Origin of the sequence: Actinoplanes sichuanensis (assembly GCF_033097365.1) — a bacterium.
Lineage (GTDB): Bacteria > Actinomycetota > Actinomycetes > Mycobacteriales > Micromonosporaceae > Actinoplanes > Actinoplanes sichuanensis.
Genome location: NZ_AP028461.1, coordinates 5,924,802 through 5,981,294, shown reverse-complemented (window position 1 = coordinate 5,981,294; position 56,493 = coordinate 5,924,802). Strand labels below are relative to the sequence as shown.

Sequence of the window (56,493 nt, the reverse complement as noted above, 5' to 3'; positions counted from 1 at the left end):
AGTAGAGTGGCTCACATGGCGAGGAACGACCTCGAGCGCGAGGTCATGACGAAGTTGTGGGACGCGGGTGAGCCGCTCACCGTCCGGCAGGTGCACGACCTGCTGAGTCGTGAGCGCGATCTGGCGTACACGACGGTGATGACGGTGCTGGACCGGCTGGCCAAGAAGGGCCTCGTCGTCCAGCAGCGGGCCGACCGCGCCTATCGGTACGCCCCGGCCCAGACCCGCGAGGAGATGACCGCCGGGGTGATGCTCGACGCGCTCAGCGCCACCCCCGACATGGACGCGGCCCTGGCCTACTTCGTCGGTCGGTTGCCGCCCGAAGCGCTGACGGCGGCGATCGAGAAGGCCCGTAACATCGAGCGGTGACCGCCCTCCTGCTCGGCGCCCTCGGGCTGACACTCTCGCTGCTCGCGCCGAGACTCCTGGCGGGCGCCCGGTGGACCGATCGCGCCCCGGTCGCCGGTGTCCTGCTCTGGCAGTCACTGACGCTCACCGCCGTACTCTGTGCTCTCGGTGTGGTCCTCGCCGCGCCCGAGGAGGTCGCACGCGCCGCCGGAGCCCGTCACCCGGAGACGGTGGTCGCGTTGCTCTTCTCCCTGGCGGTGGCCGCGACCATCGTGATCCGGCTGGTCGTCTCGCTGGTCCGGGTGAGTTCCCGGGCCCGGGCCCGCCGCGCCCGGCACCGGATGCTGGTCGACCTGCTCGATCGGGTCGAGCGCCACGAGGACCTGGGTGGCGACGAGGTGCGGGTGCTCGACGGGGCGCTGCCGCTGGCCTACTGCGTGCCCGGTCGGGAGCCCCGGGTGGTGCTCAGCGACGGGGTGCTGCAGACGCTGGACCGGGCACAGGTCGACGCGGTCCTGGCCCACGAGCGGGCGCATCTGCGGCACAGGCACGAGCTGGTGATGGAGTCGTTCACCGCGTTCTACCGGGCGGTGCCGGGGCCGCTCCGGTCGAAGGCGCCGCTCGATGCCGTACATCTGCTGTTGGAGATGGTGGCCGACGACGCGGCCCGCCGCCGGACCGGATCGGTGCCGTTGCGGGCCGCGCTGGCGCGGCTGATCGACGCCGTCCCCCTTGCGGAGGAGGTGACCGCCGACCCGGAGGGTGAATCCCGACGGCGCCGGCTGGCCCGTCTGGACGGTCCGGATCGAAGCTCGACGCTCCTCACCGCGGCGGGGGTGACCGCCGCCGCCGGCCTGCTGGTACTACCCACAGTGATCGTGGTGGTGCCCTGGCTGGCGCGGGCCCTGAACAGCTGGCCGTTTTAGAACACCCTCCGTATCGCCGGCGGTGCGTACAGTTCGACGGGCTGTGCGACCTTCATTTGCCGTCTTGATCCGAGTACGGTGGTCCCCGGTCCGCCCAGCCCCCCATCGGCCACCCGGCCGATCTGGCGGACCACCGCCTAATCGCGCGAGCGCGAACCGGGGAACCGAGCACCTGGGGTGAAGCCGCGGCGACGCGGCCGGGCAGACTTCCCGCCCGAACCCGTCAGCTAACCCGGTCGGCGGCTGAACGGGAAGAAAGGACAACGCACCAGCGTGAAACGGATTGGCGCGCGTCGCGCCGGCCTCATGCGCATTCTGACGTGTGCGGCCGTCGCGGCCGGAATCCTGGTCACGGGTCCGACCGTCGCTCATGCCGACCCCACTCCGGCGCAGATCGAGAAGCAGATCGACGACGAGTGGAACCAGCTCGAGCCGGTCATCGAGGACTACAACGGCACCCACACCAAGCTGGTCAAGCTGCGCAAGCAGCAGACGGATCTGGCGAAGACGCTGGATCCGCTGCAGAAGCAGGTGGACGCCGCGATGGTGCAGGTGCGGGGCCTCGCCGTCGACGCGTACATGCAGGGCTCGCCGAACATGACCAACGCGATGATCCTGACCGGTTCGCCGACGGGCATGGTGGACAAGCTCACGCTTCTCGACCAGCTCGCGTTCAACCGGAAGGCGTCGATCGCGGAGGTGTCGAAGCTCCGCGACAAGTACGCCGCCGACAAGGCCAAGGTCGACCAGCTCGAGTCCGAGATCGAGGTTCGCGACAAGGATCTCGGGACGAAGAAGGTCGCCATCGAGAAGGAGATCACAAAGCTCCAGAAGCTCCGGATCGCGGCCTACGGCAAGGCGAACGCCGACGACGGGCCGCTGCGTACCGGCCCGTGCCCGGTCGACTACACGAACGACAAGGGTGGCCGGGCCGCCCAGCGGGCGTGTGACCTGATCGGCAAGCCCTACGTCTTCGGCTCGGACGGCCCGAACAGCTACGACTGCTCGGGTCTGACGCAGGCGGCGTGGGCTGCGGTCGGTGTGCATCTAGAGCACTACACGAAGGATCAGTGGGGATCCACCAAGTCGGTCGGCCGCAGCGAGCTGCAGCCGGGTGACCTGGTCTTCTACTACTCCGACGTGCACCACGTCGCGATCTACATCGGCGGCGGCATGGTGGTCCACGCTCCGCACACGGGCGACTACGTGCGGATGGCCACGATCGACCGGGGCCCGATCGCCGGCTATCGCCGGCCGGCTTAGCAACCCCTGCGGAAAGGTCGCCGTCTCTGTCTGACGGCGGCCTTTCTTCATCATCTTGTACGGTCGTGGTGCGCGACCAGTCTGCGTAAGAGGCCGGTGAGCTGTTCCGTTTCCGCCGGTGAGAGCGGAGCTGTCAGCTCGTCCTGGATCGCCGTCACCCGCTCGGTGAGCTCGGCGGCCCGGTGCCGTCCGGCCGGGGTGACCGCGACGACGTTGCGGCGCTTGTCGGCCGGGTCGGGGGACCGCCGGATGTATCCCGCCGCCTCCAGGTCGTTGAGCGCCCCGACCAGATCGCTCAGATAGATCCCGGTGCGCCGCCCGAGCGCCGCCTGACTGGCCGGTCCGTCCGAGTCCAGCGACGACAGCAGCCGGTAGTGGTAGCCCTTGGCGCCGACCGCCCCGAACCCGTCGGTGACGAGCCGGTGCGCGTGCGACGCGGCCTGGGAGAGCAGCCAGCTCGGCAGATGATCCACGTGACGACGATAACATTGGACCGACTAACGTTAGTTCGACTAACGTTAGCCACATGAACGATTCGGATCACCGTCCCGCAGTCCGAACTCGACGACCTGACCGACCGCCTCAGCCGCACCCGCTGGCCGGACGCGGCGCCCGCCGACTACGGCATCACCCTCGACCGGGTCCGCGCGCTCGCCGGGCACTGGCTGAACTTCGACTGGCGGGCCCACGAGGCCGAGCTCAACGCGCTGCCCCAGCAGATCACCGAGATCAACGGCGACCGGGTGCACTTCTTCCACGTCCGCTCGGCCGACCCGCACGCCCTGCCGCTGATCCTCACCCACGGCTGGCCCGGCTCCACGGTGGAGTTCCTGGACGTCATCGGTCCGCTCAGCGAGCACTTCCACCTGGTCCTCCCGGCCATCCCCGGGTTCGGGCCGTCCGGGCCGACCACTCGACCCTGGGGTGTGCGGCGGGTCGCCGAGGCCTGGGCCGAGCTGATGTCCCGGCTCGGATACCCCCGCTACGGCGCGCAGGGCGGCGACTGGGGTTCCGGCGTCTCCCGCGCGCTCGCCGCCGTCGCCCCGGAGAACGTGGTCGGGGTGCACCTCAACTATCTGCCCACCCCCGGTTCGCCGGACGGCCTGGGCCCGGCGGATCAGGAGCGGTTGGCGAAGACGATGCGGCTGGCCGCCAACCGGCACCCGCACCAGATCCTGTTCGCGGCGACCCCGCAGACCCCGGCCTACGCACTCAACGACTCACCGGCCGGGCTGCTCGCCTTCCTGGGCGAGAAGTTCGACGACTGGGCCGACCCGGCCACCCCGGTCCCCGACGATCGGATCGTGGCGAACGTGGCCCATCACTGGCTGTTCCGGACCGCCGGATCGGCCGCCCGGATCGTCAAGGAGAGCGGCCCGCCGGAGGGCAGCCGGGTCCCGCTCGGTGTCGCGGTCCTGCCGGGCGACATCGTCCAGTCGATCCGGCCGCTCGCCGAGCAGCGGGAGAACGTCGTCCACTGGACCGAGTTCCCCCGGGGCGGCCACTTCGCCGCCCTGGAGGTCCCCGACCTGTTCGCCGCGGACGTGACCGCGTTCTTCGGCCGGTGAGCCCGGCCCGCTCGGTCGCCCGCGCGGTGTTCCGGGCCGCGCCGGGCGGGTGTTGCGTGCGTCAGGCCGATGGCAGTGCGGGTGTGCCACCCTCCAGATCGTGCAGCTGCCGGACCACGTGGTCGCCCAGTGCCGACCGGTAGTCCTGGGCCAGCTCGTCCAGCCGCTCGATCTCGGCCACCATGGCGGCCCGGTCGCGGGCCACCTCGTCCAACGCCTCGGCGTGCTGCCGCCGTGCGTCGGACTCGATCGTGTCCGCCGTCCGGATCGCGTCCCCGGTCAGCTGATCGGCCTGGGCGCGGGCACTGACCAGCAGGTCGTCCGACTCGCGCTGGGCGTCCCGGACGTGCTCGTCGGCGGTCCGGTGGGCCATCCGCAACACCCGGTCGTCGATCGCGCCACCCGGCCGGGGCTGCGCGGCCGACCGCACCTCGTCGTGCGCCCGCTCCAACTGGACCTGCATCTCCCGGGCCTCATGCTCGGCCCGGGCCAGGCCCTCCCGCATGAACTGCAGGTGGGCGGTCAGCTCGGCCACCTCGGCGGTCAGCGCCGCCGGATCGGCCATCCCGCCGCCCGCGTCACGCAGCCGGGCGGTCAGCGCCCCGTTCTCGTCGAGCAGGCGCAGCATCTCCTGGCTCGCTTCCTCGAGGAGGGCATCGACCTCCTCCTCGTCGTAGCCGCGCTTGCCGATCGGCGGCTTCTTGAAGTCCACGTTGTGGATGTCTGCGGGAGTGATCGGCATCCCTACCTCGCTTCCCGGCGTCCCTGACTACAGCACAACGCCCGTCCTCGACTACAGCACCGGCGCCCGTCCCGACGCCGGTCTCGACTTCGCTCACACCCGTCCCGGACGTCGGTGCCGACCGCACCGGCACCCGGCCCCGACATCGGCGCCAACTGCACCAACGCCCGGAGGGCCGGTTACGGCACGGCGGCCCGAAAGGTCCGGCGTGGACGTGCGCTGGCGAATCGTAACCGGCGGTGCCGAATCCGGCAGGCGTAAGCGCGCCGCGATCACCCCCGCGCGCGGGGAAAAGCGCAGGTCGACGGCGTGTGTGGCGGATACCTGACGGATGGCCGTAACCGGGGTAGCGCGGGCCGGAGGCATAATCGCTTCTCATGAGCGATGCCTTGATCAACAGCCTGGTGGCCGCCGTCGAGGCGCGACCCGACGATCTGACGCTCCGGCTGCACCTGGCCGAGCTTCTGGTCGCGGCCGGCCGGGGCCCGGAGGCGATCGGGCACGCCGCTCAGATCCTGGCCCGCGAGCCCGGCCACGCGGCGGCGCAACAGCTCATGGCACGCGCCCTCGGCGGCGGCGCGTCCGACGGCGGTTCCGGCTCGGCGGGTGCTTCCGGTTCGGGTGACGGGCTCGCTGATGGCGGTTCCGGCTCGGGTGGCGAGGGCGATGAGTCCGGTCCGGGTGGTGGCGGGGGTGCTCCGGCCGTACCGCCGCCGGGTGTTGATCTTGGAAAGAATGATCGGGCCGGGATCGACTGGGCGGCGATGGAGGAGCAGTTCGGTGATGTGGTGCCGCCGCGGTTCGCGCGGGCCGACGGTGAGCCGGACCCGGTGCGCGGACATGCCGACCGGGCGTTCGACGTCGAGCGGTCCACCGTGACGCTCGCCGACGTGGGCGGGATGACCGAGGTGAAGAAGCGGCTCGAGGTGTCGTTCCTCGGGCCGCTGCGCAATCCGAAGCTGCGCACCCTGTTCGGTAAGAGCCTGCGCGGCGGGCTGCTGCTCTACGGGCCGCCCGGATGCGGCAAGACGTTCCTGGCCCGGGCGGTCGCCGGGGAGATGGGCGCCGCGTTCATCTCGTTGTCGATCACCGATGTGCTGAACATGTGGATCGGCAGCTCCGAACGCAACCTGCACGACCTGTTCGAGTCGGCCCGCGGACACGCACCGTGTGTGCTGTTCCTCGACGAGATCGACGCACTGGGTCACAAGCGCAGTCAACTGCAGTCCTCGATGCGGACCGTGGTGAATCAGCTGTTGACCGAACTCGACGGTGTGGACGGCGGTAACGACGGCGTGTTCGTGCTCGCCGCGACCAACGCCCCGTGGGATGTCGACTCGGCGTTGCGCCGCCCCGGTCGTCTGGACCGGACCGTGCTCGTGTTGCCGCCGGACGCACCGGCCCGGGCCGCGATCCTGGAGTACCACCTGCGGGACCGGCCGGTCGCCGGCATCGATCTGGACGCGGTCGCGGCGGCCACCGAGCACTACTCCGGCGCGGATCTGGCGCACCTGTGCGAGACCGCCGCCGAGTACGCGATGCGCGACTCGATCGACACCGGCGAGATTCGCATGATCAACCAGGGCGACATGCTGGCCGCGGCCCGCGAGGTGCGGCCGTCCACCGACGCGTGGTTCGCCACCGCCCGCAATGTGGCGATGTTCGCCAACGAGAGCGGCGCCTACGACGACCTGGCCGCCTACCTGAAGAAGCGCAAGATCCGATGAACGCGGCCGCGTCCGCCGGGTCGGTCGTCGAGTTCGGAAAGCGCACCCTCCGATGAACGCCGCCGCGCGGGCCCGGGCGCTCGCCGGTGTCGGCCGTCTGGCGCAGGCCGAGACCGCGGTCCGTGAGGGACTGGCCGAGACGCCCGCCGACGCCGAGCTGCTCGGTCTGCTCGCCGGTCTGCGGCGGCTTCAGGGGCACTACGCGGACGCTCTGGAGTTCGCCGACGCCGCGGTGACCGCCGCGCCCGGCCAGTCGGTCGTGCACATCGAACGCGCCGAGTGCCTGCTGCTGCTGGCCCGCAACGACGAGGCGGAGACCGCGGCCCGGGAGGCGGTGCGGCTGGCTCCGGACCGGCCGGAACCGCACCGGGCGCTGGCTCGCTGCCTGGTGCTGCGCCGAGCGTTCGACGAGGCCCGCGCGGCGGCCGGCCGGGCGGTGGCGATCGCCCCGCACTCGGTGCCGGACCTGCTGACGCTGGCCGAGGTGGAACGCGACGCCGGTGATCGGGACGCCGCCCGTACGGCCGCGGCCCGGGCGCTGGCCGAGGACCCGGAGGACGCCGAGGGCCGGTGGATGATCGCCCTGCTGGACGCCGAGAGACTGCGGGTCCGCGATGCGATGCGGGGTCTGCGTGAACTGGCTTCCGACCATCCCGACCGGTACGGCGCCGCCGCCCTCAGCTGGCCGATCCGAGGCCTGCTGGCCGGTCTGCGGCGCGGTCTGCCGGTCGGTCTCCCGATGGTGATCGTGCCGGCCCTGGCCGACCGTCTGTGGGATCCGGCGTCGCTGCTGGCCCGCGGCGCGGCGTTGGTGATGGCGCTGGTCACGGTCGGTCTGGCGGTGCGGGTGCTGCTGCCCGCGGGCCGCCTGCCGTGGCTGTGTGTCGGCCTGCTGCCGACCCGGACGCGCCGGGCGATCGGGGCCGGTCTGCTCGCCGCGAGCGGTTCGGTCCATCTTCTTCTCTGGTACGCCGTGAGCCCGCACTGGCTGACGGCGGCCCTGGCGGTGGTCGCCGTGGCGGCGCTGCTGACGGCCGGCGCCGTGGAGCGTAGGTGAACAGCGGGTTACCTCACTCTTTTTGATATGAATCTTGCACAAACTGCAAGATCGGCGGATGCTATGCCCCTTGATCGACAGGGGGCGCCATGGCGAGCGATGCACGAAGGTTGTCCGCGCTACGGGAACCAGCCCTGATCGCCGCCCTGTTCCTGGTCTACAAGGTGGCCCGGGTCGCCGCCAACGGCCACGTGGACGAGGCGTTCCGCAACGCGCGGGCGGTCTGGGACGCCGAACGGTGGCTGCGCCTGCCCGGTGAACTGGCCGTTCAGCAGTCCCTGCTCGGCTGGAACGGCCTGATCGAGGCGGCGAACAGCTATTACGCGTACGTCCACTTCCCGGCCACCGCGGCCTGCCTGATCTGGCTCTTCCGGTGGCGCCCGGCCCACTACCGGTGGACGCGCAACGTCATCGTGCTGCTGACCGCGGGTGCTCTGGCCGTACATTTCCTGATGCCGCTGGCGCCACCGCGAATGCTGACCGATACCGGAATGCTGGATCTCGGCCGTCTCTACGGCCCGGCCGTCTACGGCCCGCCGGAGACCGACCAGCTCGCCAACCAGTACGCCGCCATGCCCTCGCTGCACGTCGGCTGGGCGCTGCTCGTCGCGATCGCCCTGATCACCGCCACCACGAACCGGTACCGGGCACTGTGGCTGCTGCACCCGGCGATCACGCTGCTGGTGGTGGTCGCCACCGGCAACCACTACTGGCTCGACGCCGTGGCCGCGGCCGTCCTGCTCGCCGTCGCCTGCACCGTGCTGCGTCATCAGCGCCCGCTGCCCGTTCCGGCCGGTCCGCTCCCGCTCGCGGCCGTCGGGTAGGTTGATCCACCGTGATCGACACCCCGGCGCCGTCGCGCTCCTGGCGGCTGCCCGCCCTGATCGCCGGGCTCTCCATGCTGGCCGGCTCCGCGCTGACCGTGGCGGTCCTGCTGCTCGGCGGCTGGCGGCATGTGCCGGTCCAGCGCTTCGACATGACGGTCGTGCTCAAGAAGGAGGCCACCGCGCAGCAGCGGGACGCATTGGGCGCGGCCCTGCGTGCGGCCTTCCCCGGCGAGGCGCTGCGGGTCCGGACCAAGGAGGAGATCTTCGAGGCGTTCCGCACGTGGATGGTCGGCGAGACCGGGGAACTACCCGCCTCGGAGACCGCCGACGCCATGCAGGAGCAGTTGATCATCTCCACCAGCGGCCGCAGCCTCGACTGCGACGCGCTGAAGGGCATCAGCGACGACACCGCGGTGGACCGGCTGGACATCACCCGGACCGACACCGGCACCGGTCGGGAATCGGGGTACAGCTGCTGATGAGCGTCGTGGAACAGACCGAACCGGTACCCGTCCCACGGCGGGCCGGCCGGGCGCGTCTCGTGTTCGCCGGGGCCTTCGCTCTGCTCGGTGTCGTCATCACGATGGCCGTGCTCCTGCTCACCGGCTGGCGGTACGTGCCCGTCCACCGCTACGAGGTCGCCGTCCACTTCGAGAAGGCGGCGACCCCGGAGCACTGGGACGCCGTCCGCGCCGATCTGGACGGACTGCCGCACGACGAGGACGTCCGGGTGCGCACCGAGGAGGAGGCCCTGGCGCGTCTCACCGAGATCTACGCCGCGGACGGCGATCCCGTGCCCGACTCGGTGACCCGCGAGTCGGTGCCGCGGTCGTTGTTGCTCGTCACCTCCGGCCGCAGTTTCGACTGCGAGCCGTTCGCCGGCCTGAAGAAGAGCCCGGGTGTAGCCGATCTCGTGGTCGCCGAGTTCTCCGGCGACGGCCGCCTCCAGTCCGTGTTCGAGTGCTGAGATGACTCTTCGGGCCGTCGTCTTCGACCTCGACGACACCCTCGTCGACCAGGTGACCGCCTCCGGGGCGGCGGTCGTCGCCTGGGCCGAGGGGCTCGGGGTCACCGGCCCGGATGTGCCGGCCCGCTGGGCGGCGGTGTCCGAACGGCACTACGCCCGCTACCAGAGACGTGAGATCACCTTCACCGGGCAGCGCCGGGAGCGGGTCCGCTCCTTCCTGGCCGCCGAGTTGACCGACGCCGAGGCGGACCGGCTGTTCGCCGGCTATCTGGAACGCTACGAGGCGGGCTGGACCGTCTTCGGCGACGCGGTGCCCGCGCTGCGCCGGGTGCGGGCCGCCGGGCTGACCGCGGCCGTGCTGACCAACGGCGACGAGGGCCAGCAGCGCCGCAAGATCGACCGGCTGGGCCTGACCCCGGAGATCGATCTGATGGTGGCGTCGTCGAACCTGCCGGCCGGCAAACCGGACCCGCGCGCCTACACGCACACCCTCGACCTGCTGGGCCTGGCCGCCGCCGAGGTGCTGATGGTCGGCGACTCCCTGGACAAGGACGTCGACGGCGCCCTGGCCGTCGGCCTGCCCGCGGTCCTGCTCGACCGTTTCGACGCCCACCCCACCGCGGACGTACGCCGGATCCGCACCCTGGACGAGTTGACGTTCTGACCTAGGTTGCACGGGTGTGCGACTCGACTGGCCCGACTGCGTCAACGCCCGTGACCTCGGTGGCACCCCGGCCCGGGGTGGCCGCATCCGCGACAACGCCCTGATCCGCTCGGACAGCCACGCGCTGCTGACCCCGGCCGCGGTCGCCGTGTTCCGGGAGCGGCCACCGGCCCTGATCCTGGATCTGCGCTGGCCGCGCGAGTGCGTCGCGGCCCCGAGCCCGTTCGCCGCCGACGGGTTCTACCGCAACCTGCCGCTGCTGTCCGATCCGCTCGGCTACGACCCGCCCGACCACACCTACGCGCCGATGCTCGACCACAACGGGGCACGGGTGGCCGAGGCCGTCCAGGAGATCGCCGCCGCCCCGCCCGGCGCCGTGATCATCCACTGTCACGGCGGCCGGGACCGGACCGGACTGCTGGCCGCCGTCCTGCTCGGCGTCGCCGGGGTGGCGCCGGACGACATCGCCGCCGACTACGCGGCGACCCCGGGCACCGAGGCCGCGGCGATGAGCCACACCCTCGAACATGCGCGGAGCAGGTACGGCGGCATCGAGCCGTACCTGCTGGGTCATGGGGTGACCGCGGCCGAGATCGACGCCGTCCGGAGCCGTCTGCTGGGGTGAGAAATGCGAACTGCCGCGCCGGGGAGAGCCGGCGCGGCAGTTCAGGATGGAGCTTGTTACTTGGCGGCGGCCGCCTTGTACAGGGCCTCCGGGGTGACGGCGCCGGCGAGGACCCGGCCGTCGTCGGTCAGCAGGACGGTGAACAGCGAGCCCGACAGCAGCTTGCCGCTGCCCCAGGCACCGCTCACCGGCTGGAGCGTGCCGAGGAAGTCCTCGGCCAGCTTCGAGGCGTCGGCCGCCTCGGCGCCCTGCTCGCCGGCCTTGCCGGTGAGCTCCCCGAGCTCCTTGGCGGTCGGCCCCTTGGCGACGGCGATGCTGGTCCAGCCCTCGCCGACGACCTTGAAGTCGCCCTTCTCAGCGGCGGCCTCGGCGGCTGCCTTCTCCGCTTCGGCGGCCTTCTTGTGCGCCTCCTGGCCGCCGTCCTTCAGCGCGTCCTCCGGAATGTTCTCCTCGGAGATCTTCGCGCCGGCCGGCGGGTTGAACGCGAACTGCTGGTCGTCCGGAACAGCGAAGTTGATCTGCTCGAACGCCACCCGGATCGCCGGCTTGGTGGTGTTCTTCGCGTAGACGTCGACGCGCAGCGGGATGTGCTCCTTCGCGTCGATCGCCAGCCGCACCTGACCGACCAGCGACTCGGTGTCACGCGGGCTGATCACCAGCTCGTACGCGTCCCGCCCGGCCACCTCGGCGGCACCCGTCGTCTCGACCTTGGTGCTGTCGTCGATCGCGGCCAGCGCCGCGTCGGCCGCCTGCTGCGGGGTGAGCGAGCTCGACGGAGCCGCCTCGGCGGTGGCCGCGCCGGCCGGCACCTTCAGGTGCGTGCCGGAGTTCTCCTTGCTGTCCCAGATCCACACGTCGGAGCCGTTGCGGATCACGTCGGTCTGGCTGTTCGTACCGAGCAGCGAGAACCGCATCTTCTCCTCACCGGCGTACCACAGGCGAGCGGTGTTGCTGCCGGCGATCAGGCTGGTCAGGTTGCCGCTGCCGCCGCTCACGTTCCCGAGCAGCCCCGCGATGCCCGGCAGACCCAGATCGGCGCTCTGCACCACGGTGCCGGAGAAGCCCGACGGGTCTGCGCTCTGCAGATCGACGAGCAGTTGAGCGGCGCTACGGTCCGGCAGTGCCGGATCCGCGTTCGCCACGATGGTTCCGGCCGCTGCGCCACCCCCGATGACCAGTACCGCCGCCGCCGACGGGACCAACCAGCGCAGTGCCGGCCTGGACCTCAATGCAGACACGATGTCCACCTCCCGAATCTCGTGGAACCCACTCTGCCCGCGGGCCGCTGTGATCCGGCTGAGAAGGTCCCCTAGGGGTTGGTCGGCCGATAGGTTCATATCCGACAAAGGAGACTTTGATGGATAGCTACGAGGGACGGCCGTTGCCCCGGCCCGGCGAGGACGTCTACGACCAGGGCCTGGCCTTCGACCTGGGCACCATGCGGCGACGGCAGGTGCTGCGGGTGTTCGGGCTCGGCGCGATCGCCGCCGGCCTGGCCGGATGCGGCGCGGAGGAGACCGCCACCACCGAGAAGACGGTGCTCGGCGAGATCCCGAACGAGACCGCCGGGCCGTACCCGGGGGACGGGTCGAACGGGCCGAACGTGCTCACCGAGAGCGGCGTGGTCCGCAGCGACATCACGTCCAGCTTCGGCACCGCCACCGGCACGGCCCAGGGCGTGCCGATCACTCTCACGCTCAGTCTCAAGGACCTGGCCAACGCCGGGGCGGCCTTCGCGGGGGTGGCCGTCTACGTCTGGCATTGTGACCGGGCCGGGGCCTACTCGCTCTACTCGACCGGCGTCACCGGGGAGAACTACCTGCGCGGTGTGCAGATCGCCGACGACGCCGGCGAGGTGAAGTTCACCAGCATCTTCCCGGCCTGCTACACCGGGCGCTGGCCGCACATCCACTTCGAGGTCTACCCGGACCAGGCGAGCATCGTCGACGCGTCCAAGGCGATCGCCACCTCCCAGGTCGCGCTGCCCAAGGAGACCTGCGACGAGGCCTACCAGCAGACCGGGTACGAGGCGTCGGTCACCAACCTCGCCCAGGTATCCCTGGACAGCGACAACGTGTTCGGCGAGGACTCCGGCGCACTGCAGTCGGCGACCGTCACCGGCAGCCCGATGAGCGGCTACGCGGTGACCCTCGAGGTGGGCGTGGACACCACGACGACACCGACCGGCGGGCAGCTCAGCGGGGACGGAACACCGTCGGGCGCACCCGGCGCTCCACCGTCGGGCGGGATGGGCGGTCCGCCGCCCTCCGGTGGGCCGGGTGGTCCGGGCGGCCCGCCGCCGAGCCGCTGAGAGATCGCTGAGAGCTGCTCCGGGAAACGGGCGCCCACGTGGCAGGGTATTGGTGTGCGGGTGCTGGTGGTGGAGGACGAGGCGCGGCTCGCCGCTGCGCTGCGACGGGGCCTGCAGGCCGAGGGTTTCGCGGTGGACGTCGCCGCCGACGGCCAGGACGGCTTGGAGATGGCCCGGCACGGCGGCTACGACGCGATGATCCTCGACGTGATGCTGCCGCGCCTGTCCGGCTACCGGGTGGTGCGGCAGCTGCGCGCCGAACGGCACTGGCTGCCGGTGTTGATGCTCAGCGCCAAGGACGGCGAGTACGACCAGGCCGACGGCCTCGACTGCGGTGCCGACGACTATCTGACCAAACCCTTCTCGTACGTCGTGCTCCTCGCCCGGCTCCGTGCCCTGCTGCGTCGCGGCGCCCAGGCCCGCCCGGTGGTGCTCGCGTTCGGTGACGTCGAGTTGGATCCGGCGGAACGCCGGGTCCTGGTCGGCGGCGCCGAGGTCACCCTGACCACCCGCGAGTTCGCGCTGCTGGAGTATCTGATGCGCCGGCCCGGCCAGGTCGTCTCCAAGACCGAGCTGCTCGACCACGTGTGGGACGCCGCCCTGGACACCGCGCCGAACGCCGTCGAGGTGTACGTCGGCTACCTGCGCCGCAAGATCGGCCGCGACCGGCTCGAGACGGTGCGTGGCGCCGGCTACCGGCTGGCGGTCGTCGAGCCGGGCACCCCGGTCGGCTAGATGCGCCGGATCAGGGAGCTCAGCCTGCGGGCCCGGCTGCTGCTCGTGTCGGCGACCGGGATGACACTCGGTCTGGCCGCCGGTGGGGTGCTGCTCACCGTGGTCCTCGGTTACGCGCAGATCCGTTCGGTGCACAGCGACGCGATGAGCACCGCCCGTGGCGTGGCCGCCCTCGTCGAGCAGAGTTCGCTGCCCAACCCGATTCCGGTCAGCCCCGGTGTGCAGGTGCAGGTGATCGACGAGAACGGATCGATCCAGGCGGTGTCGGCCACCGCCGATCGGCTGGTGCCGATGCTCTACTCCGACGAGATGGCCCGCCTCGACGACGGCGACAGCCGCACCATCCCGGGCGAGCGGATCGGTGTCCGCGGCGACGTGCACGTCGTCCAGGTCACCGCCGGTCCGCCGACCTCGCCACTGCGGATCCTGGTGGCCCGGCCCACCGGGCAGATCACCCAGAGCGTGCACATCCTCAAGATCACCCTGTTGATCCTGTATCCGCTGCTGGTGGCGCTCCTCGCGGCCGGGCTGTGGCGGGCGCTCGGAGCGGCCCTGCGGCCGGTCGACGCGCTCCGGTCGGGAGCCGAGGAGATCACCGGCGGGACCAGGGCCGGGCGGTTGCCCGTACCGGACTCGAAGGACGAGGTGCACCGTCTCGCGGTGACCCTGAACGACATGCTGCACCGGCTGGATGCCGCCCGCGCGCGTCAGCGCGCCTTCGTCGCCGACGCCGCCCACGAGCTGCGCAGCCCGCTGACCAACATGCGCACCGAGTTGGAGGTGGCGCAGCGCCTACCGGACGACACCGACTGGCCGGAACTCGCCGACGACCTGCTCGCCGACGTGCAGCGACTGTCCCGGCTGGTCGACGACCTGCTGCTGCTGGCCCGCTCGGACGAGGGCGTGCCCAGCGCGAGGCTCGAGGAGATCGACCTGGCCCAGTTCGTCGGGGAGGCCGCCGAACGCTACCCGGACGTCGGTTTCGACGACCCGGGCAAGCCGTTGCCGCTGCTCGCGGAGCCGGACGCGCTGGCCCGGGTGGTGACCAACCTGCTCGACAACGCGGTCCGGCACAAGCGTTCCCGGGTCACCGTGTCGGCCGCCGAGGACGGTCCGCAGCTGGTCCTGGTGATCACCGACGACGGCCCCGGCATTCCGGAGCCGGATCGGGAACGGGTCTTTCAACGGTTCACCCGCCTCGACGACGCCCGGGCCCGCGATGCGGGCGGTTCCGGCCTCGGCCTCGCCATCGTCCGCGAGCTGGTGCGCCGGCATCGCGGTTCGGTCACCCTGGGCGACAATCACCCAGGGCTTCGAGTGGAGGTACGGCTACCGAAGTCGTGACCACGACGGCGGAAGCAGGACATAGTCGTGGTGCTCGCTCAGACCGGCGATGTGGTAGCCGCGGTCCAGCAGTGACCGTAGGCGGTCACGCACGCTCAGGCGCTCCCGCCGGGCGCGGGCCGGGTCGCTGCGCTGGAGCGCGGTGATGTCGGCCGGGATCGGGATCAGCTCGGCCCCGGGTTCGATCGACGCGTACCGCCCGACGGCGGTGGCCGTGAGGTCCCAGTCCACGGTGAACCGGTCCGTGGTCTGATCGGTGTTGGTGCCGTCGTCGAGCCGGCCGTAGAAGTCCGCTTCGAACGAGGTGACCGTCGCGCCGATCTTGCACAGGTTGAAATAGGCGTTGCGGGCCACCAGCGGATCGAAGGTCCAGCGCATCCTGCGTAGACCGCGGTCGAGCGCCCAGCGGCGCTGGTGCAGCCGGATCGCCGTCCCGACCCCCAGCCCCTGCCTGGTGCGGGCGACGCCGGTGATGTCCACATACATGTGGTCCGGCGGGCCGGACGGGCCGAGCCCGGCCCAGCCCACGGCACAGCCGACCATGCCGGTGCCGTCGAAGGCGCCCGCCACATAGTTGCCGGAGTGGCTGAGCGAGCGCAGTGTCGTCGTGCTGATCACCGAGAGTCTCTCGGCCTCGGTGCGGGCCTGCCACACGGACCGGAGCAACTCGGCGGCGGCGTCGAGGTGCGCCGGAGTGTGCAGCAACACCACATTCACACCGGTGCCTCCCCGGGCGGAGGCCGTGAACGCCGGCACCCTAGATCCCGGCCTGGTTTTCCCGAACGGCGGCGAGCCTGTCCAGCTCGCGGAGCACCTCCAGCAGGTGCACCGATGCCGTGCCGGGTTGTGTCCGCAACATCTGACGGGCCCGGCTCAGGTTGATGGACTGCCGGTTGAGACTGTCGCGTAGGGCCGGACCCCCTTCGCCGGAGCCGCGCAGCTGTTCCCGGGCGAACACGTTCTGGGCCTCGGCGAGCAACTCGGCGGCCAGGGCGGCGAGGGCCGGACCTGGTGGCGGGTCGCTCCTGATCAGTTCGGCTGCGACGCCCATGCACCGCACCACACGAAGGGTGTGGTACCAGCTCGGCTCGTCACGGTGGATGAGGCTCGGGAAGACGTTCGCCGGATCGTCCCACAGGTCGGCGCCCCGCCCGTGGCGCAGCCGGCGACGTTTCAGGTGCTCCCAGACGTCGTCGGCCAGCGCGATCAGCCGCGCCCGCTCCGGCGAGTCGTTGACCTGGGCGGCGAGAGCGAGCGCCCGGCCGAACACCAGGCTGGACAGCTCGCCGAGACGCCGGCCGACCCGCGGTGCGTCCGGGCCGACCAGGGTCGCGCCGCCCAGATGGACCCACCGGCCCGGTTGGTGCAGGTCGAGGGCCGGATCGTTGGCCAGTGGCCGGCGGCGGATGCGGCCACGGTCGGCCAGGTCCTCCAGCACCCGGCCGACGCGGGTCAGATCGGCCTGCGGCGCGTTGCGGTCGCCGAGCGCGTGCCGGACCAGCGACAGCACCAGGAGGCTGTAGTAGTCGCTCTCCGCCTCGGCGGTGGTCCGCCACGGGAGCTCCTCGACCGGCCATCGCTGCTCGCCCATGGTGGCGATGGTCGACCAGTACCTCTGGGCCAGCTCCCACTGGAGCTTGAGGGTGTTGCTCAGGGCACGCTGCTCCTCGGTGAGGAGGCCCTCCAGCCGGGTCTCCTCGGCGAGCAGGTCGCGGATGCCGTCGACCGCCACCACGGTGAAGTAGAGATAGGGGACCGGTTCGGCGTAACCGGGCTGCGTCTTCACCATGTCCGCGCCCTGCACGACGCCCCACGACCAGCCGCACTCGAACAGCTTGTTCGGACTGAGCCTCAGGTCCTCGACCTGCTCGGCGTTGACACCGAGCTCGGAGAGGCCGGCCTCGACGGTGGTCAGAGCCTCCCGGATCCGCCTGACCACGTTCGGAAGGTTCAAGCCGGGGTAGACGTTCTCCCGCAGGGCCCGCCCCTCCGGACTGTTCGACTCGAAGACGCTGACGGTGAAACTCCGCTGCAGGCCGGCCATGGCCGCGGTGAGCCTCTTCTGGGTGGCGATCTCGACCCGTGCGATCTCCTCCAGATGGTTTCCGCGCTGCACCTGCCGGCGGTAGCCGCGGAGAAAGCGCAGCGCCGACAGGCAGAGCGCGATCGAGGTGGCGAAGGAGTCCACCACCTCCAGTCGGAGCTGCTCCGGGGTGGGCTCCGCCTCGTCGCCGGGCGCGGTGGTGAGGTAGTTGCCGGCGGCGAACGTGGGCAGTCCGGTCTCCGGATCGGAGTGCCGCGTCATGAATTCGCCGAGCAGACCGACGACGCGTTGCGAAATCTCGACCGGGCTGCCGAATCCGGCGAGTGCCGTGCGGACCCCGGCCTCGGTCTGGTCAGGACGGTCGTAGCGGATATCGGGCAGTTTCAGCGGCGGCAGCAGCAGGCAGAGGAGCAACTCGGCGTCGCTGATGGAGTTGCTGCCATCGCGGTCCGCCCAACGAAACGAATCAGCGGGTCCGCACCACTCGGTGATCGCCTTCCACACCGACAGCAGTTCCTGGCGTGGTTGAAGTCTCATGGTGCCCCTCCGCATCGACGGGGTTACTTCTCGTGTAACCGTACTGGCTCGGGTCCTGATAGCCTTCCGCCCCGTGAAGATCGACAGAGCTGCGGCGTCCCGGGTCTGGCACGGCGTGCTCGCCCTGATCGTGTTCGCGTCGCTGATCACCCAGATCACGCTGACCGCGACCCGTGGCGGGGAACCCGCCGTCACCCGGTTCGAGCGGCTGTTCAGCTACTTCACCATTCAGAGCAACCTGCTGCTGCTCGCCGCGATCGCCGCACTGACCGTGAACCCGCACCGGGACGGCCGGCTGTGGCGGATCGTCCGCCTCGACGCGCTGCTCGGGATCGTGATCACCGGCATCGTCTACAGCACGATCCTGGCCGGTCAGAGCAACCCGCAGGGCGCCGCCTGGTGGGCCGACCTCGGTTTCCACTACATCGCCCCGTGGACGGCCCTGGCCGGCTGGCTGTTCTTCGGCCCCCACCGGCGGATCGACGCCCGAACCCTGGCGTGGGCGTCGGTCTGGCCCCTCCTGTGGATCACGTGGACACTGGCCCACGGCGCGGCCACCGACTGGTACCCGTACCCGTTCACCGACGTCTCCCGCTGGGGTTACCCCGCGGTGCTGATCAACCTCGGCGTGGTGGTGCTGATCGCGGTGCTGCTCGGCGCCGCGCTGCGCCTCCTCGACACCCGACTGCCCGGCGGATCGCCGGCCGCACCCGAGGCGCCGGCCGCCGTCGTGGCAATCTCGGGTTCCGCCGCGGAGTCCGAGACTCCCCGCGTCACCTGACGGTTCCGCCGATGGCCTCTCCTTGTGTTTCCAGGATCCGTATTCGGCGGCGGTAGGCCTATGTGATCCATACCTGTTCCTTCGGCTCAGGTGTGAGGCGGTGTTTCGTGCGGAGATCGGCTCAGGGTTGCCAGGCGGTGACCACGTCGTCCGGCGTCCAGGCGACGTCGACGGCGCCGTCCGGTAGGTCGGTGCCGGACCGGCTGACGGCGATCAACCCGGTTCGGTCGGGGTCGAAGCCTGGGACCTGGGCCGCGCCGTTCTGGAGTTGGCGCAGGTCGTGGGTGTCGAACGGCTTGCCGAGCCATTTCAGTGACCCGCAGAAGTGGATCCGGGAGGCGACGGGCGCGGTGTCGGCGCCGACCAGGTCGATCTCGGGATTGAACTGGCGATTCCACCAGCCGCCGACGACCTGAGTCTCCGGCCAGGGCAGGGCGCCGATGATCGCGGCCTGTTCCAGCGAGGTGCGGATCAGGGGTTCGACCGCTCGGCCGCGCCAACTGGTCCAGCGGTTGGTGAACAGGGTGTAGCCGGCGTCGGGTCGGCCGCGTCGAGCCAGGTTGTGGACGTCGCGAAAGATGGCGAGGTACAGGCGGAGGTTGGTGTCGGTGACTCGGTAGAGGGTGGGTTTGCCGCCGCTGGTCGACAGTGGCTGGTCGGCCGCCAGGACCTGCTTGTCCTCGGTGAGTTGCCTCAGTAACGGAGACAGTGTGCCGGAGGGCACCTGTCCACCCCGACCGCCGGCGGTACTGGCGATGTTGGCGAAGGCGCGGGTATCGCCGCCGACTGCTTCCAGGACGCGGCGGGCGACGTCCGGGTTCGGGAATTCCGAGGCGAGGGATTGTTCGGGTACGGCGAACAGCGGTGAGGCCGGGTCGGCACATTCGACACGGAGGTGGTCGTCGGCGCTCGTTCCGGTCGGCCAGCGCAACAGAGTACCGGGTAGACCGCCGGTGATCAGGTGCGCGTCGATGGCGTCGGACCCGGTCAACCCGGTCGCCGTGGCCGTTTCGGCGAGGTTGAGGGGGCCGAGCACGAGGTTGTCAGCGCGGCCGTAGAAGGGGCGGTCGTAGGCGGTGAGGCGCTGCATCATGTGCAGGTCGCTGCCGAGGAGCAGCAGGAGAACCGGGCGGCGGGACAGAAGCCGGTCCCACACGACTTGCAGTTGCCCGTCGAAGGTGTCGTCCTGCTCGGTGAGCCAGGGTATTTCGTCGAGCACGACGATGCAGGGTCGATCCGGAAGCGAACCGGCGAGGATCCGCAGCATGTCGCTCCAGCCGCCGGGAGGTGCGCTGGTCGGCAGCAGTGCGTGGTCGTTCGGGAGGTCGGAATCGGCCAGCGCGCTGAGGAACTGGTTGGTCGATTCGGTGATGGAGGCGCCTTTGACCGCGGTGAAGTAGAGGTACGGCAGGCCGGAGCGATCACAGAGTTCCTGAACCAGGCGGGACTTACCGACTTGGCGACGGCCTCGGATGGCGACGGAGAGTCCTGTGCCATTGCGGGAGATGTGATCGAGCCGCCGCGTCAGGAGGGATAGTTCAGTACGCCTGCCGACGAACACGGCCACCTCCTCGTGGTAGATCGAGTCTAGGTAGATTGAATCTACATCGCTGCTGGAATCCGGGCCCGCCCTAACGTCGAGTGCTGTCGGCCGTCGTCTGCCGTGATCTCGGCGGCTACGGGAATGGGTAGGGGTTGCGTCCAGGTCCGCGTACCGCCGCAGCCGCGGCCTCGGCGATCTCGGAGGCGAGCCCGGCCAGTAGGTAGACGCGGCCGGTCGCGTGACCCCGCGCTGCCAGCAGCCCGGTGCGTGTCAGCGTCTGGATGTCGCGAATGGCCTGGTCGCGGCTGAGGCTTTCGTCTTGCTGGTAGGTGGTGCGCCTGAGTTCGCCGACCGCGGCCGCGTAGAGGGCGGACACGGTGCGCTCGGCCAACCCTCGTTCTTCGGCCAGCCGTGCAAGATCATTCCATAGGCGTACGGTCCACTCGTACCGTCGTTGCACGCGTTGTGCCTGGCGATGATGTGCGGCGAAGGCGAACTTGAGCCAGGGGCGGGCATCTCGTTCGGGTTGGAAGCTTCCGCCCTGCACAGCGCGGAGGGCTTCGTAGTAGTGGAGGGTGTTGGTTTGTTCGCCGAGCCATTCCTCGATGGAGGAGAATTCCGGGGCCAATTCTCCGGCACGGGCCATGATCAGAGTGTGCAGCGCGCGAGCGGTTCGGCCGTTGCCGTCGCGCCACGGATGGATCGCCACGAGGTTGAGATGGGCCATCGCTGCACGAGCGTATGCCGACGCGTCGAGATCCCCGTCACGGAGCCACTCGATCAGTTCGTGCATCAGCGCGGGAACCGACTCGGCATCAGGCCCGGTGTACATGGGTTCCAGGGGATCGGAGCTTGACACGAAGATTCCGCCGACCCGGTATCGGCCGGGCCACTTCGCCGGCTGATACCGGGTGATCATGAAATGCACGGTGGAGAGAAGCGTCTCCGAATAGTCGAAGAAGTCCATGTGCGGTGTTTGCTGGACGTAGGCCATGGCGTCTCGGTAGCCGATGACCGCCTGTTGCGTGTTGTCGTCTGCCGCCGCCGACATCGGGGCATGTTCAACGAGTGCCCGTGCGTCGGTGCTGCTGATGGTGATGTTCTCGATGGTGTTGGAGCCTTGGACGGCGGCCGCGAAAAGGCTTCGCCGCAACTGTCCTTCCCAGCGAGGCTTCGATCGAAGATGCGCCCGCAACTCGTTGCGCATGACGTCCAGTTCGTCGAGAACCTGCTGATCCGCGGAGTCCATCGGCGGCACCACGTACAGCATGCTCCCATGCTACAAGGCAGGTAGCATTGAAGTGGTTTTCGATCCTCGCGGGGTTTGGCCGGAGTGCTCGGTTTGGTGCCCCGGACGGACGTCTCCCGATGGGGTTACCCGGCGGTGCTGATCAATCTGGGCGTGGTGGTGCTCGACGCTGCGCTGCTCCTCCTCGACACCCGACTGCCCGCGGTATCGTCGGCCCCGCCCGACGCGACGGCTGCCGTCGCGCCGAGGCCGGGGTCCGTGCCCACCGCGACGCGTGGTGACGGCTTCCCCGGGTTCGGTGCTCAAGAGGGCGTCTGCGCTGTGCACGCCGCTGTGGCGGGGGCGCAGACGGTCAGAAGGCTCGGGATGACGACGCGCTTGCGAACGCCGTCGTACTCATAGGCGACCTCGACGCCGGTGCGATTCGAGACCCCGGCCGCGACGACCTCGTAGCCGATCTGAACTTCGACGGACATGTCGTCGTCGCCGTTGGTGGCGCGAACGACGAATCCCTCCGGCGTGACGGCGCCGACGGCGAACGACTCCGTGGGCGGGAAACCCATGAGGTACTCGAACCAGCCGACCTCGGCATTCGCCGGCAGCATGTCGGGGATGACACGGATACGGGTGCCGACTACTCGCAGGGCCGGGCCGTCGTCCATCAGCGGTGTGATCGAGACGATCGTCAGGGGAGAGGTGGCGGCGCCGGACAACTCGAGGTGGATCAGGCCATCGGTGAAGACGGTTCCGACAACCATCGCCGTGTGCCAGCCGTACGCGCCGCCGCCTATGAGGTGTCGGAAAGTTGAGGGGGCCGAGCACGAGGTTGTCCGCGCGGCCGTAGAAGGGGCGGTGTTGATCTGGAATTCGCGCCGCGCCCGCCGAAACCCCGTCAGGAGTCGCCGGACACGACAGCCTTCTCCACCGCGTCGGGCATGTCCAGTTTGGTGCGCAGTTGCACTGGCTTGAGCAGAACCGCGGCGAGCACGCCGAGCAGCGCGACGCCGGCCGAGATGGCGAAGACGACCCCTGTCGCCTCCCCGTAGGCGACGGCCAAGGCTTTCCCGTCGGCGGTGTGGCCGGCGACCTGCCGGGCCAGGATCGCGCCGAGCACGGCGACGCCGACCGTGCCGCCCAGGGAGCGGAAGAAGGCGACGGTGGCGCTGGCGGCGCCGATGTCGGACAGCGGGACGGCGTTCTGGACGACCAGGACGAAGTTCTGCAGGGTCATGCCGACTCCGGCGCCGATCAGCACCATCGCGGCACCGATGGTGATCAACGGGGTGGTCGCACCGACGAATCCGAGGATGGCGAAGCCGGCGGTCAGGCTGATCGAACCGGCGACCAGGAACGGCTTGATCCGGCCGTGCCGGCTGATCGAATTTCCGGCGACGATCGAGGCGATCAGGATGCCGGCCATCATCGGGATGGTCAGCAGGCCGGCCTCGGTCGGTGTGTGCCCGCGGCTGACCTGGAAATACTGGGTGAGGAAGACGGCCGCGCCGTACATGGCGGTGCCGGCGGCGAGGCTGCCGAGGATCGACAGCGCGGTGGCGCGCCGGCGCAGGATCCGGGGTGGCACGACCGGTTCGGCGGCTCGCGTCTCCACCCACGCGGCCAGGACCAGCAGGATCAGGGCGCCACCGGCCATGGCGGCGGTCTGCCAGGACGCCCAGGCGAAGCTGTCACCGACGAACGACACCCAGATCAGCAGCAGGCTGACGCCACCGGTGATCAGCGTGGCACCCCAGTAGTCGATTCTCACGTCGTCGCGGCGCAGCACCGGCAGGCGCAGGGTGAGCTGCAGCAGCACCAGCGCGAGCAACGCGAACGGAACTCCGAGGAAGAAGCACCATCGCCAGCCCAGCCACGACGTGTCGACGATCAAGCCGCCGACCAGTGGCCCGCCGATCGTGGAGACCGCCGTGACACTCGACTGGTAGCCGGCGTACCGGCCCCGTTCCCGCGGTGGGATCATCGCGCCGATCGCGATCTGCACCAGCGGCTGCAGTCCGCCGACACCGATGCCCTGGACCGCCCGGGCGGCGATGAGCTGCCCGCCGTCCTGGGCGAACCCGGCGGCCATCGACCCGGCGACGAAGACCAGTGCGGCGAGCTGGATCAGGGTCTTCTTGTCGTAGAGGTCGGCGAGTTTGCCCCAGATCGGGGTGGCGGCGGTGGCGGCGAGCAGCGTCGCGGTCACCACCCACGTGTATTGGGTGGGCGTGCCGTCCAGCTCGGCCAGCATGCGCGGCAGCGCGGTCGAGACGACCGTGCTGGCCAGCGTGGACACGAACAGGGCGAGCAGCAGCCCGGTCAGGGACCGCAGGATCTGCCGGCGGCCGGGCGCGGCGGTGTCGCTCATGGCTTCTCCGCGGGGGCGATCTCGAGGACGGCGCCTTCGGCGGCCAGATAAAGGGCCTGCGGTCCGGCGGCGAGGCCGGCGAACGCTGCGGGGATGCCGGGCACACCGTGGGCGAACAGCGATGATTCGGTACGGGCATTCGTGCTCACCGGCACGTCGAAGGCGGTCACGCGTTGCGCTGACTCCAGATCCACGACACACACGCGCCCCTGGCCCGTCTCGACGACGAACAGGTGCTCCCCATGGATCGCCAGGCCTTGTGGGGCGTCCAGGCCCTCCACGATCACCCCGTGCCCGACACGGTGGACGGTCCCGTGTTCCTCGTCGCTGACGTAGCAGGATCCGTCGGCGTCGAAGGCCACCGCGGCCGGCCGACCGAACCCGTCGGCGAGCACGCTCACGGTGTCGTCCTCGTCGATGGCGACGACCCGCCCGGCACCGGCCTCGGCCACGACCACCGTCGCGTCCGGGCCGACCGCGACACCCAGCGGCTGATCGAGCCCGGTCACCCGGGACCGGGTCTCCCGAGTGACCCGGTCGTAGCTGCGGACCTGACCGTACTGGGAGGTCAGGTGCAGCCGGTCGCCGTCGGCGGCGATGCCGTGCACGAACGTCGACAGCTCGACGCCGTCGTCTGCGGCGAATCCGTAGTGATCGGCGACGTGTACCCGGCCGCCGAGGTCGACGGTCACCCCGTACGGCCCGGTCAGCCCGCGCGGCACCACGTCGCGGGTGCGGCCGTCGGGTCGTACCTCGGTGATGCCGCCGGTGGCGTAGCTGGACACGAACAGGCGGTTCTCGTCGTCGCAAGCCGCGTTGTCCATACCGACGATCCCGGTGGTCAGGGTGGTCCGGCGGCCGCCGTCGAGGCGGGTGATCGTGCCGGCCGCGTCGCGTGACAGGACCAGCAGCGCGCCGCCACGGTCGAACCGGACGGCGACCGGCCCGGGCAACTGATCGGCGACGAGTTCCGGGGCGCCGCCGTCCAGCCCGATCCGGTGGACCTCGCCGGTGAGCATGTGCGGGTAGTAGAGGTATCCGTCGGGACCGAGCTGCATCGCGTTGCCCATGGCCAGCTCGTCGGTGAGTGTCCGCCGGGTGGCGCCGAGCTCGAGCAGCCGGCCGGCGGGGACCATCTCGTTGACGAACAGCCGGTCACCGGCGAAGGTGATGCCGTTCGGTGCCCGGAGCTCGTCGGCGGCCAGTTCGAGGGTGCCGTCCGCAGCGCGCCGCCATACCCGGCCGGGGACGAGATCGGTGATGTACATCGAGCCGTCCGGCCCGAATGCCAGATCGTCGGGGGACTCGATCGGGCCGCCCGGCGCCACGATCACCTCGACGTCACCGGTGGCCAGGTCGACTGCGCTGATCTGCCCGGCGAGGAACTGGGCCACGTGGAGGCGGCCGTCCGGCCCGAACGCCACCCCGTTCGAGCCGCGCAGCGGACTGGGTGAGGTCGTCCGCCGTACCGAGAAGGAAAGGGTCACCGCAGGACCTCGTCCATGCCGCCCTCGTCGCGCCAGCGGCGCAGCAGGTCGTGGAAGACCACCGGTCCCGGCCCGAACGAGTTGTTGACCTCCCGAGGTCTGCCCTCGTTGTTGTAGTAGCCGGGGGTGCATGCGGCCTGGAACCGGTAGTTGTCCGGCGCGGTCTCGCGGATGACGGCGGCCCACGCCTGTTCGGCCTCGGCCGTCGGCTCGATCCAGCGGGCGCCCCGCTTGCCGGCCTCGGCGACGACCGCGGCGATGTGGCCGGCCTGCTCCTGGAGCACGTGCACGAAATTGACCGACGCGGCGTTCTGCAGCGACCCGAGGTGGAACAGATTGGGGAAGCCGTGGCTGTAGAAGCCGTGCAGGGTCCGTGGCCCGCGCGCCCAGTGGTGTAGCAGCGGCAGGCCGCCGCGGCCGTGCACCGGCAGGGTGCCGGAGACGACGCCGGAGACGCCGACTTCGAAGCCGGTGGCGAAGACGACGCAGTCGACCTCGTATTCGATGTCGCCGACGACGACACCCGTGGCGGTCATCCGGGTGATGCCGCCGAAGTCGGCGGTGTCGACCAGGGTGACGTTGGGGCGGTTGAAGGTCTGCAGGTAGAGGTCGCTGAATCCGGGCCGCTTGCACATGTACCGGTACCAGGGTTTGAGCAGTGCGGCGACGGCCGGATCGGTGACCACCTCGTCGACGCGGGCCCGGATCTCGTCCATCTTGCGGAAGTCGGCGATCTCGTCGAGGTACTCGCGATCCCCGGCGCTGAGTGACTGGTCGACCGTGCCGGTGAGCATCTGCCGCTGCAGGCGTGCCGTGCTGGTCCAGCCGTCGTCGATCAGGTCGGCATCGGCATGCCCGCCGGTGACGATCGTCAGGAAGTTGTCCATCCGTTCCTGCTGCCAACCCGGCTGCAACGTCGCCGCCCAGGCCGGATCGGTGCGACGGTTGCCGCGCACGTCCACCGACGACGGCGTGCGCTGGAAGACGTACAGCTGCTCGGCTGACGCGGCGAGGTGCGGGATCACCTGGATGCCGGTGGCGCCCGTGCCGACGACGCCGACCCGCTTGCCGGCGAGCCTGTGCAGGTCGCCGTTCTGATCGCCGCCGGTGTAGCCGTAGTCCCAGCGGCTGGTGTGGAAAGTATGCCCGCGGAACTGCTCGATGCCGGGGATGCCGGGGAGCTTCGGACTCGTGAGGGTGCCGGAGGAGGCCACCACGTAGCGGGCCCGGAACCGGTCGCCGCGGTCGGTGCTCACCAGCCATTCGCCGGCTGTCTCGTCCCAGGTCAGGTCGGTGACCCGGGTGTGGAACATCGTGTCGTCGTAGAGGGAGAACCGGTTCGCGATGGCGACACAGTGCTGCCGGATCTCCTCGCCGGGCGCGTACCGCCACTGCGGGACGTAACCGACCTCCTCCAGCAGTGGCATGTAGACGGTGGCGTCGATGTCGCAGTGGATGCCGGGGTACCGGTTCCAGTACCAGGTGCCGCCGAAGTCGCCGGCCTCGTCGATCATCCGGATGCCGTCCAGGCCGGCCTGGCGTAGGCGGGCGCCGGTGAGCAGGCCGCCGAAGCCGCCACCGATCACGGCGACCTCGACCCGGTCGGTCTTCGGCTGCCGCTCGGTGAACGGCGTGTACGGATCCTTCGCGTAGTAGCCGTACTCACCGGCCGCTCGCCGGTACTGGCCGGCGCCGTCCGGCCGGATACGGCGGTCCCGTTCGAGCCGGTAGCGAGCACGCAGTGCTTCGAGTTCCTCGGGACGGTAGCGGTGGGGATTGGGCATGATCGGGCCTTTCATGGTGGTTCGATCGGCCCGGTCAGCCAACCCACTCGTACAATTTAAGGCAACTGATTGACTTAAAATGTGGTCCACGGCACGCGGTGTCCTTCGTGGACCTGTCGCGGCTCGACCGGAGGTGTGGCATGGCCGTCGTGGAGACGATGCGAACCGGTCGCGAGGCCCGACTGCTGGTGGTCGCGCCGGATGCGGACGTTCGCGGCTCGCTGAGTGTCCAGCTGAGCGTGGCCGGCTATCTGGTCACCTCGGCCGCCACCGGCAGTGCAGCCCTGCAGCTGATCGATCAGCATCAGGTGGACCTGATCGTGGTCGACGTCGCGATCCCCGACCTGATGGCGCTGGCCCAGGACCGTCCCACCTTCGCCGAGCGGCCGCCGGTGCTCTGCGTGACCGCCTGCGAGTTCCTCGGCACACTGATCCCGGTTCTCGGCGTCGAGGTGGAGGACTACGTCACCAAGCCGTTGCGCAGCGCCGAGCTGCTTGCCCGTGTCCAGGTGCTGCTGCGCGACCGCAGCCCGCGGCCTGCCGTGCTCGAGCACCACGATCTGCGACTCGACGAGATCGCCTGTCAGGTATGGCGCGGAGGTCGGCCGCTGGAGTTGACCGCCGCCGAGTATCGGCTGCTGCGCCACTTGATGCTCAACCCCGGACGGGTGCTGTCCAAAGATCAGCTGGCCTGGCAGGTGTGGAGCGAGTCGCGCGGCGACAACGCCATCGAGCGGCTGCTGTCCCGGCTACGGCAGAAGGTCGACGCGACCCCGCCGGCGCTGCTGCGCACCCACCGCGGATTCGGTTACTCGCTCGGCGCAGGTGTGTGAGGTGCCCGGTACAGGCCCTCGACCGCATCGATCAGGTCGGTCCGCGCCGCCGGCCAGTCCGGGGCGGCGGTCCGTTCGAGCTGCGCGCAGAAGTGCACGATCAGCGTGCGGGCCATGTCGTCGCGCCGCAGCCGAACCGGCGGCGGTAGCTCCGGCAGGCACCGATGCAGGCTGTCGATGACCGTGTGCAACATCGGCGCCTGTTCGAGCTGCGCGCCCGCGAGCTCGCGCAGCTGTGGATCGGTCATCAACTGCGCTGCGAACCGGGCGTACCAGCTGGGGTTTCCCAGCGCGGTGAGGTGGTCGGTGAACGGGCGCACCACGCACGTCACCCAGTCGCGTAGCTCGGTGCTGCCCTGATAGCGGCCCAGCAGGTCCTTGCGGATCGCCTCCATCGCCGACGCGTGCCGGTCGACGACCGCGCGCACCAGCTCCTGCTTGCCGCCGAAGTGGTAGCTGACCGCGGTGTTGTTGCCCAGCCCGGCCGTCTCACTGATCTGCCGGTTCGACACGGAGACGACGCCGCGTTCGGCGAAGAGCCGCTCTGCCGTGGACAGGATCGTGGTGCGGGTCTGCTCCACCTGTTCAGCGCGCATCCGGCGGCTGGTCATCACATCGCTCCTGACCGTGAGTGAAGGCCAGGATAGACCCGGCCTCCGAAGTGACCTGGGTCACGTCAGTGTCCTGTCAGGTTCGTGTCCGGGTCGCGTCAAGCGCACCTGCTTGCATGGGATTCATGCCTGACGCCCCTTATTACCCCATGCAGCGGGAATCCCGATGCCCGTTCGCCCCCGCCCCCGAGGTCCGCGACATGCCCCCGGTCGGCCAGGTGCGCATCTGGGACGGCAGCACCCCCTGGTTCATCACCCGGCACGCCGACCAGCGGGCGCTGCTCAACGACCCGCGGCTGAGCATCGACGAGAAGAAGCCCGGCTACCCGCACATGACCCGCAGCCGGGCCGCGTCGGCGCCGCACCACCCGCCGCTGATCACCAACACCGACCCGCCCGAACACACCCGGCTGCGGCGTACGGTCAACGCGCCCTTCATGGTCAAACGGGTCGAGGCGCTGCGCCCGCGCATCCAGCAGGTGCTCGACGGCCTGATCGACGACCTGCTCGCCGGCCCGAAACCGGCCGACCTGGTGAAACAGTTGGGCCTGCCGGTGCCCACCCTGGTGATCACCGAGATCCTCGGGGCCCCGTATGAGGACCACGAGTTCTTCCAGGCCGCCAGCCGCCAGGCGATCAGCCACGAGACCGACCCCGACGACGGCGCGCAGGCGACCCAGGGCCTCGGGGAGTACCTGGCCGGGCTGCTGATGACGAAGATGGAGCAGCCGGGCGACGATGTGCTGTCCGAGATGGGTGGCCGGGTCAAGGCGGGCGAGATGACGTTCGCCGAGGCCGTCACGATGGGCGCCGCGATCCTGATCGCCGGGCACGAGACCAGCGCCAGCATGATCTCGCTGGGCACCCTCGCCCTGCTGCGCGAGCCCGAGCAGCTCGCCCTGCTGCGCGACAACAGCGACGACCCGAAGTTCGTCGCGAACGCGGTCGAGGAACTGCTGCGCTACCTGACGATCGTGCACTCCGGGATCCGGCGCATCGCGGTCGAGGACATCGCACTGCACGACACCGTCATCAAGGCCGGCGACGGGGTCGTGTTCGAGCTGGCCGGCGCCAACTACGACCCGGCGGAGTTCCCGGAACCCGACCGGCTCGACCTGACCCGGCCGGCCCGTTCCCACCACGCGTTCGGTTACGGCGCCCACCAGTGCCTCGGCCAATCCCTGGCCCGCGTCGAACTGCAGGTCGTCTACTCCACCCTCTACCGCCGCATTCCCACCCTGGCCCTGGCGGTGCCGTTCGAGGAGGTCGAGTTCGCCATGGAAGGCGTCGCCTACGGCCTCAAAGCACTCCCGATCACCTGGTGAAAGGAACGACGACGATGCGAGTGGAGTTCGACGAGCCCAAATGCGTCGCGGCCGGGCAATGCGCCATGGTCGCGCCCGAGGTGTTCGACCAGCGCGACGACGACGGCGTGGCGATCGTCCTCGACGACAGCCCCGGCGAGGACCAACACGAGGCGGTGCGCGAAGCCGCGGCGGTCTGCCCGGCGGCCGCCATCCGACTGGTCGAGGCGTGAACCGGATCGTCGTCGTCGGTGCCTCGGCTGCCGGCCTGGCCACGGTGGAGACGCTGCGCCGGGAAGGCTTCACCGGCACGATCACCCTGATCGGCGAGGAGCTCGACGCACCGTACGATCGACCGCCGCTGTCCAAGCAGATCCTCGCCTCGCAGTGGGAAGCCGACCGGATCGCCTTGCGAACCGCTGAGCAGCTCCACGCGCTCGCCCTGGACCTGCGACTGGGAGTGCGGGCGACCGGTCTGGACACGGCCGGGCGGCTGGTCACCCTGAGCGACGGCGTCGGCGTGCCCTACGACGGGCTCGTCGTGGCCACCGGCGTGCGGCCACGACCGCTTCCCGGCGCTTCGGGACATTCCATCCGTACGCTCGACGACGCTCTTGAATTGCGCAAGCGGCTGCGGCCCGGCGCCCGGCTGACCGTCGTCGGCGCCGGATTCCTCGGCGCCGAATGCGCTGCCGTGGCGCGTGGCCTCGGCTGCGAGGTCACCCTGCTCGAACCGGCCCCGGTGCCGCTCGCGCACGCCGTCGGCGAACCGGTCGGCCGGATGCTCGCCGACGTCCACCGCGACCACGGTGTCGACCTGCGCACCGGGGTCATGGTGACCGAGATCGTCGACGGGGGAGTGCGGCTCGGTGACGGCACCCTGGTCGGCGCCGATGAGGTGCTGGTCGCGGCCGGGTCGATCCCGAACACCGACTGGCTCGACGGATCCGGCCTGACCGTCGGTGACGGCGTGGTCTGTGACGAGTTCTGCGCCGCGGCGCCCGGCGTCTACGCGGCGGGGGACGTGGCGCGCTGGCCCAACCCGCTGTTCGGCGTCGACATGCGCATCGAGCACCGCACCAACGCCGCCGAACAGGGCATGGCCGCCGCCCGCAACCTGCTCGGCGCGCGGAAGCCGTTCGCGCCGGTGCCGTACTTCTGGTCCGACCAGTACGACCTCAAGATCCACGCCTACGGCTACCTGCGGGGCCACGACCGCTTCGACGTGGTCGACGGATCCCTCGCCGACCGCCGCTTCCTGGCCGCCTACCACCGCGGGGGCCGTCTGGTCGGCGCGCTCGCCGTGAACATGCCACCCAAGGCCGTCCGTCCGTGGCGGCAGGCCATCGCCTCCGGAGGTTCAGTTGAGTAACGAGATCGTCGTCGTCACCGGGGCCGGCGGCATGGGCACGGCCGTGGCCCGCCGGATCGGCAGCGGCCGCACCCTGCTGCTCGCCGACGCCTTCGTCGAGAATCTCGACCGGGCGGTCGAGGCGTTACGGGCCGAGGGCCATGACGCGCACGGCCACATCACCGACATCGCCGATCAGGGTTCGGTGGCGAAGCTAGCGGAGACGGCGGCGGGATCCGGCCGGGTGGCCGCGGTCGTGCACACCGCCGGAGTCTCGGCCGCGACGTCGACCGTACGCACGATCATGGAAGTCGACCTCGCCGGGACCGCCTATCTGATCGACGCGTTCGAGGCGGTCGCGACCAGCGGCACCGCGGTCGTGTGCGTGGCCAGCATGGCCGGGCACTACGCCCAGCTCAGCCCGGCCGACGAACAGGCCCTCGCCACCGAGCCGGCCGACCGGCTCCTGGAGTCGGACGTGGTCACCGGATTCGACGGGGACCCGGTCGGCGCCTACATCCTCGCCAAACGTGCCAACCAGGTCCGGGTGCAGGCCGCCGCGCTCGCCTACAACCGGCGCGGAGCCCGGATCAACTCGCTCAGTCCCGGGGTCATCGCCACCGCCATGGCCAAGGCGGAGCAGGAGTCGGCCTCCGGCGACCACATGATGGCGATGCTGCAGTCCTGCGGTATCGGCCGTGCCGGCACTCCGGCCGAGATCGCCGAGGCCGTCGCGTTCCTGACCGGGCCCGGCTCGCTGTACGTCACCGGCACCGATCTGCTCATCGACGGTGGTCAGGCGGCGTGGCTGCACCGTCATCGGCCGCGCTAGGCGGGTGGTGAGGACGGCGTACACCGGCGCCATGTCCATCATGTGCGTGGTGTGCTCCTCTTCGCAGCGCCATCAGCGCGAACAGGTCGCCGTCGTCGCGGAGCCGTGCCGCCTCGACGGTCAGCTCTTCGGCGCGACCGTGTTTCGCCAGCAGGCGGCCCATCCCCGTGTACGCGGTGTGGTCGCGGTTCGCGATCGCGTCGCGGACGACGGCCAGAGCCTCGTCGGTGCGGCCCGCCCGTTCCAGCGCACGCGCCAGGCGGCGGCGAAGGTGCCCCCGCTCGGCGGCGACCGCCCGCGCGTAGAACTCGATGGCCTCGTCCGTGCGGCCCAGCCTTTCCAGCAGTTCCCCGAGTGGCCACGGAGCGACTCCCTCAGCGTCGACGGCGATCCGGTAGGCGGTGACGGCCTCCTCGTCACGGCCCTGACCGGACAGGAGTCTGCCCAACTCACCACCCGCTGCGGTGTGGCCCGCAGCGATCGCCGCTCGGTAGACGCCCTCCGCATCTTCCACACGACCGGCGTCCGTCAGCAGATCCGCCAGCCGTGACCAGGCCCCCGGTTCATCGGCGACAACGGCCGAAGTGCAGGTGGCAATCGCGTCGTCGATACGCCCCGCCGCGGCGTACATCCCGGCCAGAGCGCATTGCGGTGCCGGGTGGCCGGCCGCCACGGCCACCCGCCACACCGCATGAGCCTCATCGGCTCGTCCCCACTGGGACAGGCGCTCAGCCAGCCGTTCCTGGTCCTCCCAGTCATCGTCGTCGGCCAACGCCCGCCACAGCGCGACAGCCTCGTCCACCCGTCCGCAATCGGCGAGCGATGCGGCCCGGTCGTATGGATCTTGAGAGACCTCGCTCATGGCGGTCACCCTAGGCTTCCGGCTGCCGGTCAGGGAGCGGTGGTCGTGGGTCAGCGGCTTTCGGCGAAGTACTCGTAGTTGTCGGCGTTGTCGACGGCGTTGCTCGGGCTCGACGCGGCGAGTTGCCTCGCCGCCGTCTGGCCGTATGCGTGGTCGTCGGTGCCGCCGTTGACGGTGAAGTGGCTCGACTCGTGGATCAGTGTTCCGGCCTTCGAGTCGGTACCCGTGGCCGGCGCTGTCCAGAACGCGTTGCAGAGGTAGATGACGTAGGGCTCGTTCGGGTAGACGTAGGCGTAGTAGTCCTCGTTGCTGGTGCAGTCGAGCGTCAGGGCCTTGCTGGTCAGCTCGCTGGTGATTTTGCTGTACGTCGAGGTCACGCGCGTGAACCGCGACGAGCTGTAGGTGCCGAACCAGGTGGTGTAGGCGCCTCCGCCGGACGGGTTCGCGGCGAGCCAGGCCTGGGACTTCTGCGAGTACGTCGCGGCGTTGGTGACGGCCGTCTTCAGCGCGGTCTGCTCACTCGTCGTGCAGCCGCGGAAGGTGATGCTGACCGCGGCGGCGGCGAGTTTCACCTGCGCAGTGGTTGTCGGTGCGAGGCTGGAGGCCTTGCCGGCGCCGCGGATGGCGGCGCTGGTGCGCACGGTGGCGCGACCGGTGTCGACCCGGAGCGCGGCCGGGCGGGCCGCGGTCGCCCCGGTCAGCGTCCGTACCTGGGTCGAGGCCAGAGCGACGGTGAAGGTCCCCGGCCGCGACAGGTCATAGTCGCCCGCCAGGTCCACGGTTGCGGCGTAGGCGCCACCGGCGGGAATGTGTGTGTAGTCGGCGGCGGTCGGCGCCGCGAGCTTCGCCAGTCTGCCGCGATAGGGCACCGGTACGCCGTCTCGGGTCACGGCCAGGACTGCTTTGGACGCGTGTGCTTGCGGCAGGTCTCGGGTGAGAACGTCGACCGCCGACGATGACGTGTTGCGCACCGTGACACGCACGGTGAGGGCGCTGTCGGTCACCTGGCCGATCTGGACGGTCGTGGTGAGGCCGGCGGCCCCGGCGGCGGCTGCCACTGCGCTCGCCCCGGCGGCGGCGCCTGTCGGGATCGCGATCCCGACAGCGAGACACGCTGCCCAGAGCTGACGTCGAGAGATGCGCACGTGGTTTCCCTTCTCGGCCATCGACTCCCAGGGGCGAAGCTCCAGGGGGGTGGGAGCCAGGGGAGTCGAAGCCAAAACATCAACATTTTTCTATTTTTACGATCATCTCCTCGCGTTGACGAACTTCTCTCATCCCTGGTGGGTCATATCGCGGCGGCCAGGTGGCGGAGTGCAGCCGACTCTCCACGACGGACGGTGGAGTTTAGGGTGGGGCATGCGTGCCGCGTCGGGGTCCTTGTTCGGATCGGCTTACGGGGACTGTCTGGGTCGGCCGACCGAGTTTCTCGACTACGGCTCGATCGTGGCCACCTACGGTGTGGCGGGGCCGCAAGAGCTGACCGGCGTTCCGGCCCGCGTCACCGACGACACGCAGATGGCGCTGGCGGTGGGTGAGGCGCTGCTGGAGGTGCAGACGTTCTCCCCGGAAGCGCTGGAGCCGGTGCTGACCCGTCGATTCGTCGAGTGGCTCAAGAGTCCCGACAACACCCGTTCCCCCGGAATGAGCTGTCTGCACGCCTGTGTCGGCCTGGCCGCCGGGTTGCCGTGGTCGGAGGCCACACAGACCGGCTCCAAGGGATGTGGGGCGAACATGCGGGTCACTCCGGTGGGCCTGGTGCCGGGATTGACCGAGGACCAGCGGGCCGGTGTGGCGCAGTTCCAGGCGGCGTTGACCCATGGCCATCCCACCGGGCTGGCGGCGAGCGAGCTCACCGCGTACGCCGTCCATTTCCTGCGGAACGGCCTTCCGCCGGCCGACGTCGTCCCCGCCCTCCGTCAGCGCTGTGCCGAACAGCGCGTCAACTACCGCGGCGAGTGGCTCGGCGAACTCTGGCGGCAACCGGGTGTCTCCAGGCCGGAGACGTTCATCGCGCATGGCTGGGACGAGTGTGCCGACGCCCTTGACCGGGTCTGCCGGGCACTCGAGTCCGGGCGGCACGAGGGCGATCCGTGCCGGGCGACCGGAGCCGGGTGGGTCGCTGAGGAGGCGCTGGCCACCGCGCTCTACTGCTACCTGATATCCCCGGACGAGCCGGTCGCCGTCCTCGGCCGCGCTGCGGCCACGTCCGGCGACTCCGACTCGATCGCGTGTCTGGCGGGCGCCTTCGCCGGTGCGGCCCTCGGCCTGGAGGCCTGGCCCACCGGATGGCAGACCCGGATCGAGTACGCCGAACGCCTGGCCCACATCGGCCGAGCCTGGGACTGACCGCCCACTGAGCCGGCATCCGGATCCGCCGCCGACCGGGCGGTTGCCGAGCCGGACCGCGATCCGTCTCCTCGTCAGGCCGGTGGATCCGCCGGTTCAGGAACGCTGTTCGCGAACGCCGCGGTAGGCTGGTGCGCGATCGAGAGGGGTGGCATGGACGCGGTGCCGGTGTGGCTGCGGGAACGGCGTACCGGGGTGGGGCGTCCAGCCGAGCGGTCCCGAGCCGAGGTGACCGCGGCGGCGATCACCCTGGCCGACCGGGAGGGCCTGCCCGCGGTCTCGATGCGCCGCGTCGCCGCCGAGCTCGGCACCGGCGCGGCATCGCTCTACCGCTACGTCGACAGCCGCGACGATCTGCTCGACCTGATGACCGACGAGGTGGTGGCCGGCTATCGGCTTCCCGAGCCGGGCGGTCCCTGGCTGCCGAGCCTGCTGGAGGTGTGCCGACAGGGGCGCGAGCTGATGTTGCGGCACGGCTGGCTGCCGGAGCTGGTGCTCACCCGGTCCGCTCTCGGACCGCACGGCACCGACCTGCTGGAACACGTCCTCGCGATCCTCGCCGTGCACCCGGCCGACGCGGGCCGCAAGCTGGAGGCGTTCGCGGTGATGAACACGCTCACCGCCGCCCTCGCCCTGACCGAGCTCAACGCGGGGTCGGCCGCCAGGCAGGGCGCATACCTGGAACACGTGATCGCGGCGGGCCGACACTCCCACCTGACAGCGGCACTGACGGGTGGGAGTCTCGTGCCGGCACCGCGATTCGAGGACACGATCTCGCGTGTCCTCGTCGGCCTGCTCGGCGAGTGATCAGGCCTCCGGCGTACGCGATCCGCCGGAAGACGCGACGAGCGCGTCGGCGACCAGGGCGGCATCGGCGTCGGCCAGGTCCGCCGGATACTCCGGCAGCAGATCGTCCCAGACCGGCAGCCACGACCCGAAGAACTGCGCCTGCCCTTCCGGCCGGGCGAAGAACCACAGATGCAGGTGTACGGCTCCGTCGCCGAAGCGATACATGTGGGCGCGCCCGATGTGCGGCAGAGCCTGCATGTGCCGCACGATGCGGGTGCCCAGCAGACCCATCTCGGCCGCCATCTCGTCGGGCAGATCGGCCAGGTCGTAGTGGTCGCGCGGGTAGAGCATCAGGATCAGTGGCACCGCGGCACCGGCGACCCGGTCCAGCCGCCACCGCTCGTTGAACCAGAAACCCGTGTCCCGTTTCCGGCACATGCCGCACTCGGCCGGATCCTCGCCGTGCCGCGGCGCCTCCGGCATCACCGGTGGCCGCAGCGGGGTGACACGCAGACCGTCCTGTTCGAACGGGCTGATCTCCCAGCCGGTCATGCGCGACAGCGGAAGTCGGTCCTCGTCGTCGGTGGCGGCGAGGGCGTGCTGGTAGAACTCGTCCGGAGTCATTGCCATGGCGGCAGAGTAGTCACGTGCTCCGGGTGGATGCCGCCACCCACCCGGAGTCGGGGCGAGACGTCAGACGGCGGCCGGCGTGGCGTCGGCGGCCTTGGCCCGACGCCGAGCGCGGACCACGAACTGGGTCACGCCGACGAGCACCAGCACCCCGCCGACCCCGGCGAGGATGTAACCGCCGGTGACGCCGTGCTCCTTCTGCTCGTCGAAGGAGCGCTCGGTGGTCGTACCCCGTCGGGTCGTCTCGCAGATGTCGCCCTGCTGCATCACCTGGTCACCGCAGGTGACCTTCTCGGTGGAATTGGCGTTGACCAGCCCCAGCGGAATCAGCGCCAGGCCGATGATCAGCGCGGCCCAGCGGTTCTTGGCAATCGTGAAAAGCAGATTCATTTCGGTCCTCCCCGTTTTCGAACGGCACACCTTAACCTCAAGGCGGCGGTACGGAGATCAACATCAATCCGCCACATCGTCGTAAACGGTGCACTATGTGGTCCATGTCACGTCTGGTGGGATGTTCGGACCGAGTGACTCAGATCAACAGCGTTGCGGGGCGGCCCGCAGTAGCGTGGCGGCGTGTCTTTGAAAGCAGATCTGACCAGCGCCGACCTCAACGAGGTCCGGCAGTCCGCTCTCGGTGCCGCCGACCCGCTCGGAGTCGCCGCCGATCTGGCCAAGGCCGCCGGCGACGGACGCCTCGCCGACCCGCAGGACGCCGGCCTCGCGCTGGCGCTCGCCGCGGAGATCGCCGAGAGCCGATCAAAACTCGATGCCGCCCTTCGGTACGTGGAGGGCGCGCTCGAAGCGTACGGAAAGCGTGACGACAGCCCGGTCGCCTCGGCGCGGGCGCTGCGTTCGCGGATCCTGTTCCGGACCGGCCGCGGCGACGAGGCGTTCGCCGAGGTGGAGCCACTGCGCCCGCTGCTCACCCAGTACCCGGACGCACCCGCCTACATCACCGCGGCGCTGGCCGTCGGCGGCCGCGCCGTCGAGGCCGAGAAGTGGCTGACCGAGGCCGTCGATCAGGTGCTGGCCGAGCGCGGCGCCGCCGAGCCGTCCGACGCCGACGACGCCGGGGTGCTGTTCTTCCTGCTCCAGCAGCGGCACCGGTTGCGGCACGCGCTGGGCCGTCAGCACGACACCCACGACAACCTGGCCGAGCGTCTGGAGACCCGGCTGGCGAACGCCGCCCCGGTCGCGGCGGCCCCGGCCACCGACCTGGTGTTCTGGCCCGAGGCGGAGTTCAACCGCCTGGTCAAGCAGACCGACGCCTACGGCACGACGTGGGCCGAGCACCGCTCCCGCCTCGAACACGAACTGGTCCGCCAGGCCGCCGCGGGTGGCACCGACCTGGCCGTGCTGCCGGGCTCTGTGGACGCGTTGACCGCGCAGGCCGGAGTGGGTGGGGACCCGGCGTCGGCCGACAACCGTGCGGCGTACGCCCGCAAGCTGTCCACCGGCACCGCGCGGTTGCCGTGGCCGCCGGAGCGCAACGGCGCCTGCTGGTGCGGATCCACCCTCAAGTACAAGAAGTGCTGCCTGCCGCGCTCCCGAAGCTGACTGACCCGGGGCGGCCCGGCCCCCTGCGCCGGGCCGCCCGTATGCACTCGTCGCGAACCCGGTCGGGTCGCCCGTATGCACTTCGTCGCGAACCCGAGTGCCTGCTCCACCCCGTCGTCGCGCATCTGCGCCACGGTGTCGGCCGGCATCGGGCAACCTGTGCCGTCCCGGTAGCCGGGTTGTCGGCAGTCATTCGGCTCCGGCGGTGGCCGGCTGGCGTACCGGGAGCAGCGGATGCCCCGCGGCACCCGTTCCCCGACACCCGCCCGGGCCGAGCGACTGGAGCACCCGGCTCGCCCTCGTGCCCGGGTGGGCGGTGAGCGCACGCAACAGGGCGGTCGTGTCCGGCTCCGACTTGAGCAGGCGGTGGAGCGGCACCTCGTCGTCGCCGGAGGCGGCGGCGACTGCGGCGGCCAACTCGTCGCGATCCAGGTCGGCGAGCAGCGTGCGGATACCGTCGTACTGATCGGCGGCGCTACCGGCCAGATGCGGGTAGGCCTCGGCCACCTCGAACGTCGTCACCATCGCGAGCAGCACGTCGTCGGTGCGGGTCGGTCGGCCCTGACGCTTCGCCATGTCGTCGGCCTCCAACGACGCCCACAGGACCGGGGCCGCCGCATGGTTGACGCTCGACCGCGTGACCACCGACATCAGGAAGTCACGCAGGCCACGCCCGCGATACTGCTGCCGGCCGATCAGCTTGTCCCGGACCGCCCAGAGCCGCGCGGGCAGCCGCTCCGCACGAGCCGGAGGTTGCCCGGTCCGCAGCGCCCGCCGAACGGCTTCGACATCCGCGCCGCAGAAACGCAGCAGGGTCACCGCACCGGTGCCCGGATCGTCCAGGATGGTGGCCAGCAGCTGCTGCGAAGTCCGGGTGCCCGAATGGTAGGCGGCGCACCGCACCAGAGCCGCCCGCACCCCCGCGGTGAGCGGAAGCGTCGCGTGCCCCCGAACGACCGCCGCAACCGGCGGCGCCGGCCCATCACCGATCACACGTTCCCGCAGCACCGCGCGCAGCACAGCCGGAGTGATGTCGAAAGCATCGAGCACCGCCGCGACCTCAGGTGCCGCGCCGGCCATCCCAGCCAGCAGATGCACGGTGCCGAGCTCGTCCCGGGCAGCAGCCCGAGCGATGGAGAGAACTGCGGGAAACCGATCGTCTCCGGTGAACGTGACAGCCATGCCGAGAAGGCTATGGACGGCAGCCGCCCCACACTTCTGTCTACGAGCCAGAGCCACCTCTACCAAAGGTGATAGACGAGAGCCCCCGAGTCGCACCGCCCGCACAGCCCCACCCGCTCACACGGGGCTGACTTGCCCCCGCTCGGGCTCGTATGGCCCGGTCTGTTCCGCACGGCGCCCGGCCTGGCTCGCACGGCGCCCGCCTGGCCCGCACGGCCCGTATGGCCCGGCCTGGCCCGCACGGCGCCCGCCTGGCCCGCACGGCCCGTATGGCCCGGCCTGGCTCGCACGGCCCGCATCGCCCGGCCTGGCTCGCACGGCCCGCGGCCTTGGCCCGGCTCGCGCGGTCCAGCATGGCCCGCACGCGCGGCCTCGCCGCACAGCCCGCTCCGAGACCGGAATCCGATCCTGGCCGCACAACTGCACGACCGGCGCGGCCACAGCCGAGATCCAAAAACGTCGGCCCCTGGGACCCGCTCGGATTTTGGTGAGGCGCCGCTCCGCGATATCATGGAGGTGACGGAAATGTTTTCGAGCAAAGTATTCCTGGCATCCTCCTGGCGCGTCTCTGAATTTATGAAAAGCGGGTTTTCGAGAAGTTCGGAACTGTTGCGGTGAGGGGAGAAAGGGAAAACTCTCGATCTCGGTTCGTCGCTGATTGCCGCACGGCAGTAGCGCTGAATGCAGGCCGGCTCGATTGTTGCTGAGAGTCACCGTGGGCGCCGTCATCCAACGGCCACCCGGTCTTGAAATCTGCGGCATGTCGCGCTTGGGGTCGGCTGTGGCGCACCGGGGGACCCTGCCGCAAGGAGGTTCGGGCCTTGGGCGCGGAGCGGCGGGCTGTGAGGTGCGGGCCGGTTTCCTTGCCGAAGATGGTTGCTTGCCGAGGTCGTTGGTGAAGGGTTCGCCAGCGCAGGGGTCGGCTGTGCAGGGGCCAGTGGTGCAGAGGTCGGCGGTGCGAGGACCAGCGGTGGAGAAGTCGGTGGTGCGGAGGTCGGCCGTGCGAGGGCTGGCGGTGCGAGGGTCAGCCGTGCGAGGGCTGGCGGCGCGAGGGTCAGCGGTGCAGAGGTCGGTGGTGCAGAGGTCGGCGGTGTGAGGGCCTGCCGTGCGAGGGCTGGCGGTACGAGGGCCAGCGGTGCAGAAGTCGGTGGTGACGAGGTCGGCGGTGCAACGGCTGGCGGTGAAGGAGGTCGGCGATGCAAGGGCCGGCGGTGTAGGGGTTGGCGGCGGCTTGGCGGGGGATCGCGGCGGTGAAGCAGGCCTTCGCGCCTCGACGGATGCGCGTCTGGTAGGGCCGGTTTGGCTACGCTCTGTGCTGTATGTTGGAGGGCTCGAGCGGAGACGGCGTAGCTTTTCGGCGTGGCGGCGTTTCAAGCCCCATGCGCGGTTCTTTTCGTGTTCGCGGCGGAAGGCCTCACGTGCCTCTGAATAGTTTCGGGACGCGGTTCGGTCGCGCATCTCGGCAATTTCGGACCTGGTGAACAGCGACCCCTGGCTCATGCATTAATAGTCCTCCGCCCCGGACTCGAAGTGTAAGAAGTAGATCATGCCAAACTGGCTTTTCAAGGGTTCTGCATCGGTTCTTGATGGATACCGCTGAGCGGGGCGGGCCGCCCTGGTGAGGCCGACGACAACCGCCGTAGCCACGGGGCATGGAGACTCGCGCGCCGGGGTGGCCGGCGCGAGCGGGGATGGGGCTGGTCAGGCCTTGCAGTTGTACTGGACCGGCGTGCCGACCTGGAGTGGTGACGGTTCGAGGATGTTGACCGTTGCGGTTTCGGTGCTTGCGCCTACGCCGGTGAAGGTCCATTTCAAGGTCAGGGCGGCGGTCTGCTGGCCGCTGCCGACCTGTTCGGTCAACACGGCTCCGGGTGGGGCGTCCGAGCGGAACCACTGGTAGCGGATCACGCCGCTTCGGCCGTTCGTCCGGACGGTGGCCACCACGTCGACGGTTACGTCGCAGCGGGTTCCGGCCGGCTCGGGTACCGATACCGTCACGCCCTCGACCTTCAATGGGCTCAGGCGTTGCCAGATGTAGAACCCGACCACCCCGATCAAAGCCAGGGTCAGCAGGCTGGAGAGTACGGACACCAGCCGGCGCCATAGCGGGCGACGGCGGCGGGCAGTTCCGGCTGCGCCGGGCCAGGCGGGGGTGGCCGCAGGAGTCGCCGGTACACCCGGGCCGAAGCGCAATTCGTTCTGGGCGCGGACGGTGGGTAGCGAACCGCCGGGGAGAGGGGTCGGGTCCACCGGCGCCGTCCAGGGAGACGTCCCGATACCGACCGTCTCGCCCGGATCCCCGCGATATCCGGAAGGATCGCCCAACCGAGCGGTGGCATCGCCGGAATACACGTTCGGCTGGCCGAGGTGAGCGGTGGGCGCGTTCGGCTGGCCGAGGTGAGCGGTGGGCGCGTTCGGCTGGCCGAGGTGAGCGGCGGGCACGTTGGGCTGGCCGAGGTGAGCGGTGGGCAGGCCAGGCGGCGCGGGAGGGGTGCCGGACGGGCCGAGATACGCGGTGGGCGCGTTAGGTTGGCCCAGATACGCGGTGGAGGCGTTCGGCTGGCCCAGATAGGCGGTGGCGTTGCCGGCGTCCGCGGCGGCCCGCCCGGTGACATCTCCGAGATGTCCGGGGCGGTCGCCGGGTTGCGCGGCGGGCCGGCCGAGGTAAGCGGTGCCCTGGCCCTGGTCGGCGGTCGGCGGGCCGGGTTCAACGTCGGACCGGCCGAGGTAGGCGGTGGCCTGGCCGGCGACGTCACCGAGATGCCCGGGGCGGCCGAGGTACGCCGTGGTGTCGCCGGGCTGTGTGGACGGATCAGCAGCGGCACCGCCGGCGTATGTGGTGGGACCGCTCGGCGGCGGGCGGTCGATCGTCGGCCACGGGTCGGCCGGCACCGCCATGGTCTGGTCGTCGACGGGCTCGTCCGGCCGGTTCACGACGACCGTCCCCAGTTCGACACGGCCTGCTCCTAACCGGGGGTACAGATGTTGTCGAGGGTCACGTAGGTGGGCGACGCCGACCGGCCGGTGTTCTTGGCGGCGTCGACGGCGACGACCGACACCGGAATCCGGGTGGCGGTCTTGGGGATCGAGAGTGGCCCCAGCGTCCCCTGGAAGGTTCCCCGACGGAGCGGGCTCATCGATCCGGTGAAGGTGCTTCCGTTCAACGTGTAACGGAACGTCACCGTCAGCGCTCCGGCGGCGCTCACGTCGTCGGTCACGGTGGCCGTGATGGTGCTGGTCCGGGGGCCGTACGAGCACCCCGTACCCTCGATCCGGGTCGGGTTTGCGCCGACCGTGCCCACCGTCGGTGCCGTGGTGTCCGGTGGCGGTGTGCTGATCGACGGGCTCGGCGAAACCGACGGCGAAGCCGAGGTCGAGGCCGAAACGCTGGGTGAGGCCGACGGTGACTTGCTCGCGGAGGCCGACGCCGACGGCGATCTACTCGGAGCGGTGCCGGGATCGGTGGCCGAGGACGGGCTGACCGAGGCGATCGGGGTAGCCGAGATCTCCGCGGGTGCCACCCCGGACGGCCCGACGGTCGCCGGAGCGATCCCGGGTGCAGCGGTCGGCCCACCCGAGACGGCGGTGGTCTCCTCGGCCGCCGACGCGTACTGATATCCCATCCCGCCGAGCAGCAGAGCGACCGCGACACCGGCGCCGACCAGCGCGGTCACCTTCCGGTTGCCGCCGAACCGGCCGCGCGACCCGGTGCCGAGCGCGGTGGTCGCGAAGGCGGTGGCGCCGGCATTGCCGTCCGGGAACGGCCACAACGCCGCCAGCAGAGCCGCCCGGCGACCGAGCTCCCGTAGGCCCCGGCCCTCCCAGTCCGAGCCGTAGGCGTCCCCGGCGACCTGCTCCAGGACGTCGAGGAAGGCGATGGCGTGCGGCGGCCGGTCGGTGGGCTGCTTGGCCAGACCGAGACGGAGCAGATCGTGTACGGGCTCCGGCGCCGGATCGGTCGGGATGGGCGCGTTCGTGTGCTGCTCGTGCAGGGCGAACAGGTTCGTGCCGTCGTACGGCGGCTTGCCGGTGAGGCACTCGAAGAACGTGGCGGTGGCGGCATAGATGTCGCACGCCGGAGTCGCCGGCGCGCCGGTCCACTGCTCGGGAGCCATGTACCGGGGTGTGCCGGTGACCACCGTCCCGGTGCCCTGGCCGACCTGGGTGGCGATGCCGAAGTCGGCGAGCTTGCTCTGCCCCTCGCCGGTGACCAGCACGTTCTCCGGCTTGTAGTCGCGGTGCACGACACCGTGGGTGTGCGCCGCGGCCAGCCCGGCGAGGGAGCCCTTGAGCACCACCAGCGCCGCCTCCGGGGTGGTCGGGCCGTGCTCGCGCAGCATCTGCCGCAGCGACACCCCGTTGACCAGCTCCATCACGATCGCCGCGCCCTCGGCGGACTCGACGTATTCGTACAGACGGGAGACGTACGGATCGTCGATCTCGCCGAGTAGTTGCGCCTCGCGGCGGAAGGCGGCCCGGAACGCCGCGTCGTCGCCCAGGACGTGCACCAGGTATTTGATCGCGACCGCGGTGCCGGTCTCGTCGTGGGTGGCGAGCACGACGGTGCCCGACGCCCCGGCGCCGAGCCGGCGAACAGGCGTGTAGCCGGACAGCTCCCAGCCGCTCATGACAAACCCCACCGTCGAGGGCGGATGCCTACCTCCGCCGCGCCGATCATTCTGGTCACGACCAGGCTAGTAGGCATCCGCACATCGGGTGTTTTCAATGGGCCGGATGGGCTACGTCGATCGCGTCGATCTCCGCGTAGTGCGCGCCCTTTCCGTACGAGATGAGGTTGTCTCCGGCCCTGAGGGTCACCTGCCGTTCGCTGACCTGCCAGTTGTCCCAACCGGTGACCGGATAGTCGACCGCGCCGGAGGCGACGCCGTTGACGGTCAGGGTGTGGCTCGCCGCGCCGCCGTCGGACCCGTTGGCGAACCGTGTGTAGAGCCGGTAGTCGCCTGCCCGGGGGACGCGGACGGTGAAGGTGACCCGGCTGTCGGCGAAGTCGATCCCGCCGACCACCACCCCGTTGCTCGCGCCGCCGGCGGCGTACCGGGCGTTGGCCCGCGCGAAGTCCGCGTCCTCGGCCTCGTAGCGGATCTTGGCGCCCTCGACGACCGGCCGTGCGTCGAGCCAGTCGAGCCGTCGCGAGTACATCGCCCGGTAGCCGAAGCCCGGGTCCCAGCCGTGGAAGACGATCCGGTCCCGGCCGTCCGGCCCGGTCACGACGTCCTGGCCGCCGGGTCCGCGGACGGCGCCGCCGAACGCGTCGGTGGTCATCAGCGGGACGTCGGCCTTGGTGTACGGCCCGCGCAGCCGCGAGGACGTGGCGTAGCTGCTCACATAGCTGCCGTTGCCGAAGAAGTTCGCCGAGTAGAACAGCACGTACGTGCCGCCGTGCTTCCACAGCGTCGGCGCCTCGACGAGGGTGCCCTCGAACGGTTTGTTCTGCTTGATCAGCTCGGTCTCGGCGCCGACCCGGCGCAGCCCGTCTCCGCTGACCTGCTGAAGGTGCAGTCAGGTGTCCTGCGCGCAGCAGTTGCCGTCGTTCTTCCACAGGAGGTAGCGGCGCCCGTCCTCGCGGTACGAGGACGCGTCGATGGCACCGCCGATCTCCGGGGTGCAGACGAGCGAGGTGGCCTGCGGGACGAACGGCCCGCCGGGAGAGGTGGCGGTGGCGGCTCCGATGCACTGTTTGCCGGAGGCCCGGTCGTGCGCTGTGTACCACATGACGAAGCTGCGTGGCCCGGTGGCGAACACCTCCGGCGCCCACACGCCGCGGTCGCCGGAGCCGCCCGGTGGGAAGGTCCAGTCCGGGTCGACCCAGGCGCCCAGGGTGGGTAGCGCGTCGCTCTCCTGAACCGTCCAGCTCTCCAGGTCGGTCGAGGTGGCCCATCTGATGTTCCGGCCGTCGCTGTTGGTGGCGTAGGCGTAGTAGGTGTGGCCGACCCGCATGACGTCCGGATCGGCGAAGTTCTGGTCGATGACCGGCGCGGCCGCGGCGAGCGGGGTGACCGCGGCGAGCGGGGCGGCGAGCTGGCCGGCGGCCATGACCAGGGCGGCGAGGACGGCATGGGGCGCGATCATGGAACCCTCCACTGAGGTCGTTCGGTGGGGATTCATCATGGTCATTTCGTGGGAGACGGTGTCAAGAACGGGAGTGCGTTCCGGCGACACCGGTCACGTACGCTCGATCGGGTGAACATCGGTAAGGGTGACATCGCGCCCGATTTCGAACTGCCCGACCAGGACGGCACTCCCCGGCGGCTGAGTGACCTGGTCACCGCCGGGCCCGTGGTCCTCTTCTTCTATCCGGCGGCGATGACCCGCGGCTGCACCGCCGAGGCCTGCCACTTCCGTGACCTGGCGGCCGAGTTCCAGGCGGCGGGTGTGCAGCGGGTCGGCATCAGCAAGGACCCGGTGGAGAAGCAGAAGCAGTTCGCGGACGCGCACACGTTCGACTACCCGCTGCTCTCCGACCCGGATTCGAAGACCATCGAGGCGTACGGGGTGAAGCGCCGCCTGAGCCTGGGCCCGCTGAGCACCAAGCGGATGACCTTCGTGATCGGCACCGACCGGAAGATCATCGACGTGATCCACAGCGAGCTGGACATGAATCAGCACGCGGCCCAGGCACTCAAGGTGGCGGTCGCCGCGAAGGCGTGACCCGGTGGAAGATCGCGCACAGCCCGGCCAGCACCAGCGCGAAGACCGGCAGCCACAGCAGGCGATGGACGGGCCAGGCTCCGGCCGGCTCGTCCAGCAGGCCCGGCAGCGGCCCGGCGAGCATCCCGGCGAAACCGACAAGCAGTAGCGCGCTCTGATGCCAGCAGTACACGGTCATCGCCATCAGGTTGAGCCCGGCGACCGGCGCCCACACGATCGGCCGGCGTAGCCATCCGGCGAGCCGGTCGCGGACCAGCAGGAACACCCCGAGCTGCGCGGCCGCCAGGGCCGCCGCGAACAGCGACGGCGGATCGAGATTGGACCAGCCGTCACCCGGCACGCCGACCGCGCTCGCCGGATAACCGGCCACCAGCACCAGCAGCGCGCCGGTCACGACACCGGCCGGCAGCAGCACGAGACCGGCCCGGCGGGGCAGGGCGTCCTGGGCCAGCGCGATCCCCAGAAGGTACGGCGCGGCCCAGCCCGCCACCGTCGCCACCGGATGCAGCCACGCCGCGGCGTCCAGGTGCCGGGTCACGTCACTGACCGCGACCAAGGCGAGGGGCAGAACCAGCGACCACAGTCGATACCTGGTCACCGCGGTCCGCAGCAGGGGAGCAAAACCGGTCAAAGTCAAAAAGACCAGCAAAAACCACATCGGATGTACGAGTAGCGAGCGCACCACGTGCAGGGTGTCGTCCGGCGCCCCGACCGCACTGAGGAGCAGCCAGGCCGGCACCCACACGGCGGCGAGCACCAGGACCGGACGTCCCAGCCGGGCGACCCGGGTGACCAGTGCCCGGTGACCGCCGTCAGCACGGGCGGCCGCGAACCCACCGGCGAAGAAGAACAGCCCGAGCGTCTGCAGCAGCCACGTCACCGGGATCAGCGCCGGCCGGTCCGGCAGCGGGCTCGCGCCGTGCCAGTCCGACGGCCGCGTCGGGTCGCTGACCAGCGCCGAGACCAGCCAGTGCCCGACGACCACACCGACGATCGCGACCGCCCGCAGCCCGTCGATCGTCCGGTCCCGATGCTCCGGGGTGGCCGCTTCGATCCGCGCGACCAGACTCATGCCGCCCCTCCCGAACTGGTCGCGAAGGCCGTCTCTTCCGGGCGGGTCGCGAAGGCCGTCGCTTCCGGGCGGGTCGCGAAGGCCGCCTCGCCCGTTTCGATCGTGAGCGTCGCGTCGCCGGTGGCGGCGGCGATCCGGGCGAGCGCCGCCATCGAGTCCGTTCCGGGCGTCAGGTAGTGGTCGTGATCGTGGACATCGTCGGTCGCGAACGACCCGGCCCCGAACCGCGGATCGGTCGGCGCGGTGCCGTGCCCCAACCCGAGCAGCCGCCCACCGGGCACCCAGCCGATCCAGTCCGAGCTGCTGAGCCCGGCCCACACCCGCGCGCCGCCGCCCAGCGCGGCGACGTCGTCCACACCCAGGCCGGGGCTGCCGAAGACGGCGATGTCGGTCACCCTCGGGTCGAGCCGGGCCGCCGCGTGCCCGATCACGGTCGATCCGTAACTGTGCCCGAACAGCGCGATCGTGGCCCGCGGGCGGACCGCGGCGAGGCCGTCCACGAACCCGACCAGCGCGTCGGCGCCGGCCTCGGCCAGGTTCGCGCGGGCGGCCTCGTCGACACCCTGCGGCGCGTCATAACCGAGCCACGCGATCACCGCGAGCCGATCCGCATCCGAGGCGGCTTTCCGCAGGTCCGCGGCCCAGATCGCCGGTGATCGGTACGCCTGCCCGCCCACCCCGCGCCAGAAGTTCTGCAGACGGTTACGCATACCCGGCACGAGCACGACGATCCGCCGCGCGGTGGTCAGATCACCCGACACCTCGGCGACCCGCCCACGTCCCCGCGGGTCGAACAGCAGGAAGTCGCCGTCCGGCCGGTCGATCCCGGCGGCGAGCATGGCCCGCCGGTTGGCCTGGTACCGCAGCTCGACCGGTGCGCCGTCCAGGTTCCCGACCACTCCCGGATGGCCGGCCGCCAGCTCGCGCCGCTCACCCTCGGGAAGGGACGCGAACCAGTCCCGGGCCGCCATCGGGTCCGGCAGGTCGGGGTGGCCCCCGGCCCGCCACTCGGCGATGCCGACCGGGGCGAGCACCGATGCCGCGGCCGGTGGGGCCAGCACGGCACCCGCCGCCGGCGCCACGATGACCGCGGCCATCGCCAGGAAGGTGCGCAACCGTCTGATCAGATGCATGCCGATCACCGTGCCGGGCCGGCGGCGGCGTCACATCGGCCCGTGGATCACAGCGGAGGCCGCCCGCGGGCGTAATCCCACGAGCCGATGCCGGCCGATCTTTGCGTCGATACAGTCGGCGCCATGTCCACCGTACGAAGCCGGACCGGTGCCGTGCTCGCCTGGGGCGGCGCGCTCCTTTTCCCGTTGGCCCTGTTCACCGCCGTCGCCGCGCCGGGCGACGGCGACCCGCTCGTGCAGGGGCTGATCATCGTCATGGCCCTGGTGCTGCCGGTCGGTGCGGCCCGCCGTGCCCCGCTGGCGGCGCTGGTGCTGCTGGTGATCGGCGGGGCGGCGGTCTCGGTGCTCGCCATCTCGGACGGCATTCCGGAGCGGGCCGTCGCCGCGGTCTTCATCGTCGTCGCCGACGTGATGGTCGGCAACGTGGCGGCCCACCGGGCCCGGCGGGTGTCCATCCCGGCGGCGGTCCTCACCGGGCTGGTGCAGCTGGCGCTGTTGCTGCTCTTCGAGAACCCCGGTGACCTGCTGACCATCTCCACCATCATGGTCCTCGCCGTGGTCACCGCCTGGGTGGTCGGCGACTCGATCCATCAGCGCCGACGGCACGCGGAGGCGCAGCGGGAACAGGCCGAGGCCCGGGCGGTGGAGGCGGAGCGGCTGCGGATCGCCCGTGAGCTGCACGACATGGTCGCGCACAGCATCGCGGTGATCGCGGTCCAGGCCGGGATGGGCCGTCGGGTGATCGACACCCAGCCCGCGGAGGCCCGTACCGCGCTCGCCAACATCGAGGAGACCAGCCGGGACACCGCGGCGGCGCTACGCCGGATGCTGGGCTCGCTCCGGCGTACCGATGCCGGGTCGGGTCCCGCGCCCCGCGATCCGGCGCCGGGTCTGGCCGATCTGGATGGTCTGGTCGCTCGCAGCGCGCAGGCCGGGGTGACGGTCGACCTGCGTCGAGACGGGGATCCGCGGCCGCTGCCGCCGGACATCGACCTGTCCGCGTACCGGATCGTCCAGGAGGCCGTGACCAACGTGATCAAACATGCCGGAGTCGGGCGTTGCGACGTCGCGGTCCGGTGCGATTCCGGCACGCTGACCATCGAGATCAACGACGACGGCACCGGCCCGGCCGGCGGTGCCGACAGCACGCACAACGGCCTCACCGGCATGCGCGAGCGGGTGAGCCTGCTCGGTGGTGAGTTCGACGCGGGCCCGCGCACCGGGGGCGGCTTCCGGGTGAGCGCCCGGATCCCGCTGCCTGGAGCGGCGGCGCGGTGACGAGGGATCAGGCGGACGCCGGGACGGCGGCTGCGGCGGACGCGGGTTCGGCGGACGCGGGGGAGGGCACGGTGGGTTCGGCGGCGGGCGGGGATCCGGAGAGCGCGAAGATCATCCGGGTGGTGCTGGCCGATGATCAACCGCTGATTCGCAGCGCCCTACGGGTGCTGATCAACGACGCCCCCGACATCGAGGTGGTCGGTGAGGCGGCCACCGGCGCCGAGGCGGTCCGGCTGGCCCGCGAGCTGCGCCCGGACGTGATCGTGATGGACATCCGGATGCCGGTGATGGACGGCATCGAGGCGACCGGGCACGTCCTGGCCGGTCCCGATCCGGCTCGCGTCCTGGTGCTGACGACGTTCGACGACGACGAGTACGTGTATGCCGCCCTGCGCGCCGGGGCCAGCGGTTTCCTGGTCAAGGACATGGCGCTGGACGACATCCTGGGCGCGGTCCGGGTGGTCGCGGGCGGGGACGCGCTGATCGCCCCCAGCGTGACCCGCCGCCTGATCCGTGACTTCGTGGCCGGTCCGCGGACCACGCCACCGCGCCGGCGCCCGGACGACACGATCACCGACCGGGAGCGCGAGGTGCTGACCCTGGTCGGCCGCGGCCGGTCGAACGCGGAGATCGCCGGCGATCTGCACATCAGCCCGGCCACGGCCAAGGCGCACGTGGCCCGGCTGTTCACCAAGCTGGACGCCCGCGACCGGGTGCACCTGGTGATCATCGCCTACGAGATGGGCCTGGTCACCCCACCGGAGTGACCAGGCCCCGACGCGTCAGGCGGTCCGGCAGGACAGCGTGGGCCAGGTCCAGTTGCCGCCGTGTTGGATGGTGAAGCCGAAGGTGTCGCCGTTGCCGTTCGGGCGGCCGGTCATCACGTTGCCGCTGGAGTCCCAGGTGGCGCTGACGTTCCAGGTGGCGGTGATGCGCTGCGGGGAGCCGACCGTGACGGTGACGATCCAGTTGCTACTGCCGGTCACGGTGACCTGGCCGTTGAAGCGGTCGTTCCACTTCTGGCCCTCGCTGTAGGTGGCCGTGCAGCCGCCGCCACCGGGGTCGGTCGTCGGGCTGGTGGACGGGCCGGGTGACGACGGGCTGGGGTTGGTGGGCTGCCCGGTGTTCAACTGTGCGAGCACCGCGTCGTACGCCGCCTTCTTCTGCCCGCTCCCGTTGAACAGCAGCGGCGTGCCGGAGGCCCGCCACGAGTCGCTGTCCCGGACGCCCCACACGGTGATGCCGGTGCACCGGGCGACCGCCTGGCAGGCCTGGACGATGCCGCGGTACTGATCGGCCTGGCTGGAGCCGGAGCCTTCGATGTCGAGCTCGGTGATCTGCACGTCGACGCCCAGGTCGGCGAAGTTCTGCAGGGTGGTGTGGTAGTTGCTGGGCACCGGGTTGCCGGAGTTGAAGTGGGCCTGGAAGCCGACGCAGTCGATCGGCACACCCCGGGACTTGAAGTCCTGGACCATCCGGTAGACGGCCTGTGTCTTCGCGTGCGACCAGTTGTCGGTGTTGTAGTCGTTGTAGCAGAGCTTGGCGTTCGGGTCGGCCGACCGTGCGGCGCGGAAGGCGGCCTCGATCCAGTCGTTGCCGGTGCGCTGCAGGTTGGAGTCGCGGCGGGCGCCGGAGGCGCCGTCGGCGAACGCCTCGTTCACCACGTCCCAGGCGTAGATCTTGCCGCGGTAGTTGGTGGCGACCCGGGTCACGTGGTTGAGCATCGCCTGCCGCAGCGACGAACCCTCCATCCGCTGCATCCAGCCGGGCTGCTGGGAGTGCCAGGCCAGGGTGTGGCCGCGGACCCGTTTGCCGTTGCCGGTGGCCCAGTTGACGATCTGGTCGCCGGAGCCGAACGAGAACTGGTTCTGGTTGGGCTCGGTGGCGTCGAGCTTCATCTCGTTCTCGGCCGTGATCATGTTGAACTCACGGTTGGCGATGGTCGTGTACTGCGAGTCGCTCAGGCGACTGCCGGCGATGGCGGTGCCGAAGTAGCGGCCACGCTCGGCGGCGGACGCGCCCAGGGTCGACGCGGCGTTCGAGGTGCCCTGCCAGAGGATCGCGGTGGCGGCGGTCATGGCGACGACCACGCCGGTGACGGCGGCGGCCCGCCAACTCTTTCGGTTCATCGGGGGATGAGCTCCTTGCCTGCGGGGAACGGGCATTCCGAAACTTCCGAAAACCTTCCGGAAGCATGCGACGGATATTACGTGGACTTTCAGCTGTCAGATAGACCGGCGCCGCTGCAATCGGGCCGATAATTGGCCACAACTATCGGAATCGAATCTGTTACGCGTGGCCTGTTCTGGAAGTCGTCCATGGCGGGATTCGCGCGAACGTGTCCGAAGCTGTTTTCTTCTGTTGACTTCATGCATGTAAATAGTTCAGTGTGTTGGCAATGCGCCGTTGATCGAAGGGAAACAATCGATGCCGCGATTGCCCGCGAAATCCCTGCTCGCCGCCGTACTTCTGGTCCTCTCCGTGCTCGTCGCCCCCGCCGGCCCCGCCTCGGCCGCCGATCCCGTGCACGGCCTGAAGGGCGAGTACTTCCGGATGTCCGCTCCGGGCGCCCGCGACTTCGCCGAGCTCGGCGGGATCGTGCTGGACCCGAACATCGACCTGCCCGGCCTGGCCGGCGCGTTCGAGTCGCTGACCGGCCGCACCGAGCACACCACCGCCCGCTGGACCGGGAAGATCACCGCCCCGGCGACCGGCGACTACACGTTCTCGATGATCGGCGACAACGGGTTCCGTCTCCTGATCGACGAGCGGCCGGTGATCGACCACTGGGTCGGTGACTGGGACCGTGAGCAGGTCAGCGCACCGGTGTCGCTGGTGGCCGGAGAGGCGCACGCCGTACGCATCGAGATGTTCCAGGATGTCGGCGGCGCGAATCTGTTCCTGCGCTGGTCGGGCGCCGGACTCGACAAGCAGATCGTCCCAGAGAGCGCTTTCACGCCGCCGGACGGCTTCCAGATCTTCCCGGTCGCGTTCACCGTGCAGCCCGACGGGCAGACGCTGATCGCCGACTTCGACGCCACTGTGGACAGCCTCGGCACGCTCGCCGGGCACCTCAAGGTCGAGGTCGACACCACCCCGTTCCCGATCAAGAGCGTCCGGAAGAGCCGTGACAGGGTCGTCGTCACCCTGTCGGAGAAGGTGCAGAAGAACCAGAAGGTCCGGGTCGCCTACGACGGCACCGGCGGCCTGGTCGTCGGCGGCGAGACCGTTCCGCAGGTGATCCGTTCGGCGGCGAACACGTCCACGCACCGGCTGACCACGCCGTGGGGCGATCGGGTCGACAAGCGGAATCCGCTGCCCGAGTACCCGCGCCCGCAACTGATCCGCAAGGACTGGCTCAACCTCAACGGCCAGTGGGAGTTCGCCGACGCCGAGGCCGGTGAACAGCCGGTCTTCGGGCAGAGGCTGGCCGAGAAGATCACCGTCCCGTTCCCGGTCGAGTCGCAGCTGTCCGGCATCGAGCGGCGTGCGGACCACATGTTCTACCGCAGGCTGATCACCGTCCCGCACGGTTGGACCGGCAAGCGGATCAAACTCAACTTCGGCGCGGTCGACTACCAGGCCAAGGTCTGGGTCAACGGCACCCTGGTCACCGAACACACCGGCGGCTACACGGCGTTCACCGCCGACATCACCAGCGCGCTCAAGAAGCACGGCCCGCAGGAGATCATCGTCGGCGTCACCGACGTCACCGGTCCGAACCAGCCCAAGGGCAAGCAGTCGCTCAACCCGGGCGGCATCGTCTACGAGCCGTCGTCCGGCATCTGGCAGACGGTCTGGTTGGAGCCGGTCGCCCCGGTCGCCGTCGACGGTCTGGTCATCACCCCGGACGTCGCCACCGGATCGGTCACCGTGCGCGTGACCTCCGCGACCGCCGCCAAGGTTGCCGTCACCGTCAAGGACAAGAAGGGCAAGAAGGCGGCACAGGCCTGGGGTACGTCCAACACCGACCTCAACCTCAAGATCGCCGACCCGCGACTCTGGAGCCCGGACGACCCGTATCTCTACGACGTCGACGTGAAGCTGGGCGGCGACACCGTCCGCGGCTACTTCGGATTGCGTACGGTAGCCGTACAGAATATCGGTGGTTTTCCGAAGTTGACGTTGAACGGAAAGCCGGTCTTCTCGCTGGCGACGCTGGACCAGGGGTTCTGGCCGGACGGTCTCTACACTCAGCCCAGCGACGCCGCCCTCAGGTTCGACCTGGTCGAGACCAAGAAGCTCGGCTTCAACGCGGTCCGCAAACACATCAAGGTCGAGTCGGCCCGCTGGTACCGGCACGCCGACGAGCTGGGTCTGCTGGTCTGGCAGGACTTCGTGTCGGCCGACATCAACAGCACCGCCGGCCAGGAGGCGTTCCTCAGTCAGGGCCGGGAGATGATGCGCCAGCTGCACAACTTCCCGTCGATCATCGGCTGGATCGTCTTCAACGAGGGCTGGGGCGAATGGGACCGCACCGCCACCGGCCAGATCGCCACCCAGATCAAGTCCGAGGACCCGTCCCGCATCCTCAACGCACACAGCGGCGTCAACTGCTGCAACTCCAAGGGCGACTCCGGTCGGGGTGACGTGATCGACCACCACGACTACGTCAACAACGACCCGGCCTACCCGGACGCCACCCGGATCGCGATGGACGGCGAGCACGGCGGCTTCACGCTGCGCACCCCGGGGCACATGTGGCCCGGCCCGCCGGCCGTCATCTACAGCGGCGTCGCCGACAAGGCGGCCCTGACCGCCAAGTACGTCGACAACACCGAGCGGTACTACCTGGAGGCCGCGGCCAACGAGCTGTCCGGCTCGGTCTACACCCAGTTCACCGACCTGGAGACCGAGCTCAACGGCCTCTGGACCTACGACCGGCGAGAGATCAAGGTCGACCCCGCGGCGGTACGGGCGATCAACGCGCGTGTCATCGCGGCCGGCGCGACGTCGGGGCAGGCCCGCACGTATCCCGGTCACGGCGACTGGAACCTGGACGAGAACACCGGAACCACCGCCCGCGACAGCGGCGGCGACAGCCACCTGACCCTGACCGGGAACACCGCGTGGACCCCGGGCGTGACCGGGTCGGCGCTGAAGTTCGACGGTGACGGCGACTACGCGGACACCGCCGCGCCGGTCCTCGACACCACGAAGGACTACACCATCTCGGCCTGGGTGACGCTCGACCGCCTGCCCGGCAACTACGCGACCGCGGTCAGCCAGGACGGCCGTCGCACCGAGAATCCCTTCTACCTGCAGTACGGCCAGGGCGCCTTCGCCTTCAGCACTCCCGGCGGCAACCGGGCCCGTCTGGTGACGACCCCCGAACTGAACCGCTGGTACCACCTGGCCGGCGTCCGTGACCACGCCACCGGCGAGATCCGTCTCTACGTCGACGGCGTCCGGGCCGCCACCGTGGCGGCCGGTCCCGACGTGGTCGGCACCGGGCCGCTGTCGGTGGGCCGGGCCAAGTACGCCGGCAACCGGGTCGACTTCTGGTCCGGTTCGGTCGACGGGGTGCACGCCGTCGACCGGGCGCTGACCGACGCCGAGATCACCGCCCTCTACACCGCTCGTTGATCCTGGACCGGCGTCTCACCCCGTGGTGAGGCGCCGGTTCATCTCCTCGGCCAGCCTGGTGTTCAGCTCGGCCAACTGCTGATCGGTCAGCTTGCTCAGGTCGCCGGTCTGGTTCGTCTGCTCCTGCTGCCGCTTCTGCTCCTCGATCCGCTTCAGTTCCTGCTCCTCCGGGGAGCCCGGCGCCGCGTACGCACACCTGATCAGCGCACCCTCGGCGGTCTTCAGGCAGGTCGCCTCCCGGCCGCCGACCTGTCCCCGGCCCTCGATCCGGTACCTGATGCTCTGCGGACTGCCGACCGTGGCGGTCCACGTGGTCCCGCCGGTCGGCACCACCTCGAACACCCGGTCCTCGTTCCAGCAGCAGACGTCCCGGTACTCGGCCTTGATCAGCGCCACCACCGCCTCCGGCGACGACCACGTCGGATTCAGCCGGTGCACGGTCATCGGGGCCAGACCCAGACCACTCTGCCGGGTGGCCACCGTGGACACCGCGACCACCGAACTCGCCTCGCCCTGCGGGGTGAGCGGGGTGACGTACGCGCTGCCGGTCCCGTCCGCGAACCGCAACGTGAACTCGGAGTTGTTGCCCTCGTTGGTGCCGTCGTCGGAGGCGTCCCAGCCGCCGCGCTCGAACCACCAGTCGGCGAACCCGCCGACCGCCGCGGTGCCCTCCCGCTGCCGGGCGGCCAGGCTGATCGGATAGGTCGGCCCGGGGATCGACGCGGTGTCGTTCGTGATGGTCAGCTGCCCGGTCCGTCCGTTGTAGAGCGCCGTACCGGCCGGCCGCTCGGTCACCGTCAACACCCCGACCTGCCGTTTCAGTGGTACCACCACCATCGGGGTGTCGCCGTCGCAGTAGACGTAGACGTCCCGCTCGTCGAACCGCACCCATCGCTGCTCGGCCGAGATCTTGCGGCCCAGGTTGTGGCCGAACCAGCCGCCGACCCGGGCGCCGGCCGCGTCCAGGTCGAAGGCGCACCGCTGCGAGCTGCGGCTGTTGCTGCCCAGCGGGACGTCCTGGACCAGTCCCACCTCGTAGCCGGACAGCCAACCGCGCCGCTCGACCAGCGTGCCGAACCGGTCCGAGTCGGGCAGGTAGGTGATGTCGAAGATCTCCCCGGTGACGTCGCCCAGGTTCGGCGCGGCCTGCGCCGTCCCGACCAGGTAGGGCGCCCGCGCGGTCAGCCCGGGCACCGGATCGTCGACCACCACCATGGCCGACGCGTAGTCCCGGTCCCGTAGATACGAGTCGTAGACCAGCCAGCCGATCCCGAGCACCAGCCCGACCGCCGCACCGAGAACCGCCAGCACGCCGACCCCGTCCGGCTGTCGTTCACCGCGCCGGAGGGCGGCGCTCACCAGTTGCGGCGCCGCGTACAGCACCACCACCAGCAGCACCAGCACCAGCCACGGAATCAGCTTCCGCAGCTCCCAGGCGACGATCGTGGTGGCGTAGGACGCCCACCAGAGGAACAGCGCGGTGATCCCGACCAGCGGAAGAACCCATCGCAGCGCACGACCCACCGAAACCTCCTGGCGACGGGAGTGAAGGACTCCGATT

The 56,493-nt window shown here is 70.4% G+C and carries 51 protein-coding genes, 1 pseudogene and 1 riboswitch; of the genes and pseudogenes, 27 read left to right on the top strand and 25 right to left on the bottom strand.

The genetic code is table 11. The features are described from left to right. The first annotated feature begins 15 nt into the window (after positions 1-15). From Q0Z83_RS27595 to Q0Z83_RS27585, 3 genes are all read left to right on the top strand, one after another. Positions 16-369 carry a BlaI/MecI/CopY family transcriptional regulator gene (locus Q0Z83_RS27595; protein ID WP_317796912.1) on the top strand — a complete coding sequence of 118 codons (354 nt, stop codon included), beginning with the start codon at positions 16-18 and terminating at the stop codon, positions 367-369. After that, a complete protein-coding gene (locus Q0Z83_RS27590) occupies positions 366-1,274 on the top strand; it encodes a M56 family metallopeptidase (protein WP_317796911.1) in 909 nt (302 codons plus the stop codon). Before Q0Z83_RS27595 ends, Q0Z83_RS27590 begins: the two co-directional genes overlap by 4 nt. 124 nt (positions 1,275-1,398) lie before the next feature. Continuing rightward, a riboswitch (cyclic di-AMP (ydaO/yuaA leader) is annotated at positions 1,399-1,531 on the top strand. Positions 1,532-1,580: 49 nt separating this feature from the next. Next, the gene (locus Q0Z83_RS27585; RefSeq protein WP_317796910.1) at positions 1,581-2,537 is read left to right on the top strand and encodes a C40 family peptidase; all 957 of its coding nucleotides are present in this window, start codon (positions 1,581-1,583) and stop codon (positions 2,535-2,537) included. 50 nt (positions 2,538-2,587) lie between these two features. Here the strand turns inward: Q0Z83_RS27585 and Q0Z83_RS27580 are convergent, their stop codons facing one another. After that, positions 2,588-3,010, bottom strand: a complete 423-nt coding sequence (locus Q0Z83_RS27580; protein WP_317796909.1) for a MarR family winged helix-turn-helix transcriptional regulator — start codon at positions 3,008-3,010, stop codon at positions 2,588-2,590. A gap of 60 nt (positions 3,011-3,070) precedes the next feature. On the opposite strand from Q0Z83_RS27580, the gene Q0Z83_RS27575 reads away from it, so the two are divergent. Beyond that, complete coding sequence (locus tag Q0Z83_RS27575; protein ID WP_317797144.1) at positions 3,071-4,105, top strand: epoxide hydrolase family protein; 1,035 nt, start codon at positions 3,071-3,073, stop codon at positions 4,103-4,105. 61 nt (positions 4,106-4,166) lie between these two features. Here the strand turns inward: Q0Z83_RS27575 and Q0Z83_RS27570 are convergent, their stop codons facing one another. After that, complete coding sequence (locus Q0Z83_RS27570) at positions 4,167-4,847, bottom strand: DivIVA domain-containing protein (RefSeq protein WP_317796908.1); 681 nt, start codon at positions 4,845-4,847, stop codon at positions 4,167-4,169. A gap of 377 nt (positions 4,848-5,224) precedes the next feature. Here Q0Z83_RS27570 and Q0Z83_RS27565 point away from each other — a divergent pair, with 377 nt between their 5' ends. The 7 genes from Q0Z83_RS27565 to Q0Z83_RS27535 all read left to right on the top strand — a co-directional run bounded on the left by Q0Z83_RS27565 (position 5,225) and on the right by Q0Z83_RS27535 (position 10,714). Beyond that, complete coding sequence (locus Q0Z83_RS27565; RefSeq protein ID WP_317796907.1) at positions 5,225-6,574, top strand: ATP-binding protein; 1,350 nt, start codon at positions 5,225-5,227, stop codon at positions 6,572-6,574. A gap of 52 nt (positions 6,575-6,626) precedes the next feature. Then, positions 6,627-7,631: a tetratricopeptide repeat protein gene (locus Q0Z83_RS27560; protein WP_317796906.1), complete on the top strand. Its 1,005-nt coding sequence runs from the start codon at positions 6,627-6,629 to the stop codon at positions 7,629-7,631. Between the two features lie 89 nt (positions 7,632-7,720). Next, positions 7,721-8,455 carry a phosphatase PAP2 family protein gene (locus Q0Z83_RS27555; protein ID WP_317796905.1) on the top strand — a complete coding sequence of 245 codons (735 nt, stop codon included), beginning with the start codon at positions 7,721-7,723 and terminating at the stop codon, positions 8,453-8,455. Positions 8,456-8,466: 11 nt separating this feature from the next. Then, positions 8,467-8,937, top strand: coding sequence for a hypothetical protein (locus Q0Z83_RS27550; protein ID WP_317796904.1), 471 nt, complete (start codon positions 8,467-8,469; stop codon positions 8,935-8,937). Next, a complete protein-coding gene (locus Q0Z83_RS27545; RefSeq protein ID WP_317796903.1) occupies positions 8,937-9,425 on the top strand; it encodes a permease-like cell division protein FtsX in 489 nt (162 codons plus the stop codon). The genes Q0Z83_RS27550 and Q0Z83_RS27545 overlap by 1 nt, the downstream gene beginning before the upstream one ends. A gap of 1 nt (position 9,426) precedes the next feature. Next, on the top strand, positions 9,427-10,089 hold the full coding sequence (locus tag Q0Z83_RS27540; protein WP_317796902.1) for an HAD family hydrolase: 663 nt from the start codon (positions 9,427-9,429) through the stop codon (positions 10,087-10,089). Between the two features lie 16 nt (positions 10,090-10,105). Next, positions 10,106-10,714 carry a tyrosine-protein phosphatase gene (locus Q0Z83_RS27535; RefSeq protein WP_317796901.1) on the top strand — a complete coding sequence of 203 codons (609 nt, stop codon included), beginning with the start codon at positions 10,106-10,108 and terminating at the stop codon, positions 10,712-10,714. A 56-nt stretch (positions 10,715-10,770) separates the two neighbouring features. Here Q0Z83_RS27535 and Q0Z83_RS27530 read toward each other — a convergent pair whose 3' ends face one another. Continuing rightward, positions 10,771-11,952: a LolA family protein gene (locus tag Q0Z83_RS27530; RefSeq protein WP_317796900.1), complete on the bottom strand. Its 1,182-nt coding sequence runs from the start codon at positions 11,950-11,952 to the stop codon at positions 10,771-10,773. A 119-nt stretch (positions 11,953-12,071) separates the two neighbouring features. Between Q0Z83_RS27530 and Q0Z83_RS27525 the strand changes: the two genes are divergently transcribed. From Q0Z83_RS27525 to Q0Z83_RS27515, 3 genes are read left to right on the top strand one after another with little or no spacing between them, the layout of a single operon-like run. Continuing rightward, positions 12,072-13,025 carry a dioxygenase family protein gene (locus Q0Z83_RS27525; RefSeq protein WP_317796899.1) on the top strand — a complete coding sequence of 318 codons (954 nt, stop codon included), beginning with the start codon at positions 12,072-12,074 and terminating at the stop codon, positions 13,023-13,025. Between the two features lie 54 nt (positions 13,026-13,079). Then, complete coding sequence (locus Q0Z83_RS27520) at positions 13,080-13,760, top strand: response regulator transcription factor (RefSeq protein WP_109596522.1); 681 nt, start codon at positions 13,080-13,082, stop codon at positions 13,758-13,760. A gap of 39 nt (positions 13,761-13,799) precedes the next feature. Then, positions 13,800-15,104: a sensor histidine kinase gene (locus tag Q0Z83_RS27515; RefSeq protein ID WP_378079221.1), complete on the top strand. Its 1,305-nt coding sequence runs from the start codon at positions 13,800-13,802 to the stop codon at positions 15,102-15,104. On the opposite strand, the gene Q0Z83_RS27510 is transcribed toward Q0Z83_RS27515, so the two are convergent. Together Q0Z83_RS27510 and Q0Z83_RS27505 are read right to left on the bottom strand one after the other, a co-directional pair. After that, positions 15,090-15,821, bottom strand: coding sequence for a GNAT family N-acetyltransferase (locus Q0Z83_RS27510; protein ID WP_317796897.1), 732 nt, complete (start codon positions 15,819-15,821; stop codon positions 15,090-15,092). The two genes, Q0Z83_RS27515 and Q0Z83_RS27510, sit on opposite strands and share 15 nt — an antisense overlap. 40 nt (positions 15,822-15,861) lie before the next feature. Beyond that, positions 15,862-17,685, bottom strand: a complete 1,824-nt coding sequence (locus Q0Z83_RS27505; protein WP_317796896.1) for an SCO2524 family protein — start codon at positions 17,683-17,685, stop codon at positions 15,862-15,864. A gap of 73 nt (positions 17,686-17,758) precedes the next feature. On the opposite strand from Q0Z83_RS27505, the gene Q0Z83_RS27500 reads away from it, so the two are divergent. After that, on the top strand, positions 17,759-18,466 hold the full coding sequence (locus Q0Z83_RS27500) for a Pr6Pr family membrane protein (RefSeq protein WP_317796895.1): 708 nt from the start codon (positions 17,759-17,761) through the stop codon (positions 18,464-18,466). Between the two features lie 121 nt (positions 18,467-18,587). On the opposite strand, the gene Q0Z83_RS27495 is transcribed toward Q0Z83_RS27500, so the two are convergent. From Q0Z83_RS27495 to Q0Z83_RS27470, 6 genes are all read right to left on the bottom strand, one after another. Next, positions 18,588-20,027, bottom strand: coding sequence for an ATP-binding protein (locus Q0Z83_RS27495; protein ID WP_317796894.1), 1,440 nt, complete (start codon positions 20,025-20,027; stop codon positions 18,588-18,590). Positions 20,028-20,142: 115 nt separating this feature from the next. Then, positions 20,143-21,279, bottom strand: coding sequence for a Fic family protein (locus tag Q0Z83_RS27490; RefSeq protein ID WP_317796893.1), 1,137 nt, complete (start codon positions 21,277-21,279; stop codon positions 20,143-20,145). 281 nt (positions 21,280-21,560) lie between these two features. Beyond that, positions 21,561-21,971: a hypothetical protein gene (locus Q0Z83_RS27485; RefSeq protein ID WP_317796892.1), complete on the bottom strand. Its 411-nt coding sequence runs from the start codon at positions 21,969-21,971 to the stop codon at positions 21,561-21,563. Between the two features lie 179 nt (positions 21,972-22,150). Then, complete coding sequence (locus Q0Z83_RS27480; RefSeq protein WP_317796891.1) at positions 22,151-23,623, bottom strand: MFS transporter; 1,473 nt, start codon at positions 23,621-23,623, stop codon at positions 22,151-22,153. Then, positions 23,620-25,110 carry a hypothetical protein gene (locus tag Q0Z83_RS27475; RefSeq protein ID WP_317796890.1) on the bottom strand — a complete coding sequence of 497 codons (1,491 nt, stop codon included), beginning with the start codon at positions 25,108-25,110 and terminating at the stop codon, positions 23,620-23,622. The genes Q0Z83_RS27480 and Q0Z83_RS27475 overlap by 4 nt, the downstream gene beginning before the upstream one ends. Beyond that, a complete protein-coding gene (locus Q0Z83_RS27470) occupies positions 25,107-26,894 on the bottom strand; it encodes a flavin-containing monooxygenase (RefSeq protein WP_317796889.1) in 1,788 nt (595 codons plus the stop codon). The genes Q0Z83_RS27475 and Q0Z83_RS27470 overlap by 4 nt, the downstream gene beginning before the upstream one ends. Positions 26,895-27,034: 140 nt before the next feature. On the opposite strand from Q0Z83_RS27470, the gene Q0Z83_RS27465 reads away from it, so the two are divergent. Then, positions 27,035-27,727: a response regulator transcription factor gene (locus tag Q0Z83_RS27465; RefSeq protein ID WP_317796888.1), complete on the top strand. Its 693-nt coding sequence runs from the start codon at positions 27,035-27,037 to the stop codon at positions 27,725-27,727. Here Q0Z83_RS27465 and Q0Z83_RS27460 read toward each other — a convergent pair. Further along, complete coding sequence (locus tag Q0Z83_RS27460; protein ID WP_317796887.1) at positions 27,703-28,338, bottom strand: TetR/AcrR family transcriptional regulator; 636 nt, start codon at positions 28,336-28,338, stop codon at positions 27,703-27,705. The genes Q0Z83_RS27465 and Q0Z83_RS27460 overlap by 25 nt on opposite strands. Before the next feature lie 125 nt (positions 28,339-28,463). Here Q0Z83_RS27460 and Q0Z83_RS27455 point away from each other — a divergent pair, with 125 nt between their 5' ends. The 4 genes from Q0Z83_RS27455 to Q0Z83_RS27440 are packed head-to-tail and all read left to right on the top strand — an operon-like array spanning position 28,464 to position 31,825. Beyond that, a complete protein-coding gene (locus tag Q0Z83_RS27455; RefSeq protein WP_317796886.1) occupies positions 28,464-29,663 on the top strand; it encodes a cytochrome P450 in 1,200 nt (399 codons plus the stop codon). A 14-nt stretch (positions 29,664-29,677) separates the two neighbouring features. Further along, on the top strand, positions 29,678-29,875 hold the full coding sequence (locus Q0Z83_RS27450; protein ID WP_317796885.1) for a ferredoxin: 198 nt from the start codon (positions 29,678-29,680) through the stop codon (positions 29,873-29,875). Beyond that, positions 29,872-31,014 (top strand): NAD(P)/FAD-dependent oxidoreductase, encoded by a 1,143-nt coding sequence (locus tag Q0Z83_RS27445; protein WP_317796884.1) that lies wholly within the window; start codon positions 29,872-29,874, stop codon positions 31,012-31,014. Before Q0Z83_RS27450 ends, Q0Z83_RS27445 begins: the two co-directional genes overlap by 4 nt. After that, positions 31,007-31,825 (top strand): SDR family oxidoreductase, encoded by an 819-nt coding sequence (locus tag Q0Z83_RS27440; RefSeq protein WP_317796883.1) that lies wholly within the window; start codon positions 31,007-31,009, stop codon positions 31,823-31,825. The genes Q0Z83_RS27445 and Q0Z83_RS27440 overlap by 8 nt, the downstream gene beginning before the upstream one ends. Here the strand turns inward: Q0Z83_RS27440 and Q0Z83_RS27435 are convergent. After that, positions 31,776-32,687 (bottom strand): tetratricopeptide repeat protein, encoded by a 912-nt coding sequence (locus Q0Z83_RS27435; protein ID WP_317796882.1) that lies wholly within the window; start codon positions 32,685-32,687, stop codon positions 31,776-31,778. The two genes, Q0Z83_RS27440 and Q0Z83_RS27435, sit on opposite strands and share 50 nt — an antisense overlap. Before the next feature lie 50 nt (positions 32,688-32,737). Then, positions 32,738-33,832, bottom strand: coding sequence for a M35 family metallo-endopeptidase (locus Q0Z83_RS27430; RefSeq protein WP_317796881.1), 1,095 nt, complete (start codon positions 33,830-33,832; stop codon positions 32,738-32,740). 214 nt (positions 33,833-34,046) lie between these two features. Between Q0Z83_RS27430 and Q0Z83_RS27425 the strand changes: the two genes are divergently transcribed. Next, complete coding sequence (locus Q0Z83_RS27425; protein ID WP_317796880.1) at positions 34,047-35,036, top strand: ADP-ribosylglycohydrolase family protein; 990 nt, start codon at positions 34,047-34,049, stop codon at positions 35,034-35,036. A 153-nt stretch (positions 35,037-35,189) separates the two neighbouring features. After that, positions 35,190-35,843, top strand: a complete 654-nt coding sequence (locus Q0Z83_RS27420) for a TetR/AcrR family transcriptional regulator (protein ID WP_317796879.1) — start codon at positions 35,190-35,192, stop codon at positions 35,841-35,843. On the opposite strand, the gene Q0Z83_RS27415 is transcribed toward Q0Z83_RS27420, so the two are convergent. Both Q0Z83_RS27415 and Q0Z83_RS27410 read right to left on the bottom strand, forming a co-directional pair. Further along, positions 35,844-36,455, bottom strand: coding sequence for a hypothetical protein (locus Q0Z83_RS27415; protein WP_317796878.1), 612 nt, complete (start codon positions 36,453-36,455; stop codon positions 35,844-35,846). Positions 36,456-36,518: 63 nt separating this feature from the next. Beyond that, on the bottom strand, positions 36,519-36,845 hold the full coding sequence (locus Q0Z83_RS27410; protein ID WP_317796877.1) for a hypothetical protein: 327 nt from the start codon (positions 36,843-36,845) through the stop codon (positions 36,519-36,521). Positions 36,846-37,028: 183 nt separating this feature from the next. On the opposite strand from Q0Z83_RS27410, the gene Q0Z83_RS27405 reads away from it, so the two are divergent. Next, positions 37,029-38,012, top strand: a complete 984-nt coding sequence (locus Q0Z83_RS27405) for an SEC-C domain-containing protein (RefSeq protein ID WP_317796876.1) — start codon at positions 37,029-37,031, stop codon at positions 38,010-38,012. A gap of 189 nt (positions 38,013-38,201) precedes the next feature. On the opposite strand, the gene Q0Z83_RS27400 is transcribed toward Q0Z83_RS27405, so the two are convergent. The 5 genes and pseudogenes from Q0Z83_RS27400 to Q0Z83_RS27380 form a co-directional block, all read right to left on the bottom strand. Next, entirely contained in the window at positions 38,202-39,194 is a 993-nt protein-coding gene (locus Q0Z83_RS27400; protein ID WP_317796875.1) for a Clp protease N-terminal domain-containing protein, read from the bottom strand. A gap of 1,701 nt (positions 39,195-40,895) precedes the next feature. Further along, positions 40,896-42,128: a hypothetical protein gene (locus Q0Z83_RS27395; RefSeq protein ID WP_317796874.1), complete on the bottom strand. Its 1,233-nt coding sequence runs from the start codon at positions 42,126-42,128 to the stop codon at positions 40,896-40,898. 32 nt (positions 42,129-42,160) lie between these two features. Then, entirely contained in the window at positions 42,161-43,822 is a 1,662-nt protein-coding gene (locus Q0Z83_RS27390; RefSeq protein WP_317796873.1) for a serine/threonine-protein kinase, read from the bottom strand. Between the two features lie 94 nt (positions 43,823-43,916). After that, on the bottom strand, positions 43,917-44,354 hold the full coding sequence (locus Q0Z83_RS27385) for a CBM35 domain-containing protein (RefSeq protein ID WP_317797143.1): 438 nt from the start codon (positions 44,352-44,354) through the stop codon (positions 43,917-43,919). A gap of 30 nt (positions 44,355-44,384) precedes the next feature. Then, positions 44,385-45,248 (bottom strand): annotated as a pseudogene (locus Q0Z83_RS27380) (glycoside hydrolase family 43 protein); the annotation flags it as partial. A gap of 147 nt (positions 45,249-45,395) precedes the next feature. Here Q0Z83_RS27380 and Q0Z83_RS27375 point away from each other — a divergent pair. Beyond that, entirely contained in the window at positions 45,396-45,863 is a 468-nt protein-coding gene (locus Q0Z83_RS27375) for a peroxiredoxin (protein WP_317796872.1), read from the top strand. Here the strand turns inward: Q0Z83_RS27375 and Q0Z83_RS27370 are convergent. Both Q0Z83_RS27370 and Q0Z83_RS27365 read right to left on the bottom strand, forming a co-directional pair. Beyond that, a complete protein-coding gene (locus Q0Z83_RS27370; protein WP_317796871.1) occupies positions 45,835-46,935 on the bottom strand; it encodes an acyltransferase family protein in 1,101 nt (366 codons plus the stop codon). The genes Q0Z83_RS27375 and Q0Z83_RS27370 overlap by 29 nt on opposite strands. Continuing rightward, positions 46,932-48,068, bottom strand: coding sequence for an alpha/beta hydrolase (locus Q0Z83_RS27365; protein ID WP_317796870.1), 1,137 nt, complete (start codon positions 48,066-48,068; stop codon positions 46,932-46,934). The genes Q0Z83_RS27370 and Q0Z83_RS27365 overlap by 4 nt, the downstream gene beginning before the upstream one ends. Before the next feature lie 123 nt (positions 48,069-48,191). Here Q0Z83_RS27365 and Q0Z83_RS27360 point away from each other — a divergent pair, with 123 nt between their 5' ends. Together Q0Z83_RS27360 and Q0Z83_RS27355 are read left to right on the top strand one after the other, a co-directional pair. Further along, positions 48,192-49,346 (top strand): sensor histidine kinase, encoded by a 1,155-nt coding sequence (locus Q0Z83_RS27360; RefSeq protein WP_317796869.1) that lies wholly within the window; start codon positions 48,192-48,194, stop codon positions 49,344-49,346. Between the two features lie 110 nt (positions 49,347-49,456). Continuing rightward, positions 49,457-50,113: a response regulator transcription factor gene (locus Q0Z83_RS27355; RefSeq protein WP_317797142.1), complete on the top strand. Its 657-nt coding sequence runs from the start codon at positions 49,457-49,459 to the stop codon at positions 50,111-50,113. A gap of 15 nt (positions 50,114-50,128) precedes the next feature. Here the strand turns inward: Q0Z83_RS27355 and Q0Z83_RS27350 are convergent, their stop codons facing one another. Further along, entirely contained in the window at positions 50,129-51,475 is a 1,347-nt protein-coding gene (locus Q0Z83_RS27350; RefSeq protein ID WP_378079219.1) for an endo-1,4-beta-xylanase, read from the bottom strand. 298 nt (positions 51,476-51,773) lie between these two features. Here Q0Z83_RS27350 and Q0Z83_RS27345 point away from each other — a divergent pair, with 298 nt between their 5' ends. Then, positions 51,774-54,932 (top strand): LamG-like jellyroll fold domain-containing protein, encoded by a 3,159-nt coding sequence (locus tag Q0Z83_RS27345; protein ID WP_317796868.1) that lies wholly within the window; start codon positions 51,774-51,776, stop codon positions 54,930-54,932. Between the two features lie 15 nt (positions 54,933-54,947). Here the strand turns inward: Q0Z83_RS27345 and Q0Z83_RS27340 are convergent, their stop codons facing one another. Next, positions 54,948-56,456, bottom strand: a complete 1,509-nt coding sequence (locus Q0Z83_RS27340; RefSeq protein WP_317796867.1) for a hypothetical protein — start codon at positions 56,454-56,456, stop codon at positions 54,948-54,950. Between the last annotated feature and the right edge of the window lie 37 nt (positions 56,457-56,493).

What these genes read in the sequence shown, in the direction of transcription:
- Q0Z83_RS27545 (WP_317796903.1), top strand. Translation starts at nt 8,937, where the DNA reads ATGAGCGTCGTGGAACAGACCGAACCGGTACCCGTCCCACGGCGGGCC.
- Q0Z83_RS27460 (WP_317796887.1), bottom strand. Translation starts at nt 28,338, where the DNA reads ATGACCAGCCGCCGGATGCGCGCTGAACAGGTGGAGCAGACCCGCACC.
- Q0Z83_RS27350 (WP_378079219.1), bottom strand. Translation starts at nt 51,475, where the DNA reads ATGAACCGAAAGAGTTGGCGGGCCGCCGCCGTCACCGGCGTGGTCGTC.
- Q0Z83_RS27465 (WP_317796888.1), top strand. Translation starts at nt 27,035, where the DNA reads ATGGCCGTCGTGGAGACGATGCGAACCGGTCGCGAGGCCCGACTGCTG.
- Q0Z83_RS27565 (WP_317796907.1), top strand. Translation starts at nt 5,225, where the DNA reads ATGAGCGATGCCTTGATCAACAGCCTGGTGGCCGCCGTCGAGGCGCGA.
- Q0Z83_RS27490 (WP_317796893.1), bottom strand. Translation starts at nt 21,279, where the DNA reads ATGCTGTACGTGGTGCCGCCGATGGACTCCGCGGATCAGCAGGTTCTC.
- Q0Z83_RS27525 (WP_317796899.1), top strand. Translation starts at nt 12,072, where the DNA reads ATGGATAGCTACGAGGGACGGCCGTTGCCCCGGCCCGGCGAGGACGTC.
- Q0Z83_RS27570 (WP_317796908.1), bottom strand. Translation starts at nt 4,847, where the DNA reads ATGCCGATCACTCCCGCAGACATCCACAACGTGGACTTCAAGAAGCCG.
- Q0Z83_RS27595 (WP_317796912.1), top strand. Translation starts at nt 16, where the DNA reads ATGGCGAGGAACGACCTCGAGCGCGAGGTCATGACGAAGTTGTGGGAC.
- Q0Z83_RS27560 (WP_317796906.1), top strand. Translation starts at nt 6,627, where the DNA reads ATGAACGCCGCCGCGCGGGCCCGGGCGCTCGCCGGTGTCGGCCGTCTG.
- Q0Z83_RS27450 (WP_317796885.1), top strand. Translation starts at nt 29,678, where the DNA reads ATGCGAGTGGAGTTCGACGAGCCCAAATGCGTCGCGGCCGGGCAATGC.
- Q0Z83_RS27390 (WP_317796873.1), bottom strand. Translation starts at nt 43,822, where the DNA reads ATGAGCGGCTGGGAGCTGTCCGGCTACACGCCTGTTCGCCGGCTCGGC.
- Q0Z83_RS27480 (WP_317796891.1), bottom strand. Translation starts at nt 23,623, where the DNA reads ATGAGCGACACCGCCGCGCCCGGCCGCCGGCAGATCCTGCGGTCCCTG.
- Q0Z83_RS27435 (WP_317796882.1), bottom strand. Translation starts at nt 32,687, where the DNA reads ATGAGCGAGGTCTCTCAAGATCCATACGACCGGGCCGCATCGCTCGCC.
- Q0Z83_RS27345 (WP_317796868.1), top strand. Translation starts at nt 51,774, where the DNA reads ATGCCGCGATTGCCCGCGAAATCCCTGCTCGCCGCCGTACTTCTGGTC.
- Q0Z83_RS27360 (WP_317796869.1), top strand. Translation starts at nt 48,192, where the DNA reads ATGTCCACCGTACGAAGCCGGACCGGTGCCGTGCTCGCCTGGGGCGGC.
- Q0Z83_RS27410 (WP_317796877.1), bottom strand. Translation starts at nt 36,845, where the DNA reads ATGAATCTGCTTTTCACGATTGCCAAGAACCGCTGGGCCGCGCTGATC.
- Q0Z83_RS27555 (WP_317796905.1), top strand. Translation starts at nt 7,721, where the DNA reads ATGGCGAGCGATGCACGAAGGTTGTCCGCGCTACGGGAACCAGCCCTG.
- Q0Z83_RS27505 (WP_317796896.1), bottom strand. Translation starts at nt 17,685, where the DNA reads ATGAGACTTCAACCACGCCAGGAACTGCTGTCGGTGTGGAAGGCGATC.
- Q0Z83_RS27385 (WP_317797143.1), bottom strand. Translation starts at nt 44,354, where the DNA reads ATGTACTCGCGACGGCTCGACTGGCTCGACGCACGGCCGGTCGTCGAG.
- Q0Z83_RS27370 (WP_317796871.1), bottom strand. Translation starts at nt 46,935, where the DNA reads ATGAGTCTGGTCGCGCGGATCGAAGCGGCCACCCCGGAGCATCGGGAC.
- Q0Z83_RS27455 (WP_317796886.1), top strand. Translation starts at nt 28,464, where the DNA reads ATGCCTGACGCCCCTTATTACCCCATGCAGCGGGAATCCCGATGCCCG.
- Q0Z83_RS27420 (WP_317796879.1), top strand. Translation starts at nt 35,190, where the DNA reads ATGGACGCGGTGCCGGTGTGGCTGCGGGAACGGCGTACCGGGGTGGGG.
- Q0Z83_RS27540 (WP_317796902.1), top strand. Translation starts at nt 9,427, where the DNA reads ATGACTCTTCGGGCCGTCGTCTTCGACCTCGACGACACCCTCGTCGAC.
- Q0Z83_RS27470 (WP_317796889.1), bottom strand. Translation starts at nt 26,894, where the DNA reads ATGCCCAATCCCCACCGCTACCGTCCCGAGGAACTCGAAGCACTGCGT.
- Q0Z83_RS27400 (WP_317796875.1), bottom strand. Translation starts at nt 39,194, where the DNA reads ATGGCTGTCACGTTCACCGGAGACGATCGGTTTCCCGCAGTTCTCTCC.
- Q0Z83_RS27365 (WP_317796870.1), bottom strand. Translation starts at nt 48,068, where the DNA reads ATGCATCTGATCAGACGGTTGCGCACCTTCCTGGCGATGGCCGCGGTC.
- Q0Z83_RS27585 (WP_317796910.1), top strand. Translation starts at nt 1,581, where the DNA reads ATGCGCATTCTGACGTGTGCGGCCGTCGCGGCCGGAATCCTGGTCACG.
- Q0Z83_RS27425 (WP_317796880.1), top strand. Translation starts at nt 34,047, where the DNA reads ATGCGTGCCGCGTCGGGGTCCTTGTTCGGATCGGCTTACGGGGACTGT.
- Q0Z83_RS27415 (WP_317796878.1), bottom strand. Translation starts at nt 36,455, where the DNA reads ATGGCAATGACTCCGGACGAGTTCTACCAGCACGCCCTCGCCGCCACC.